This is a genomic window from Fusibacter paucivorans (genome assembly GCF_018390735.1).
GTDB classification, from domain to species: Bacteria; Bacillota; Clostridia; order Peptostreptococcales; family Acidaminobacteraceae; genus Fusibacter; species Fusibacter paucivorans.
Genome location: NZ_JAHBCL010000004.1, coordinates 115,343 through 157,622 on the forward strand (window position 1 = coordinate 115,343; position 42,280 = coordinate 157,622).

A 42,280-nucleotide genomic window follows, 5' to 3' on the forward strand; every position below is an offset into this window, starting at 1 on the left:
ATATCTTTTTCCATGACGCGCTCAAGCGTTTTGGCAATAATGCAGTTTTCACAATGATTGCATTTATAATGAACTGTATCTGAATTTTGTGTGCAAATAAATAAATTGTAAAAAGAGGCATTGACAATCTTTTGTATTTCCGCATTAAAAATTCTAAGTGCTTCCATATTCGTCTTTAAGATAATGCCGCGTTCATCAATGATCAAAAGTCCTACGGTCGTATTTTCAAAAATGGCTTCAAAGGTCTGCTTTTCCTGTTCTATGTAAAGCTCTGTATGTTTGCGATTTGTGATATCCTTCATCATAATTGTGTAGTGCATCATATTACCGTATGAATCTCGAACCGCTTGAATTTGAATTTCTTCCCACGCATATTCATTATTTGCCAAATCAAAACGCTCCTCGGAAGTCCAACTTCCGAGCTGTTCAACGTAGAAGACGATCATTTCTCTAAAATCTTCATTGGCATTTGGAAAGAGACGCTCTAAAATATCATCCCCGTTAATTTGGTTGCGCTCTCCTAAGTATTTATACTGATAATAAGGATTGCAATACTGGACGCGCCATCTCAAATCTGTAATAATCATGGAGATATGACTTTGTTCGACTAAGTTTGAATACATATCGGCATTTGCACGCGCTTGATGGAGCTTCTCGATATTTTTTATAATGACGATTGCATAAGTATATGCCGAACAGTCCTCATCTGACACAGAAGCCGTCACGGTTACATGCGTACGTTCACCGCTGCTGCTTTCAAGCTCTATACCTTCTAAGAGCTGAATATTTTGGCGTCCTTCAATGGATTCGCACAACTTAATGCGCCCTGTCCCTCTATAGAGGCGCGTCATATCATCCAATTTGCTGCCAACGGCGATTTCCCGCTCAACACCTACAAGTTTTGAAAATTCATTATTGCAATATGCGATACGCGCTTCTGAGTCACAAATGGTAACCGCATCACCTGCATTATCCATCAAACTGATAAAATTGGCTATTTCAATCTTTTTCATAGGCGCTCCCTCATACTAGTCCTACAATATTTTTAACCAATTTGCAAATTCCTAAACAAAAACCATGGCATAAAGCGACTTTGCGCCAATTTTCGCCATCGGTTTCGACAATGTCAGTCGATAGTCCTATAGTCCTGCCCCAACGCTCTGTACCGCTGTTTGAACGCTGAACCTTTTGATATATCATTGCTTCATCATGCGACTTACGGTATTCATACCTATTTTAAGGTTTCATTTTCTTTAAACAGTCTATGCCGTATCACCCTATTACTGTCTCGAAATGATTTTCACAATTGTCTTATTCAATAAAAAATCGGTATGTACATGCACGCATGTTCTCATACCGATTAATGATTTGATCGATTTCATTGTTTTGATTGCATTACTCTTATTGCATTACTCTTATTGTACTCTTATTACCCTCTTTTGATTATAGAAAAATATCACGTTTCCCGTTTGAAAGATCTTCCAGCCCCTTTATGATAATGTTGCGTGTCTTATCCGTTTTAACGTGCGTGAGCTGCGATGCGATAAATGCGTCTGCCATGGTTTGAAGCTCTTCATCGCCGTAATCAATGGCATATTCTTTAAGCGTCATCATGGCATTGGGCTGACAGACATGCTGAATTTCACCTGTCTTCGCCAATTTCATAAATCGATCACCCGTTCTGCCCATACGATAGCAAGAAGTGCAAAAGCTTGGAATGAAGCCGTCGCGAATAAGTCCTTTGATGACATCAATTGTCGGTCGATCATCAGAAATGGCAAACTGTTGAACGTCATTGCCGAGCTCATTGGCTTTATAACCGCCAACACCGGTACATGAACCAGCACTGAGCTGCGTAACACCGTGATGAATCAGTTCATTGCGCGTCGCTTCACTTTCTCGCGTTGAGAGTATAATACCGGTAAATGGCACGGCAAGTCTTAAAATTGCGACTATTTTTTTGAAAGTTTCATCATCCAGAATGTGCGCATAATCTGATAAGTCCACGCCTTCTGCCGGTTTAATCCTCGGCACTGAAATCGTGTGAAAACCAACGCCGAAAGTATCTTCAAGATGTTTGTTGTGCATCATCAGCGCCAACACTTCAAAGCGATGATCGGAAAAGCCGAACAGCACGCCAGCGCCTACATCATCAATACCACCTTGCATCGCTCTGTCAAATGCCGTCAAGTGATACAAATAGTCGCCTTTTGGACAATGCGGATGCAATTTTTCATAATTACTTTTTTCATATGTTTCTTGAAAGAGAATATAAGTACCGATTTCTGACGCCTTTAGTTTTTGATAGTTTTCTACAGTCGTCGCAGCAATATTGACATTAATGCGCCTGATATTGCTTTTTTCGCTGACGGTTTCATAAATCGTTTTGATCGTATCTGTTATATAATCAATATCACAGTTGACAGGATCTTCCCCCGCTTCTAATGCAATGCGCTTATGACCCATTTTTTCAAGAATTCTAACTTCTTCTTGAATCTCTGCCTTTGTCAATTTTTTTCGTGTAAATTGATTGTTGCGCTTGTAGCCGCAGTAGGAACAATTGTTAATACAAAAGTTGCTGACATATAGCGGTGCAAACATAACCACGCGATTACCGTAAATTTCACTTTTAATTTCAGATGCGCGCTTGTAAATGCGTTCGATATGCGCCGGCTTTTTAGCCTGCAATAAAACAGCGACATCTCTATAAGACAGTGTTTCTCGGTTAAATGTCTTTGACAGCACCGCTTCAATTGCCTCGTCTGTCACCGCTTTTGTTTCCTCTAAAATTTGATAAATAAGTGCATGATCAATAAAACCTTCCATTTTTTGTGCCATAAGCGCCCTCCAGTAGACTGTTACCCCGAAATCGTCTTTTTCGATATTGAGGTCTTCACAGATACATTTTTAATATTGCCGAGTTTCCCGGTTAAGCTGTTAATATCATCAACCGTGCCTATGACGATAATTGTCACAACCGACATGCCATACTGGTCAAAGGGGATACCCGTTCGACCTTTGACAATGTGTTTAAAGGCTGCAACGATCTCGTTAAACTTTCCCTGTACGTCTTGAGCATCTTCTAAAATTGCACTGATTACGCCTACTTTCATCTCCATGAGAAGGCCTCCTTTGTTTACTGCATCAAAAAACCTTCTCCAATAAGATCTAGACCGCCATTTCGCGATGTTCTAAATCGATTCTCACAATCGTATTTTTTACAGTAAAAGCAACTGCAAAATACCCAAAAGTTCAAATCTTCTTATTTTAATAAGAGAAGGCAAACTGCAACAAATATTCTTTTGCCCTTTCAGATCAGATCCCTTTTCCGTTAGGTATTAACAATAAGACACGCACATGAAGCAAATCGCTCAACGTGCATGAAACTCTTTGTGAATATTTTATCAACATGTTAATTATTTGTCAATGTTTTTCTTTTGGTACATCATACACGATATGGGCAATGCCGTTACGACCATTTCCCTTGGCTTCATAAACAGCATTGTCCGCTCCTTTTAAAAGCACGTCTTCGCCTGCTTCTAGGTATGCATTTCCATAAGAAGCAATGCCGATACTCAGGGTAACAATACCATTAATGTTTGAATCATCATGTCTGATTGATAGCATTCTAATATCCCTTAAAATCATCTCACAAACGATTTCAATAATTTCAAGGGGCACTGCTCTGGCAAGAATGAGAAATTCATCACCGCCATAGCGATATGCCCTTGCGTCAAGGTCGTCTATATGCCGATGTATAATTTCTGCCGTCTTTCGTATGACCATGTCACCTTCGAGATGACCATAGCGGTCATTAAATTCCTTAAAAAAATCAATATCGATCATAATAACACTAATGTGATTCTGTCGCATCGAAGGCGCAAAATACGTTTTGAGATCTTCATTGAGGGCATGGCGATTGGCAAGGCCGCTAAGACTGTCACGTCGGGACAGCGCTTCCAGTGCACCGTTTAACCGCTTGAGCTCTTGGGTTTTAAGGGCATTGGTAATCGCGATGGCAATGTAGGCACCAATGGTGCGAATCATTTCCAGTTCATAGTGGTTAAAGCCATCCCGTTCAAACTTTTGTAGGGAAAAAACGCCAATAATTGTTCCTTCATCGTATAGCGGCAAGTAAAAGACAGATTCGTACGGCACTTCAAGATCTGGAAAATTTAATTGAAGCGGTTCAAAATCGTCCAGTTTTAAATGGCTATTAAAACCCGTGTAAATTTCCTGACTATGTCTGATGCACCACGTCGCCAGACTGCTCTTATTGTGAACACTAACGTCGTACGATCTCGTTATCGTCTGACGATGATACATCATGCGATTATAAACAACTTGGTTTTCAGCATTGTAAAGCCCAATGACCAATGCATCAAAGTCCATGAAACTGACTAGTTTTTGGATAATCAGTCTAAAAATTTTATCGTAATCCTGTTCTTTTGTAATTTCCTGTGATATTTCGTAAATCATTTGCATATTCTTGAGGAGTTTAACCGCATTTTCATTTAATCTATTTTCGATTTTAACAGCTGACTTCTCTCGAATTTGAAAAATCGTCATTTCATTCATTCGCGCAATAAATGTCTCGTCTAGTGTAATGAGCTGTTTCTGATAGGCTGCCGTTATTGCCGTATTCCCCATGGCAGTTGCAATATCACAGAGCATTTGCAGCACTTCACGTTCGAATTCAAATTCTTCCGCTTCGACAACCTGCGTCAGCGCGATCTTTGCTTCATGCAATGCGATCTCATACTGTTTATCGGCATAGGCACAAAGTGCCTTCTCAATATAGCACTCCAAACGCGTCACGGGATCTTCTTCGACTGCCAACAATGTCAGAACACTTGCCAGCAGTGCCTGTGCAATATAGATATCGCCATTGATTCTCGCATGTTTCGCCGCCAGCAGCTTATATAAACCGAGGTAGAAAGTTCCCTGACAGGTTGATTGTGTCATCTGCATCAGCATCTGCTCGGTTTCTGCCAACTGTTCAGCCTGTCGCTGACGCGCATATATATCGCCTAAATTATAATAAATCAGAAACTGCGCTTCATAATTGCCTTCTTGTGCGGCGAGCGGCAAAGCATCAAGATAATACTTGACGGCTGAATCATACAATTTAAGCGATGCGTAAAGCGATGCGATATTATTAATGAGCATACTTCGATAATGCGTTCTAAGCGCATGCGTTTCAATCACTTGAAGACTTTGATGATAATAATCGAGCGCCATGGCATAAAAGCCCTTTCGCGCAGAAATGTTGCCGAGCAAATTACAGCAGAGCATATGCAGCTCATCAAATGATTCTTTTGAAGAAACTTGATACATCTCCGATGCAATTTCACGAGCTGCCTCATTTTTCCCAACTGCATAAAGTTCTTTACCGTAATTAATCAGCGTCCGCACTTTCAAATAAACATCATCAAGTTCGCGAATAGTATTAATGCGATTCTCAACGGCTTCAATCTTCTCAGCATGGGAAATCTGCTGGTTCGCTTCCATTAAATCATTCAATTTTTCAAGGTCAATATCGACACTGATCATATCTACTCCAGCCGTCCCGAAGACTCAGTTACACGCATAACACCGCTGTTTAAAAGTATATCAGATATGACCTGTTTGTCTACAGGTTTGCTGTAATAATAGCCTTGAATAAGTTCAACATTCAGATTTTTCAGATAGATGACTTGCTCGTGCTCTTCAACACCTTCCACCACGACTTCCAACGACATGTGATGCGCCATAGAGATAATAGAATCAATCAAGTTGTGTTTGCCTACCTCAATAACCATCTCAGATAAAAAATCTTTGTCAATTTTTAGTTTATCAATATTCAGCTTTCTTAAGTAATTCAAAGACGAATAGCCCTTGCCAAAATCGTCCAGTGCAATGGTCAGACCCATGGCTTTCATCTGTTTCAGCAAGTCATTAGCACCGTCAATATCTTCAATTAGGCAGGTTTCAATTATTTCGATGCATACTTTTGAAGGGTCTACCGGATAACGCGCCAGCATCGTTCGAATAAAATTTAAAAATTCCGGATTCGTAAACCACTTTGGCGAACTGTTAATGGAGACGAAAAAATCATAAGGGTAAATATCTGACCAAAGCTGAAGCATGCTGATCGCTTTTTCAAATACAAATTGATCCAATTCATGAATAATGCCAAGCTGCTCGGCGACTGGTATAAACGTATCGGGAAATACTTTTCGCCCGCTCCCGGGCTGCCATCTAATCAGCGTTTCAACACCCTTGATAATGTTTGTATTTGGACAGACCACCGGCTGAAAAACCACTTTGATCTCATGGTTGACCAACGCCTGCTTTAATTCATTCTCGAGCGCAATACGATCCAAATACTCATCTTTAATGCGCTGAGAATAGAAGACAATCTCCTGATCTTGCAGCATTTGCTGAGCCAAGTCAATATTTTGAAGCAGTATTTTGGGTGTTTCGCCATCTTCCGGATATTTCGCAACAATAAATCTCGGCTCAATGGGCACCTCGAGCTTAAGCGTTTTTAATTCGTTTCGAACCGTTTCAATTTGTCCACTTACAGCAGTACGATCCTCATCTGAATAAAGAACGGCAAAGGCATAGTCCGACTTTCTATAAACGGCTTCACGGCCAAAGACACTTTGCAGCAGCGCAATAATGTTGGCGTAGACAAGATTCATCTTCCCAGCGCCATAGGCTTCAAACTGCGCTTGAATATTACGAATTTCAAAGACAATGAGAAAATGACCATTGCGTTCAGAAGGATTCTGATAAGAGGTTTTGAGTTTCTCCTCCAATAAATAGATATTGCCAACGCCGGTAACCGTGTCGAAATACGACATTTCGTCAATAAAGCGAACGCGTTCGAGCATTTCTTTTCGAATATGTTCGAAGTCATTTGCAATATCGCCCAAACGACCAACTGCTTTTATGCCTACTGGCAGCAGATAGTTTTGTTTAACGGATTCTGTCACATTATCATGCAGTGCTTCTATCCTGTCAAAGATTTCATTTTTAATCACTTTGTAACTGATCGTGCTAAATGCTATAAATAAAACGACAAACATCAACGTCAGTCCAATGACATACTGCATAAAAAAGCGAACGATTTCATTGTTCCGATATGTATTTGAAATCAGTACACTTGCCGGCAGTATCCAGTTTTCACGGTTGATCTCCAGAACTGCGTATACCGTTTGTCCCGTTGCCTCCTTTTGCACGATAAAGTCGCCGCTCTCCAGCGTCTCGAGTTGTCGCTCGGTAGCATTCGGCAGATATGCGGCTAATGTATCTGTCATAAACGTCTTTTGTCTTAAAATGAGAATATTATCCATTGCAACTTTTTTATTAAAGAGCGATATATATAGATTCTGATAGAGATCCGATGGAATACTCGTTAAGATTTTATTGGTCAAATTGAATTGATAAAAATAGCCTTTTTGTGTTTCTGGATTTATGAGCAGCACATTTAGGTACAATTTCCCATTGGATTCATTTAAACACATACCTAAGTTCTCAATAGTAACTTTAGTGAGCTCATCCGGCCAATTTGTCGTCACCAGCGATGTCAGCGCATCACGCATTGAATCCTCAAGGTCAACACTGGCATAGGCCAAGTTCGCTGCTGAATCAAATACAAAATAATTTTCCAGCTGATGCTGTCCTTTTAGCACCATATTAACAGAACCCGTATTAAACGTGCGCTCTGACAAATAACGATTCAATGTTGTCTCAATTTCATCAAATGCTTGGAATTCAAGTAAATCAAGTAAATTGAGATAATAATTCACATCATTTTTGGCACTCTTCATTTCATGAACAATCAGCTGTTCCATAAATTGCTGATAAAGCCAGATCTGACTGTAAAGAAAAAGCGATGTAAAGAGAATTGCAAACGCAACCGTTGTTTTTATTAATTTCATTTTCACCTGTCGCATTGTCAGTCCCCTTTCTATAAGATCGTACGCTAATATGTTACCCATTTCACCATGTAAATCACACATTTTGGGGGATCACGCCATGTAAAAAGCCGTTAATAATCCATTAACGGCTTAGTGCAATCACTTATGACCTATCTTTTACTGCGGCAACGCATCCTACAACAAATGGCGCGCCTCTCAACATGCGAAGAAAAACATTTTCAACAATTCAAAAAAATCCTCGGTTTTGAATTTGACCGCATGAGCATCAATGCTTTCAACGCCTGTGTAATAACCCGCACGATAAGCATCTACATGACTGGTAAAACACACTTCCAATACAAAGCACTCTGGCAGATTAAGCTTAAACTGTTCTGGATCTTCTTTTAACAGTTGCATTGCCTCTTTCACTTCTGCTTGAATAACTTCCACTGCCCGATCTGGATGCATGGTTGTACACCCACCGCCTTCACCCTGTTTGACAGCGATCGCCTTTACATTTGGCATCAATTGGCTCGCACGACTGCAAATTGCAGCGTCGCCGGTCACGGCAATCACCGGAACCCCCTCATAGGCTGCAATATAGGCATTCATCATCATTTCACTCATCAAAACACCATTCAGCTTGATCCATTGGTATTTAGAAGCATTCATGGTGTGTGCCAACGGATTGCCATTGCCGTAAGTCGCATCGTGATAGCCTGTTAAAATACAAGCATCAAACGTGCGGTCCAATCCCATCATCATCACATAAGGATGTTTTGACCACGCTCTATGAATGTCGACATCATGCGGCAATTCACTGATAATGAGATTGCGCCCTGAATCGTGCGCATCTTTCACAAGCACTTCTGTGGCACCAGCCGCTTGAACAGCTTCACAAATTGCAGCCACTTCTCTGGTCATTTGCCGTTGTGCCTCTGTATAGCTGTTGCTGCCAAGTTCAACTTCCGGCCATGAAACGACGCCGGCAACACCCTCCATATCGGCACTGATATATATTTTCATGCTATATGCCCCCTTGCAATAAGTTTAGTATAATATTCATTTGCAGCCCCACGCCGACAATAAGCGCACGCTCATCAAGGTCAAAGCATTCTGAATGAAGCGGGTGTACAATTTCTTCGGCAACGTTGCCGCAGCCAAGATGATAAAAAGCACCTCTCGCATCATCCAAAAAAAACGAATAATCCTCGACGCCTAATGACGGTGATTCCTTTTCAAAAATAGCACCAGCGCCCAGAACTTTACGTGCGACAGCTCTGACCACTTCATTAACGCCCTTGTCATTAATAAGGGCATTATAACCGGGCTCAAACTTGATAACGCCCTTGGCGCCATGTGCCGAAGCTACTGCTTCCACATAATTCATCATCGCGTCCTTCAAGTGTGCTCTAAGATTCTCATCGGTGGTACGCATGATTCCTGTCGCTTTTAAATGATCGCATACAATATTGTCCTTTGATCCGCCGTTAATTCGACCAAACGTTACCACCGCCTGATCAAGCGGCGACTTTTGACGCGTCAGAATAGTTTGAATGCCCTGTAGAATTTCAGCGGCCACAAGTCCTGCATCAACGCCCTTTTCCGGATAGGCGCCATGCGCCGCTTTACCATAAATATCAACCGACACCATATCAGATGCAGCATTGAGTTTCCCGTCGCGAACTTCAATCGTCCCGACGGGAAGATACGGCATCACATGTAAACCGAGCATATAATCGACATCAGGATTTTTCATACAGCCCTGTAATACCATGCGCTTTGCGCCGCCTATAGTTTCTTCTGCAGGTTGGAAAAACAGTTTTACAACACCGCGAAACGTGTTTGAAAGTGCTTTCAACTTTGCCGCACAGCCAATGAGAATTGTCGTGTGCGCATCATGTCCGCAGGCGTGCATAACACCTTTTGTCTTTGATGCATATGGTCGCCCGCTGTCCTCGACGAGCGGCAATGCATCAATATCCGCACGCAACCCAACGCAAGTCCCATCGCCTTCGCCGCGGATGATCCCCATTACACCCGTGTCCGCAATGCGAACGTGTTCAATCTCAAGTTCATCCAAAACGCCTTCAATGATCAGCTGAGTCTCAAATTCTCGTTCGCTGAGCTCGGCATGCTGGTGCAATTTTCGTCGTATGTCGACAAGCCATCTTTCAAAACCATTATCATCACTGTAATCTACATATTTAACAATTTCCATAATCTCCCTCGCCTAACAAATAATCCACAGTCGCAATCACTTCACCGTCTTGGACAATGCGTCTTGGTACACGCATTGCCACTCGACTCAGCAGTTCATTACGATTAGTGCCTGCCATCACCGCCACATCGCTAAGCGAAGCCGCCTCTCCAAACAGCTCCACTGAATCGCCGATTTGAATATTCGCTGCTCCTGTAACATCCACCATACATTGATCCATGCAAATCAAACCCACAATAGGATAAATCTTTTCCTGAATCAAAACGACACCGCCCTTCGATAAATTTCTCGGTAATCCATCCGCATATCCGATTGGCAATGTTGCAATAAGCGCCCGAGAATCCGCGGTAAAAAGCCCATCATAGCTAACCGATTCACCCGGTTCAATCCATTTCAAATGACTGACAGATGTTTTTAGCGACATCACTGGCCGCAGCTTAAATGGCACCGGGCGGCTACAGTAACCATACAGCGCCGCGCCGAGCCTAACCATCTGATAAGGCGCATCAGGGTAAATCATCGCACCAATCGAATCGCAGGCATGTGCAATGGGAATATGAATCCCCTCCAGTTTAAGTTGTTTAATCAGCGCATCGAACTTTTTCATCTGTTGCGTATCGCTGTCAGCATCCTTAAGTGCGAGATGTGTAAAAATACCTTCTATACTCAGCCATTCCAGTTGAAGGACTTGTTTTAAATCTGAAATAACAGTGGCCTCATCCTTATAACCCAATCGGTTAAAACCGGTATCATACTTGATATGTACTTTCATCACCGCATTATCGTAAGATGCATTTAAATTAAGTGCCCTCAAGTCTTCAAGTCTGAACATCGTCAGTGTAATCGTATTTTTTACAGCTTTGTCATAATCTTCCGGCGCCGTATAACCCATAACCAATATCGGCATTTCATTCAATACGCGCCGTACGGCAACTGCCTCCCGAATGTTGGCAACCGCAATATAATCGACACCGTAAGATGCCAGTGCTTTCGCAATGGTTTTCAAATCGTGCCCATAGGCATTTGCCTTAATCACACCGGCAATTTTGACGCGTTCAGGCAAAAAGTTTCTTATATTGATAAAATTCTCCTTCAGAGCATCTAAATTGATCTCTGCTGCTGTACCGAACATAAATAATGCCTCCTCGTGTTCCCACTTACTATTGTAGTGCGTCTGTCGGTATTTCGCAATTTAAAATCCGTTAATATGATAAGTCAGTGCGACGAGCTTCATCTTTTGGACAAACAATTCCAGCAGTAACTGACCCTGCATCTCATTTCTAAAAGCCAGCGCCAATTGGCGATAGACAGGGGGCGTGAGCGGTTTGACTGAAAAGCCATCGGGCGCAATGCTGCCAAGCGCCAAACTCGGCATCAAGGTAATGCCAATCCCCTCTTTGACCATTTCGACAATGGTATAGAGATTATTGACTTCATGCTGAACACACAGCGACGTCCCTTCCTTTGCCATTACAGATCGAATTAAAGGCTCACAGCCTCCCTTTGACATAATAAAGAAATCGCTTTGCAAATGCTTTATGGCAACATTTTTATCATGTTTGAGTGGGTGGTTTTCCGGTAAAATAGCACACAGTTCATCCTGCAAAATAAAGACGGTGTTAAACTGTTCATTTGGCAGTGTCACAAATCCAACATCCACAATACCGTTTTCAATCCAATTTTCAACCTCATCATCGGTACCCTCAAACAATACAATTGCCACTTGGGGAAATTCATGTGCAAACAGCCGCATCACCTTTGGGACAATTGATGCGGCTGTACTTGGCAGCATGCCAACGCGCAGAACACCTTGCGGCACATGTTTAACAGGCTTTACATCATTGTAAATCATATTGATTTCCTGAAGAATCGTACGCATGCGAACATAAACGACTTCACCTATCTCTGTCAGCGTTACACCATTTCGTGAGCGTTCAAACAATTTAACATTTAAGTCACTTTCTAAATTAGTAATGGCATGGCTCACCGCAGATTGCGTCATTCCCAATGTTTCACCCGCACGTGTAAAATTTTTCATCTTTGCCACACAAACAAAGACCTCAATTTGTGTTGTCGTCATTACTAGCCCCCTGACATTAATCATTTCTATTTAACTGCCTTCAAAGACGCCTTTGCAGTCATTCACATTGACACGCGTATCATGCCATTGATGTTATCAACACATCCATGAGCATTTAATCATATTATATATGTTAAACATTAATTATACAAATGGTTAATTTCAATATATAATGACAACAAAAGGAGGTGCAACATGAATATCAAAATAGCCATTATTGGTGAATACCATGAAAATTTTCTACCGCATACGTCAATTAATCAATGCCTTAAAGATTTGGCCCATTTTATGAACATCACAATTGATTACGATTGGATCGAAACGACTGATCTGGTTTTAAATCCAGAAGCTGTTTTAAAACCATATCAAGGTATTTGGAGTGCACCCGGAAGCCCATTCAAGAGCTTGGACGGTGCACTGAACGCCATTCAATATGCGCGCGAAAACAATGTGCCGCATCTTGGAACCTGTGCCGGATTTCAACACACTGTCATTGAAATCGCCAGAAATATGCTTTCTATCAAAGACGCCAGTCACGAAGAATATCCCGAAGAATCATCTTCGCATCTCTTTATCAGCAAACTCGTCTGCAGTCTTGCCGGCAAGACGATGGCTGTTAGCATTAAAGCACATACGAAAGCTCACGATGCCTATCAGGCAGAAGATGTCAATGAAAACTATTATTGTAATTTTGGGATCAATCCCGGCATTCTCGATCAGCTTCAACACCCCGATCTCATTTTTTCGGGTGTTGATCAAGACGGTGAAATCAGAATTCTGGAACTGAAACACCTCGACTATTTCGTCGCCACACTCTTTGTCCCACAATCCAGATCAACACGTGAAACACCGCATCCGCTCATCCGTAACTTTATTGCGGCAGCCATGACGCAATAAAATGCAATAAAAATAAACCCCGTCAGCCATATTGACAATGTGCTTCTCGCTGGACAATTTTCTTATTAACTGTCAGCTCAAAAGCATATCAATCGATGGCTTTGCCGGGGTTTATTTACTGGTTGCACTCTTTATTTTTTATACTTTTATTCTATTTCGAGAAATGGCATCCTACGCTTTCGCCGATCTTTCACAACAACAGATAGCGTTGCCGTCAGTTAACGATACAGGTACTATTTGCCGGTTTTAATAAGCGATCGAATACTGTCGAGTGCCCCTTCTTCTCTCAGGCGAATAAATTCACTGGCAATGACGATACCGTCCACTATCTGATGAAATGCTTCAATATCTTCAGACGATTTGATGCCAAATCCTGCGACAACCGGTGTTTTAGTTGCTGTCTTAATTGACTTTGCAACCTCGCCAACCGCTTCAATCACAGGCCTTTGCGTTCCGGTAATGCCCTTTACCGCAACGAGATAAACAAAGCCGGTGCTGTTTTCAGCAATTGCCTTAAGGCGCTCTTCGCCGGTATTCAGTGCCACCATGGCAATTTGTTTGACGTCATATTGCTTTAAAAAGGGTTCAATCTCGCCGCGTTCTTCAAATGGTAAGTCGGGAATGATCACCGCTTCGATGCCATGCTTGGCCATTTGGCTGAAAAAGCGGTCATAACCATAGCAGAAGATTGGATTGAGATAACTCATGATCACCAGCGGCACATCATATTCGCTGTTAAGCGCCTTGGCCATTTCAAAGACCATATCAATATCCGCACCGCTTTTCAGCGCGCGCTGCCCTGCTTTTAATATAATTTCGCCATCTGCAACCGGATCAGAAAACGGTACGCCGAGTTCCAGCATATCAACGCCGCTGTCAATCAGAAACTTCGCATACGCTAAACTTTTATCATAACCGCCATCACCCACCATTAAATAAGAAATTAGCGGTTTCTTATGCTTTTCAAATACTTTCTGTATGATCATGACTTAACCTCCTCTGAATACTTTCAACATCCTTGTCACCTCTGCCCGAAAGACAGATCACCAAAGTTTCATCTTTGCCCATTTTCGGTGCCAGCTTCATTGCATAGGCAACCGCATGCGCACTTTCCAATGCTGGAATAATGCCCTCTGTCTTCGCCATAAACTGAAGTGCAGTCACCGCTTCATCATCCGTTGCCGGCACATACGTAACGCGTCCTGTATCGTGCAAGAAACTATGCTCCGGTCCAATCCCTGGGTAATCAAGTCCGGCAGATATTGAGTATGCTTCTTTAACTTGTCCATCATCATCTTGAAGCAAATACGTTTTTGTACCGTGCAAAACGCCAATGCGTCCGCCGCTGATAGATGCAGCATGTTCCGGCGTATTGAGTCCCATGCCGGCCGCTTCGACACCATAGAGTTTAACAGCAGGCAGTTCAACAAATGGGGCATACATGCCAATGGCATTGCTCCCGCCTCCGACACAGGCGATGATCGCATCAGGCAGTCGTCCTTCTTTTGCCATATGTTGTGTCTTTGTCTCTTCTCCAATGACACTTTGGAAGTATTTGACGATTTCAGGATACGGCGCCGGACCAATGGCAGAACCGATAATGTAATGCGTATCATCGATATGTGCCGCCCAATATTTGAGCGCTTCATTGGTAGCATCTTTCAGCACCTTGCTGCCGGATTCCACACAGACGACTTCTGAACCTAAAAGCTCCATTCGAAAGACATTGAGTTTTTGACGCGCCATGTCTTCGGCCCCCATAAAGATTTTGCAGTTGAGCCCTAAGAGTGCGCAGGCAGTTGCCGTTGCTACACCGTGCTGACCTGCTCCCGTTTCCGCAATGACGTTTGGTTTGCCCATGCGCTTTGCGATCAGCGCCTGTCCAAGCGCATTGTTTATTTTATGAGCACCCGTATGGTTTAAATCTTCACGCTTTAAGTAGATCTTCGCCCCACCAAGTGACTGTGTCATGTTTTCAGCATATGTCAGCGGGTTTTCACGGCCGACATAATCTTTTAAATAGCCTTTCAGCGTCTCGTGAAATGCCGGATCCGCTACTGCTGCTTCAAAGGCGCGTTCCAATTCCTGAACTGGTTCCATCAATATTTCAGAGATATACTGTCCGCCGTAATCACCGTATTTCGATCTCATGTTCTCTTCTCCTCACTTCTTCAACAAATCCTCTTATTTTTTGTTCATCCTTAATGCCCTGTGTTTCAACGCCTGAACTGACGTCAACACCATCAATTTGATACTGTGACAACAGTAATGCAATATTTTTTTTAGACAATCCCCCTGCAATCCAAAGCGGTTTCTGTACGCTTTGTCTCGCCTGTTCAATTTTATCCCAGTCAAAGCATTCACCACTTCCCGGAACTGCTGCATCCAGCAATACGATATCTGCACGCTGCAATAAAAGATCATTTCCCTCTATGTTCGGCTGCAATTCCCCTGAAAACGCACGAATGAGTTTAATGGAATCCTCTAATGGCACATCTTCTCTAAAATAGCCGTGTATCTGAATATAATCCGGCTTAACCGACGCATACAGCGCATTCACCTCTGATGCGTTCACATCTTTTAGAACAATGACACTTTTCATTGGCGCATAATCAGAACGAACAGCTTTGCAAAATTCGCCACAAGTGGCAATATCAATTTTTCGCTTACTCTCAGCAAGTACAAAACCAGCATGCGATGCCCCAGCCTGAAAAGCCGCTTCCAAATGCTTTTTTTCACTAATCCCACAGATCTTAACGGACATCTTTGGCTTAATCAGGTCCTTGACCATACCTTCGCCAATGAGCACACCATTAAAACCATGCGCCGTTACTTTAAGGACAGCATCATAATGTTTAAATCCGCTCTCGCTAATGACGGGAAACGGCTTATCAGCTAATTTCAATTGATTATAGACGTTAATACTGTGCATAATATCCGTTTCAAACGTTTCGAGATCACGATTATTTATCCCAAGAATGTCAAAAGAAAGGTGTTCAATCTTAGCAAACTCATTGGCATCATGAATTTCCATAAGCACTTCCATATTCAGTGTATGTGCAAAGTCAATTAACGCTTCCATCGTCGGCGTATCAAGCATACGTGCAATTAATAGTATGACTTTCGCCCCCCCTGCAAATGCCTTGGCGATTTGATCGGGCGAAACGATAAAATCCTTGCAAAGAATTGGTTTTAATGTCAGTTCTGATAATGCATGAAGATCTTCAAATCCGCCATAGAAGAAACGTTTATCTGTCAAAACTGAGTAACCCGTTATCGACGCCGCCTCGTATCGCGACACAGTTGATTCAATATTCAAATCAGGTGCAAAGAGTCCTTTAGAAGGTGAACCCCTTTTTATTTCGCCTATAATATGCGGCCCGTCGTCTGCCAGTAATTTTGCCTTCAGTGACGGCCTCTCAATGGGATAAGCAATTTTTTTATACGCATAAATTTTATTGAGGATATTCATGCGCCACCGCCTGAGATGCTGTGATATAACGATTCATTGTACTAAGTGCTACACCGGTTCGTATGATTTTTGACGCTTTTTCAAAGCCAGCTTCTAATGACGGCACATTCTCAAAGACATAGAGTGCAAAACCGGCATTTAGTGTAATCACCGATTCCAACGCATCATGCTGTCCTTGAAATGCTGCTTTTAGTGCGGTGGCATTATGTTCAGCATCGCCGCCGCGAATAGCCTCATTATCAACGATTGGAAAACCGTAGGCTTTTGGATCCAGCGTCATTGACTGCATTTTCCCGTCTCGATATAACAGGACTTTATTCTCGCCCGCCAATGACAATTCATCCATGCCGCCACAGCCATAAATCGTCGCACATGCGTTGACGCCCAAATCCTTCATCGATTCCAGCATTGGCGCCATGAGATCTTCACGGTATACGCCAATCACTTGATGCGTTAATGGAGCAGGATTTGAGAGCGGTCCAACGATATTAAAGACCGTTGGTCCAGAAATCGCCTTCCTTATCGGCATGATGTCTTTCATTTTAGGATGAAATTTCTGTGCAAACAGAAAGACAATGCCCGCATCTCTCAATACATCGTTAGCTTGATTGGGCGTTAGTGCAATATTGGCTCCCAAAGCTTCAAGAACATCGGCACTGCCGCATAAACTTGAAACCGACCGATTACCGTGTTTGGCGATTGGGATGCCCGCAGCAGCCAGGACAAAAGCACATCCCGTACTGATGTTGTAAGTATGAAGGCCGTCACCGCCAGTGCCGCATGTATCGCCAAGCTGATGATAATGTCCTGACAATTTCAGTGCATTTGCTTTCATTGCCTTTGCAAACCCTGCAATTTCAGCTGTCGTTTCACCTCGATTACTCATCTTTTCCAAATATTCGACAATGGTTGCCTTTGGCATTCTAAAATTGAGTACATCATCTGCCAGCATAGCTGCTTCGGATATCGCTTTTTGACGTGATTCCTGTATTTCAGCCTCGCTAGACTTTTCAATGTTATAGCGTTCCGTAATTTCGATGAAATTCATCATTAATTGTTCCCCCACTTTCGTTTCATAGGATTCCGGATGAAATTGAAACCCATAAACAGGATAATCAACATGGCTAATGGCCATTATTTCGCCATCGCTTGAAGCGTGGGCAATCGGTGTCAGCACATCGCTTGAAGCCTTGTGATCAATAACCAGCGAATGATAGCGAACGGCCTCAAAATCATCTGGAATATCTTTAAAAATCTGATCGTCAATATGCCTGATACGATCTACTTTGCCATGCATAATTTTCGGACAGCGGTTAACTTCCATCGCCATGGCTGCTCCTATGGCCTGATGGCCTAGACAAATCCCCAAAATCGGCATTTTATTGTAAAAGTTTTGGATAATTTTTATAATATTGCCGGCATTCTTCGGATGCGAAGGCCCCGGTGAAATGATAATGGCCTCATAGTTTCCCGCTTGGATCTCCTCGACGTCTATTTGGTCGTTATAACGAATTTCGACTTCGCATTTCAGCCGTCTCAGCATATCCGATAAGTTATAAGTAAATGAATCGTAATTATCAATGAGCAAATACATGTCCGTTTCCCATCCTTTCCATGGTTTCCAAATGACCTCTGATTTTATTTAAGAGCTCTTTTCGCTCTGATTCGACGATTGAGTCATAAACAATGCCGCTTCCGACCTGTATTTGTGCAACACCGTTTTCAAATGTAGCACACCGTATATTGATACAACTGGTAAATCGACCGCTTTCGTCAATAACATAAGTGGCACCTGCATAAGCTTTTCGAGGTTCATTTTCTAATGACTTAATGATCTCCATTGCTCTGATTTTCGGTGCCCCACTGACAGTACCGGCTGGGAAAGTTGCTCTAATGGGATCAAATACTTTATTAAAATCACGTTTACCAACAACTTCTGACACCATATGGTACACTTTATGATATGGTTTTACTTCTTTATAGAAATTGAGCTTGACAGTTCCAGGTGCAGAAACTTTCGCCAAGTCGTTTCGCCCGAGGTCAACCAGCATCAAGTGTTCTGCATTTTCTTTTTCATCTTGAACCAATTCATTACGCCTTATATCATCTTTGCCGTCATTTTTAATTGGTCGCGTTCCGGCTATTGGGCGCGTCCTCACCATTTCATGGTCATAGGCAACGAGCATTTCAGGTGATGTAATTGCAAAAGCCTGCGCCCGTGTCGGCTGAATAAAACAGTTATAAGGCATACCATAGCGCGACATCGCCGTTCTGTAAAAAGTATAAGGCGAATTGTCAAATGAAAAATCATAACGTCTTGATAAAACTGCCTGAAAAATCTCCCCTTCTTCAATCATGTGAATAGTGCTTGTCAGCATGTGCCCATATGCTGCATCATCCTTGTTTTGCGTCACGTGTTCGTGGAGCTGGTATCCAGTAAAATCAGCGCCATCTCTTTCCTGTACCGTCATCGGCGTTGACAGTGCAATTGCTGATCTTACTTTGCCTTCGTACATTTTGATGGTTTCCGCCGACTGTGCTGTTGTCAGTCCTAAAAGATAAGCTTCCGGCAATGACTGGTGCACCGCTAAAAGGATATTAGGAAAAATGCAGACACCTTTTTCCGCTGTACTATCCAGTTCAATCGGCAGGAATTCAGCAGCTTGTTCATAGGCAATCATTCCGACGACATTCGGATGCGGTATGCTGCATTTATTGTCAGATCGCCTTTCTGCAATCATCGCTTCAATTGAATCCAGTGAAGCATCTTGAATAACCGTTGCATTCAGTGAAAAGTAAATATAGGGTGATGTTTCCAGCTCGCTAAATCGATCCATTCTAAAGGCTATATGAACGCCCAATGCTTGCATTGCATTAAAGAATGCATCTGAAAAAATGATCTCATGCTCTTTTTTATCAATGCTCATCTTCATTTCCATAATCAAATCTCCCCGTTAATTCAAAAAAATAAACCCCGTCCTATCTAAAAGGACGAGGTTTCTCGTTTATGCCACCGTTTAGTGTGAAATTAAAAAAATCTCACACCCTAAGGCGTGAGATATTAGCCAATCTCAATTAATACCGAAGTCTATCAACTTCTACGCTCTATAACGGGAGCACCCGTCGCACCTACTAAACTTCAGATTGCACTCATAAGTCCATTCACATCGCACCTGCATACCAATTCACACCGACCATTGGCTCTCTGAAATACTGCTGTTATGCTACTCCTCTTACTCAACGTTTTATATTTTGCTGTTAAAACTATTTTAACGAATTACAGTGAATTGTCAACCCTTTTTTGTCGTTTTTATCTTCATTATTGATAAAAATATTTTTACACCACTATGCCTCTTATAACAACTGACTCTGATGCCATTTTAGACAACGCTTTCTCTTAATTTATCATAATCCAAAATCTTAAAAGTTGCCTTGTGGTAATCTATGAGGCCTTCATCTCTCATTTTACCTAATTCCCGAGAGACAGAAGGCCTTGTAACATTTAGAAAATCAGCAATTTCATCACGATTCATTTGCAGCATAAACATCATAGAACCGCTTCGCTTATATTCTTCAATGAGAAAGGCACATAGCTTTCCCCGAAGTGTCTTAAGGGTAAGATAGTCCACTTTTCGATTGAGCAGCATCGCCTTTGTCGACATAATCCGCAATAAATTGCGAATTAGCCGTTGATGCCCGGCACATAGCTTTTCACATTGGCTAATCACTCGCTCCGGCGATATAAAGAGCACTTCTGCTTCTGTTTGTGATGATATATTTGCCGGCCATTTGGGATTGGGTGAAAAGCAAGCCATTTCACCAAACATATCACCTTGCCTAAGTACACTCATAATCATGCGGTTTCCCGCTAAACTCTCTTTGGCGACAAGGACAATCCCCTCTAGGATAATTCCCAGTCCAAAAAAATCATCCTCAGAAGTTGCAATGGTTTCACCCTTTTCATAGGCGTAAATTCTCGGATTTAGACAGCTGAGCATGTCACTGATTTCTTTCGCGGTGATCCCATCAAAAATGGGCGTCCGCTGAAGCGTTTCCAACGCGTTTGCATCTGTTTTCTGTAAATCCTTTTGAAATATATATTCCATCGTTTCTCCTCAATGTTTTGATCAGTTCACGCTTGATTTTTTTGAATTGTGCTAGTATTTTCAGATGTTGTTGGCGTGATCATCGATGTCGCCAATTCAGGATACGTTTTTAAGAAAACTTCAGCCGCTGCAATGCCGTCAGGCGTTAAATAGTAAATCCCACGTTCAACTCGATGAAACCAGCCATAATGATTAATGCTCAAAATACGATTGATTTGATCCCGTGTTAAACCGTCGACGATAACCGCTTTCGGCGCCATTGCCCCCTGATGCAAGAGCTGAAGTGCGATTTGATAAGCACGTTCCCGATAAAGCGTCATCAATTTTGTCTGATTGCTCCCCGCAACATTGATATTTAGCTGCCTTGCAGCAAATTCCTTGATTAATGCTTTCTTTTTTTTGGCAACCGGCCTTACATGGCGTTTAAAATCACAAGGATAGTCCGGCAAGAGCAGACAGCGAACGCGTCCGTTACCCTCTTTCTTTGGAAAAGTGATACTGAGGAGTCCAATATTTAAGCGCCTCAAAACGCGCATGATTTCTTTAACGCGTTTTGATCGTTTCAACCCTTTGCTTTCAGGAACTGCAATAAACACAATATCAACGCGCGTCTGTCGTTCAGCAGCCTGACAGATTACTTCCAAGTTCAATTGCGTCTTAAGCTCCACGGCCACAGTGAGATCGTCTGCGTACTGTCCAAAGACATCAATATCCTGAAGTTCAGCCTGCGTCTTGCAGCCACTCATCTCTAGCCATCTTTTAACTGGTTCATACAGTTCAGTTTCTTTCAAGTGAATTCCTTTCAATGTAAATTTTATAAATCCCTTTTTATCAGCATTTTGATAGAATATATGCTCTCTCTGTGCAGCCGTTTATAGCTGACTTGCCTTTAATCGTTAAAAAGGATGGAAGTTTTGCGTTGCCCACCAGTCTTCACTGTATCGTTCATACGCCCTGCTGAATTTTTCAAGATGACCTTTTTCCCACTTAAATAAAATTTCAAAAACGCGTTTGGCATTTTCATCTTCACTCTCTTTCATCGCTTCTTGATAAAGTACTATCGATTCCCGTTCAAAGGTCATGGCCATTCCAAAGATAGATACTGCTAAACTAGGGTTTTTGACACTGACGTTATCCCATGTAAAGATGTTCGGGCTCGCGGGCGTTTCCATTAATGACAGTTGAAATTGATCATTATTGTCGCCGCCAAGTTTCTGAAAGACGTCGCGCAGCCATTCCAGATGATCTTTTTCCTCATTTGCCATTTCATTAAAAAGACGCTTAGCCATGTCATCCTCAGCATTATGAGCTGCAATCTTGTAAAATTCATAGCCTTCAACTTCATTTAAAATCGCTTTTTTAAAAATCAAAATATCATTTAATTCCATACTAGCCTCCTCTATCTTCGCACTGTTCGTTTCTAAGTGACATTGCCTATAAAGCACTTAGCATACATAATGCTGCCCAGTATCCCCTTCATTACTTGGATAGTTTTTTTACCATGTGGTAGAGACCCCTTACGCCAACGCCAGTTGCTCCGATTGGATCGGCGCCTCTTGCCTTTGAGAGATAAGCGGTTGCACCAATATCAAAATGTATCCATGGCTTGCCTTGTACAAAAGCTTCTAAAAATGCTGATGATGTTGAGACGCCGGGTTGTCCGCCGGAATTATTCAAATCCGCCTCTGCATGTTTAATCTGTTCATGAAATTCTGGAAAATTCGGCATTTGCCAAACGCGTTCACCTGATTTAGAAAACGCTTTCTCAGCTAGCTTTACCAGTGTTTCGTCATTGGAGACAATTGGCGTCGCCACATCGCCTAAGCAATGGCGCGCTGCCCCAGTAAGCGTTGCAATATCAAACAGCATGGTTACATTTTCTTTTTCAATGGCATAGTGGATCGCGTCAATTAATGTCAATCGGCCTTCGGCATCCGTATTGCCAATATAAATACGTTTGCCGCCCATACTGTCAATGATATCGCCCGGTTTATAAGCTGCACCTGAAATCATGTTTTCACAAGCGGCTACCACACCGACGACGTTCATTTTTAATCCCTGTTTTGCAATAGCACCCATAGCCCCAATAACGGCCGCTGCGCCTCCCATATCATTCTTCATCTGTACCATACTGCTCGTCGGCTTTATACTGAGACCACCCGAATCATATGTCAGTCCTTTACCAATTAAGCCAATGCGTGTATGAGCCTCCTCATCGCCTGTATAACGCATAACAATAAGCTTTGGTTGTTCCTCTGATCCCTTTGCCACTGATAGAAAAGCCGTCATTTGAAGCGCTGCAATCACTTCTCGTTCCATGATTTCTACCTCAAAGCCCGTTTCATCTCCCATGACTTTTGCCGCTTCTGCCAAGGCAGACGGCGTCATGACATTCGCCGGTTCGTTTACCAGCACTCTCGCCCTTAGTGTCATTTCGGCTAGCATGATACTTTCATTAAATAGCAAGTCATCAATACCGTATCCGGCAATTGTCAAATTTTCTAACGCTGTTGGTTCTGCACTTGGCTTCGGATAACTGCTTTCATTGGCAACGAGTACACAAGTCTCAACAATTTGTTTAAAAGTCCGTCTTGCATTGATTGCATGCGTCGCCATTCCTGACAAGTCAATCCCTAAGCAGCTAACCTTTCGCTTCTTCATTTCTCGTACGGCTAATGCAACGGCATCTACCACGGCAGATGTCTCTTTTTCTTCAATATTAATAAATGTCACATGACCATAGGGCGCACGGTAAGTCGTCGTCCACCAGTTCATTTTATATTCAGATTGCTTTGTGACTAGCAAAAGTTCTGTCAATGCCGGATACATCTCAAACGATGTCGAATCATCCACTAAGGCGATCACACCATCACATACTGCTAAATCCAGCACTTTTTCTTTTGTCATTTTCGTCATATCATTTTACCTCCCGATTAGCTTACGAATTATGCTTACCCATTTTTAATACCGTTTCACACTAAACACATTATTATAGCCGCTTCATCAGAAAACGATCTTATAAAAATATGATCGCCTCCACGGCTCCTATATTGTTTTTCAACTTGGAAAGCTTTCATAAGATTGCCATAAAAGATGATCGTGTAATCTCATAAATATCCGAAATTTTGCCGTTTACCGACTCTGTCGTCGTATAGACTTCGCCAATACGTGCCGCAACGCGTTTTGACGCTATATTATCCGGATGAATAACGCTAATAAGTCTGTCAACATTTAGATTGGCAAATCCCCATTCAAGAGACGCCTTTGCCGCTTCCGTTGCATAACCATATCCCCAGAAATCCGGCGATATTCCCCATGCAACTTCAATACCGGGCCAATTTTCCGGTCGCCAACATCCGACGCGTCCAATGAATTGATTCGTTTTACGGTCTTCAACAAGCCAAAAACCAAATTGATTTAAGTGCCAATGCCCAACGAGCATCGCCATAACTTGCCAGCTTTCATAACGTGAAATCGGCTGTCCCGTTCCAAAAAATTTGATAAATCTAGGATTGGCATTTAAAGCCGCAAATGAATCGAGATCCCTCGCTTCAAATCCCCTTAACCTCAATCGCTCCGTTTCAATAACAGGAATCTCCATCAAGTCCTCCATCCTCTTCACTTCATTCTATTTAAGTATATCAGAAGCTTTTCAAAAAAAGTATTTTCTAAAAGAAAATATGAGTTTGAAAAGCGGTTTTTGACGTTAGACAAAAATCTTACCTTAGCCCTTTTCAAAAAAAGTATTTTCTGAAAGAAAATATGGGTTTGAAAAGCGGTTTTTGACGCTAGACAAAAATAAAAATAAAACCCAGCGGGCTTCTACGCATTTTAATCTCGTGAAGTGCTGGGTTTATTTTATAGGCTATTTCAGTGCACGTACTTTTTCAAAGAAAATTTCGCTTGCCAGGTCTGGATCAGCCTTGCCTTTGGTCATTCGCATCATTTGGCCAATAAATGCCTGAACGGCTTTCTCCTTGCCATTTAAATAATCTTCGATGATCTTTGGCTGTTTTTGCAGGATCTCATCAGCGTAGCCAACGAGGACAGTCTTATCTTTGATCGGCGCGAGATCATTGGCTTCAACATAATCTTTTGGCATTGTTTCCGAATTCCAAATGCCTTCGAGTACTTTTTTGCCAATGGAATAATTGATAGCATCCGTTGCAATCATCTGCACGAGCGCTGTCATTTGTGAAGTATCCATAAGGATTTGACCATCATCGCCTTCTTTGCTCATCAACCTCATGACTTCATTCATCACAAGCTTTGAAAGCGTCTCTGCTTCAGCGCCGTCTTCAATACACGTATCAAAGAAGTCAGAAATCTGTTTTGAACTAACCATTTGTTCCGCAACATATGGCGTGAGCTTGAGCGTTTTAACATAATGCTGTTTTCGATCATCCGGCAGCTGCGGCAGCGATTCCGTCAGCGCCTTTAGCATCGCATCGTTCACGACGATCGGCATTAAGTCGGGATCGGGAAAATAGCGATAATCATGTGCATCCTCTTTGGTTCGCATTGAGACGGACTTGCCCTTTGCCTGATCCCATCTTCGCGTTTCCTGAACAACGCTTTCGCCGGATTCAATCAGCTGAATTTGACGATTGGTCTCATGTTCAATGGCTTTTGCAATAAAGGCAAAAGAGTTGAGGTTTTTCATTTCTGTCCGCGTGCCATATTTTAATTCGCCTTTTTTGCGAATGGATAAGTTGACATCACATCTAAACGACCCTTCGTTCATTTTGCAGTCTGAAACATCAGCAAAGAGTAAAATAGCTCTAAGCTTTGTCAAATAAGCTTTAACTTCGTCCGCAGACCTCAGATCGGGTTCTGAAACGATCTCAATCAGCGGCACCCCACAGCGGTTGTAATCAATATAAGTTCCCTTTTCATCATGTATTAACTTCCCGGCATCTTCTTCAATGTGAATGCGCGTAATACCGATCCGCTTTTCATGTTCACCGACGACAATATCTAGATGTCCCTCATAACAGAGCGGTAAATCATATTGTGAAATTTGATATGCTTTTGGAAGGTCGGGATAAAAATAGTTTTTACGGTCCTGCTTGCCGTATTGCGTAATACTGCAATGTGTTGCAACACCGGCCTTAATCGCGTAATCAACGACTTTTTCATTTAAAACGGGCAAAGTTCCCGGAAATCCAAGGCAGACGGGACAGCAGTGCGTATTGGGTTCTCCGCCAAATGCTGTCGTACAGTTACAGAAAATTTTAGTTGCCGTTTTTAATTCGACATGGACTTCCAGCCCTATGACAACTTCATATGCATCTTTCATTATTTCTGCCCTCCTTTGATCGCCTTTTCATAAGCATCCGCCGCTCTTAGCAGTGTCGCTTCCGAGAAAGTCTTGCCAATGAGCTGCATGCCAACGGGCAGTCCCTGTTGATCAAAACCTGCATTCAGTGAAATGGCAGGCAAACCTGCAATGTTGACAGGCACTGTGTAAATATCCCCCATGTACATTTCAAGTGGATCACTTGATTTTTCACCAATCTTATAGGCCGTTGTCGGTGCAACTGGCGTCAAAACGAGGTCATACTGCTCAAAGACCTTATCAAAATCCCGTTTAATCAATGTTCTTGCCTGCAGCGCCTTTTTATAATAGGCATCATAGTAGCCGGAACTTAACGCATAGGTTCCAAGTAGAATACGACGCTTGACTTCTTTGCCGAAGCCATAGCTTCTGGATTTCATGTATAGTTCTTCAAGGGTTTCAAAATCTTCATGGCGATATCCGTATTGAACGCCGTCAAACCGAGCGAGGTTTGACGAAGCTTCTGCTGATGAAATCAGATAGTAAGCCGGCAGCGCATAAGCGACGTTAGTCATGTTTACATGTTCTACTTTTGCGCCCATTGCTTTAAAGGTTTCTGCCGCTTCAAGGACGACTTTTCGTACTTCATCATTAAGACCATCGCCAAAATAAGCCTCAGGAATGGCTATTTTCATGCCTCTAACATCTTGATTAAGATGTTTCATATAATTTTCGACGTCAAATACAGCAGATGTGCTATCCTTTGAATCGTGACCCATCAAGGTTGGCAGCACACAGGCAATATCTTCTGCCGTTCTCGCGATAGGGCCAATCTGGTCAAGCGACGAAGCAAAGGCAATGAGGCCAAACCTTGAAATCGCACCATAGGTTGGCTTAAGTCCCGTCACACCGCAAAAACTAGCGGGCTGGCGAATAGAACCGCCTGTATCTGACCCCAGTGTAAACATCGCCTCACCGGCACTGACTGCTGCTGCTGAGCCGCCGCTGCTGCCGCCGGGAACGCGTTCAAGATCGTAGGGATTATGTGTCTTCTGGTAATATGAGTTCTCCGTGGTAGACCCCATTGCAAATTCATCCATATTGAGTTTACCAAGTATGACGGCATCAGCGCCATAGAGTTTTTCGACTACGGTGGCATTGTAAGGCGAGTAATACCCTTCCAAAATTCTAGACGCACAGGTCGTCGGCATATCAACTGTACACATATTGTCTTTAATTGCCATTGGAATACCGGCTAATGCGCCCAGTGGCTCGTTTGCCGCTCGTTTCGCATCAATGACTTTCGCTTTTTCAATGGCTGCCTCCGCATTGAGGTACAAATATGCCTGCACATCGCCATCGCGTTTTTCAATATTGTCCAAATAGGATTTGACAAGCATTTCACTGGTGAGATCACCTGTTGAAAGCTGCCCCATTGCTTCTTTAATGGTTAATTTTAACATTGATTTCACCTCTATTCTACTGTCTTCGGTACAAAGAAACAGTTGTTAATAGCCTTTGGCGCCGATTTTAACAAGTCTTCAGGCGTATACGACGGCTGAACCTCGTCTTTTCTAAAGACATTCTGTATTGGCAGTATGTGGTCGAGCGGTGGTACGTCCGATGTATCCAGTTCCGAAAGCTGATCGGCAAAGGCAATAATATCCATGAGATTCTGCGTCAGCTCTGCTTTTTCTGAATCCTGCAATTCAAGGCGCGACAGTGATGCAACGTATTCGATGGTCTCCTGACTGATTGCTTCTTTTTGGACTTCCGGCATTGCTTGACCCTCAAGGTATATTGACAATTCGTGAAGCTGTGATTCCTGAACACTTGAAGGCGTTTGAATCATAGCACAGGATGCATCGCGCATTTTAGGAAATGCAATGACATCCCGAATGCTCGACGTACCGAGCATCATCATCAACAGCCTGTCGAGACCGAAGGCGAAGCCGCCATGCGGCGGTACACCGTATTCAAAAGCATTTAGCATAAAGCCGAAACGGTCACGCACTTCTTCATCTGATAGCCCTAACCGTCTAAACATCATCGCTTGCACATCTTCTCTGTGAATCCTAATACTGCCGGAGCCGAGTTCAATGCCGTTGAGGACAAAATCATATGATTTTGCTCTTACAGCTGCCGGATCACTTTCAAGCAGTGGAATATCTTCTTCCTGCGGCATAGTGAACGGGTGATGCATCGCGACAAAGCGTTCTTCCTCTTCAGACCATTCAAATTGTGGGAAATCTGTTACGACGACAAATGCATAGTCTTCTTTGCGCCTTAAGCCCAGCATATCGCCGAGATCAAGACGCAGGCTTCCGAGTATTGTCCTCGCCTTATCGGCCTTATCAGCACTAAAAATCATAAGATCACCTGGTTTAGCACTGAGGCGCGCAATGATTTGAGACATATCATCTTCTGAAAAATATTTGGTTAAAACCGATTTGAGCGTGCCGTCCGGGCCAATCGCAATCCACGCCATGCCCTTGCCGCCGTAGGCAATTGCACGTCTCGTCAATTCTTCTATTTGCGTACGCGTTAACGAATCACCGCCCGGTACGGTAAGCCCTTTGACAATACCGCCGCGATCGACGATATTTCGAAAGACGTCAAAACTGCAAACGCTCATTAAATCCGTCAAATCAACCATTGGCATATCAAAGCGCAAATCAGGCTTATCAAAACCATAGCATTCCATCGCCTCGTGATAAGTCATGCGTCTAAACGGCGTCGGCAGTGTTACACCAATTGTCTCTTTAAATATTTTGACAAAAAGTGTTTCCAAAAGCTGAATAACATCTTCCTGTTCAACAAATGACATTTCGAGGTCAACCTGTGTAAATTCAGGCTGGCGATCAGCTCTTAGATCTTCATCTCTAAAACACTTGGCGATTTGATAATATCGGTCAATACCGCCAACCATAAGCAGTTGTTTGTAGATTTGCGGTGATTGCGGCAGCGCATAAAATTTGCCTTTTTCCATTCGGCTTGGCACCAGATAATCACGCGCGCCCTCCGGCGTACTCTTCGTTAAAATGGGGGTTTCTATTTCTAAAAACTCTTCGGATTTCATAAACCGTCTGACGACTTCCATGACGGATTGGCGCATTTCAAGATTCTTTCTGAGTTCAGGTCGCCTTAAATCCAAATAGCGGTACTTTAAACGCAGCTCTTCACGAACGGATTGCGCCTCTTCAATAATGAACGGCGGATTCTTTGATTCTGATAATAGACTGAGCTGATTAGCGCGAATGTCAATGGTTCCCGTCTCTAAATTAGGATTAATCGTCTCCTCATCGCGTCTCTCAACTCTGCCTTTAACGGCTATAACCGATTCATTTCGAAGGTGCTCTGCAACTTCAAAATCAGCTGCTGAAAGATGGGCGATGTCAAAGACCACTTGAACAATCCCAGTTTTATCCCTTAAATCTATAAAGATAACACCACCGAGGTCGCGTCTTTTTTGCACCCATCCATTTAGAATAACGGTTTCACCAATATGGCTTTCTCTCAATCGACCGCCATAGGTCGTCCTTTTTAATGTAAGCATTTTTGCCTCCTTTACGTCTTTTAAGCACTAAAAAAAGCCCTCATCCCTGAAAGGGACGAAGACTTACTCCGCGGTGCCACCCAAATTGGTCAAAAGACCCTGCTCATGGTACGGATGCAGTGCACCGATACCGTCTGACGTTAACGTGTCATCTTACGTCTAATCCTACTTGCAAAAGCTTTCGGTTAGAAGCTCCGAGATGTTCTTCCGAAATCTATCCGTACAGGACTCTCACCATCACCTGCTCGCTACAACTACCAAGATATCATACTCTTCTCTTCACAGCATTTTTAATGCGCTTACGCTTTTCATTTACCCGATTATAACGCATGTCGCCTGTCACTGTCAACTACTCTATCAAATTTTCTTAATATTTATGTATACAAAATTGGCTAACCAAGATCAATATTAAATTCTTTATCCATCACTTCTTTGTAAACATTATAATGCCCAGACACATCTAGGACTCGATACCCAACTTTTATTTTGATATAATATAACTATTCTCACAGGACGCATTTCAAAAACAATGCCGTCGACGAGAAGTCATTTACTTTCAGTATTTTGTATGAGGAGGCGTATGCCTTGAAATTCAAATCATTATCGCTTAAGAATCATCAAACTGCCTATCGTGAGCACCGTAACAAAGTCAATGCAAAACACATACTGATGCTAACGCGTTATGTTATTTTATTTGAGTTCCTCTTCATTCTGATCGCTTTGTTTTCCTACCATCATCAGCGTGTTGAAAACTTTCCATATATGCGCTATATCCTTATGTACACCATTCTCATATGCATTAGTTTTGCAATGAACCGATCGGCTAAATATATGCGCAGCAGCCCGCATTTTTATCGTCTGACAACACTCTACGCCGCTTTTTTCATCAGTTGGGGGCTCATTGTCAGTCTTTTGGATCAAGCACTCTATGGACATTTAAACGCATTTTACATTAATATCGTTGCCATCATGGCGATTGTCTATATGGAAGACCGCGATATTTTATTGCTCTATCTCGGCGAAACCTTTGTACTCTTTGTCTTTCTGCCAAGTGTTCAGGTTAATCAGGATGTCCTCGTTGGTCATTATGTCAACACGATTGTATTTATACTCTTTATGGTGATTGCCAGCCATTTTCATCACAAGATTTTTAAGCGTCAATTTATTACCAATAACCGTCTAAAAGCTCAGATTAAAGAAAATGACACGATGGCGGAAGAGCTAAAGCGCGCTGTTGAAAAACTCGAAACACTGGTTATTCAAGATGATCTGACTGGTCTTCCAAACCGACGTGGACTCGAAGAATTTATAAGGCGCATTTCTCAAATGGATTTCAGTGATGACGTGCCATATAGCCTAATGATGATTGATATCGACTATTTCAAAGACTATAATGATACTTACGGCCATCCAATGGGCGATGAAGCGCTTCGGGCTATTTCAAAAGTGCTTTCTTCAGAACTAACCTCTCTTAATGACTACGTCATCCGCTATGGCGGCGAAGAGTTTTTACAGGTCTGTATCGACAAAGACAGCACGCAAATGCCTGCACTCGCTGAAAAACTTCGCCTCGCCATCGAAGCCATCGGCATTGAACACCGTACTTCAAAATGTGCCGATGTTATTACAATCAGTATCGGCATCGCATCAAGCACCGTACATTCAATCGATAGACTTTCAGAAGTTTTAACCCAAGCAGACAAAGCGCTGTACGATGCCAAAACCAACGGCCGTAATCAATATGCCGTATTTGACCAATCACAGAATACGCCATCGTCATCGTAAAACCATCTCGCGATACGACACACGATTATTGTTTATCCTATCCTACTAATGCATTTCAATTAAAAAAGCACCTGTCCGTATCTCAATGCACTTTGATGCGTCAAATGACGATTAGAGCAGCATTCTTATACTTGAGGAAATTGCACCAATTCAAACGTTAATTCTTTATCGACAATATAGGCTATTATCACAGCACGAAAATTCAACAGTTTGTCATAAGAGATCAATGAAAGGTCATCATGCAATTTCCTTACTTCACAGGTACTTTTATCAATGGGTTCAATCAATTGAAACCTCTAAGCAAAAATAAGTTCTGTCATCCGTTCAATATGCGCTTCAACATCGAGCATTGAAAAGACGCGCTCAAAGCGCATGGTCTCCTTACCATCCGCAAAGACGATCAGTGTCGGATAGACAAAAACGAGCTGATCACCAATAATCTCAGGTATATCTGCCGTATCCACCATGACGAAATGTGCATTGTGGTAATGCTTTGAAAGCGTTTCAAGCTCTGGGGTAATCGCGAGGCACACATTGCACCCAATATCGCTGACCAGCGCAACAACCAGTGGTTTATTTGCCAAAATCGACTTGAAAGATTCCAACGTTTTAATTTCATTCATATTGTCTGCTCCATTAACTCATTAAAGATTCGATATCGTCAATTGCTTTCGGAATTTCAGACGATAAAACGATATTGCCGTCCTCAGTAATAAGCACATCATCTTCAATTCGAATGCCAATCGCTTCTTCTGCAATATAGAGTCCGGGTTCAACAGTTAAAACCATCCCCGGTGTCAAAGCACTTTCTCTGTTGCCAATGTCGTGAACATCAAGCCCTAGGTGATGACTAACGCCATGATAATAGTATTTGCCGAGTTCTGAGTCTTCTTTGATTAAGTCGATATTTCGCAGTTCTCTTGCCAATACTGACTTACAAACTTCATTGAGCCTTTCAAAAGAAACACCTGGCTTCATTGCATCAATCACGGCCAGCTGCGCTTTCAGCACGATATTGTAAATTTGTGCCTGTCGTTTTGTAAATTTGCCGCTAACAGGATACGTTCGGGTAATATCGCTGTTATAACCCTTGTACTTAGCACCTAAATCCAGCAAAACTAATTCGCCGTTCTTGAGTTCGCAGTCATTTTCTACATAATGTAAAATAACGCCATTGCCGCCCGATGCAGCAATCGTCGGAAAAGCAAGACCATCTGCACCTGCTGTACGAATATGATATTCAAACACATTGTCGAGCTGGCCTTCAAGCATTCCCGGCATTAGGGCTTTTAAGATGGCATTTAAGCCAATATGCGTTTTGTGTATTGCTTCTTTAATCCAATTGACTTCTTCATCGCATTTTATCATGCGCACTTCTGACACTTTGGGATGAAAGGTCTTAACAGTTACAAAAGGATACCGATCTTGGACTTCTTTTGCAAACGTGTGTGCACGACCATCACGCTCTTCCCAGCTCAGCTTTTCAAGATCAAGCCAAAGCGTTTCAATTTTGCCGTCATAAAACAACTTATTGAGCCATGGTAAAAAATCATCGACGTATTTCACTTGTTCAATGCCTGACATTTCTGTTGCTTTCGCTTTAGAAAGTTTCCGCCCAAACCACTTTTCGACATCATAATTGGGCTTTTCTATAAATAATAAGCTCTCGAGCTCATCTTTTAGTTTATAACATACCAGTACAAACGCCTCTCGTCGAATGCCCGTAAAATAGAAAAAATTCTTATTTACACGAAATTCGTGCTGCTCGTCGGCAGTGCTTTTGATGGATTGACCTGCAAAGACAACCATCGCTTCGCCATTTTGCAGCCAGTCTGCTGTTTTCAGTCTGTTTTTTTCAAAAACGGTTTGCATATGATCCCTCCTTTAGTGAATCTATTATACCTTTTCTCACTGTGGAATACTATTGGATTACAAATCCTTAATGTTTCACCGTTCAATTCGTTAATTTGTATCCTACACCCCAAACCGTTTGAATATAATCAGGACTGCTTGGATCGATTTCAATTTTTTCTCTGAGCTTTCTTATATGCACAGTCAGCGTCGAAGTATCCAAATCTACTTCATAGCCCCATACACGAGAAAAAATCTCTTCCTTTGTAAATACTTTGTTCGGTGTTGAGGCGAGTAGAACCAAAATATCATACTCTTTAACAGTCAATTCGACGACGGCACCATTGACATAGACTTGTCTCAGTGCCTGATCGATCTTTAATCCCTTGACCTCAATATCACTTTGCAACTGTTGTGAATCCCTTGATTCTTTCAACATTTCATAGCGGCTGATGTGCGCCTTGACTCTTGCGACGAGTTCATGCGGACTAAAAGGTTTGGTCATGTAATCGTCAATCCCAAGGCTGAGTCCCTTTAATTTGTCCACTTCATTGCCTTTTGCTGAGACAATCATAATCGGAATGTCCTTATAAGCGCGAATTTGACTGACAATCTGATAGCCATCTAACCCAGGCAACATGATATCTAGTACAATCAGATGGTAGGACTGTGTCAATGCGAGCTCTTTGCCGCGAAGTCCGTCTTTTTCTACTGTGACATCAAAGCCGGATATTTCAAGATAAGCCTTCTCAACTTCACCGATTGCCGGATCATCTTCAACAATGAGAATTTTTTTATTCATCTGCTACCTCCAGACTGATTGCAACTGTCAAACCACCTTCATTACTATTATAAGCTTCGACGTCACCGCCATGCTGTTCAACAATTTCTTTACATATGGCCAAACCCAATCCAGAGCCCGGTATAATCTGCCCCCTCGCATCATCAACACGATAATACTGCCGAAAGAGATTTGGCAGTTTTTCTTCGGCAACCCCTAGTCCATTGTCTGTTATGGATAAAATGATTTTTTGATTTTCAACCACCAGTTTTATATGAATCTGTAAAGGCCTTTGTTGTACGTATTTTAGCGCATTTTCAAAAATGTTGATCAGTACACGCTTAAATTTTAAAGGATCAATGCGAACTTGGGCCTTTGACTGTACATCAAAATAGAGTTCAATCTCTTCTGCCCCTGCATCAAAACGCCATTCCTCAACAACGTCTTTCACATAAGCCGCATAGTGAAGTAATTGCAGTTCATAGAGCTCATCGCCATTTACTAACTGGCTGAATATTTTTAGTTCGTTCAGCATTTGATCAATGTTATCAGCTTTTCGTTCAATGTTGACTAGGTATTGGGCAATCTGATCGGGATCGGTAATGATGCCGTCCTTAATTGCAGCCACCTGCATCTTGATGGCAGTTAGCGGCGTCTTTAGATCGTGTGCCATATTGTCGATAAACTCATTTCGCGCCTGTTCAACGGATTCACGATACTTTTTAGCGGATGCCAGTCTCAGCGCCATGAGCTCGATATGTGTACCCAGTATCTCAAATGGTGAATTGCCGCTATGATAGATTTTAATGTCAAACTGTTCTCGGCTAATGGCATCTGTTGCATAGATAATGTTTTCAAGACGCCTTGAAATTTGAAAAGTCGCAAAAACGGACAACATACTGATCCCAATGATATAGACCACAAAGATCGTCGTAAAATAACTTAAGAGAAACTTACCGAATAAACCCGGTATATTAATTACTTTGACGAAAAACAAGACACTACCAGGCGATCCATCTGAAAAATAGAAGTCAACTTGACGGGCTATGGTATAGCCAGTTTCCTTTAGGAGCACATCATTTTCGCTATAATCTGTACTGCCAAAAGGCGGCAGTACAGAATCATCCACGTTTTTCAATTTTTCAACGATTGCCTGCCCCTCATCTGAATCAAAATCGTTTACAGCATAGTAGGCCTGATCTTTTCGAATGATGACAATATAATCCAGCTGACGGATGTTGTCATATGCTTGTAAAGCTTCGACACCTTCTTCATTTAGCAGTTTTTCAGGCGAATCGAGAATAATACTGTTGATAATGCGGTATACTTTTTCGGCGTGATTCCAATCGTCCAACTGCCATATATGATTATTGATTTTTTCCGGATTAATAAAAAAAGTCGCAGCACCCGGCCCAATGGTAAAGCCAAGGTAAGCCATCAGCACAATAATTGGAATAACAGCTGAAAGTATCCAAAGGCCAAATAATTTAAATCTTAATTTAGACATCGTCTTCTTAATTTGGTCTCTGCTAAATTGCATGCCATTACCCCCTCATTGATCACTTCAATCGCTTGCTCTACCACTGCCCCTTCGAGTTCAAGGCGTCATAATCTTTAACGACTTCGCTACTGTACACTGTCTGTAACGATACTGACAAAATCGCCAGGCTCAATAAAATCCAGTCCTTTTAAAACGATTTGATCCGTTTCGGATAAACCAGCTTCGATTTCAACAGCATCACCAGAAGTGATCCCCGTCTCAACCGTTTTCCTCATTACAGTACCAGCATTATCAACCGTATAAGCATAAGCATTTCCACTTTCTTGGATTAATGCTCTTTTTGGCACTAGCAATACATCTTCATGCGCTGACAAGACGATTTCGAGTTCCGCATAGAGTCCTGCTTTTAGATCGTTGTCACCTTCAATGGCCACTTCAATTGGATATGATCCTCTCGATGCAACGCTTGAAACACTTTGAACCGTTCCCGTGTAATGCTTGTCTAGCGTTTTGACATAAATCGAGACAGGCTGCCCCTTTGCCAAATCATTAATATACTTTGACGTAATACTGCCGGAAACAATATAAGATTCGTCTGGAATAATCGTATAGACAACCTGCGACGAGACAAATTGCCCTGCATCGATGTTCTTTGATACTATTGTACCTGAAACGGGACTTTTCTGCACGTAAGCATCATATTGTTCTTCTAATTGTTTTTGAGTGCTCTTTGCCGATGTCTGCGCATTCTCATATTGAATGACGGCGTTATCAAGCGCTGTTGCAGCACTATCCATCGCAGCCTTTGACACGGCACCCTGTCCAAATAGAATGTCTTGACGATCATATTGATCCTGTGCTTGATCTAGTGCCAATTTTGCTTGTTTTACGGCATTTTGCACTTGATCTAATGTCGATTGCTGCGTCACGCTGAGTGCTGATGTATCAAGTTTAAACAAAATGTCGTTTTTTGTCACAAAATCACCAACATCGTAGTAGACAGTCTCAACGGTTCCTGCCGTTTTTGCCATAACACTATAAGTTGCTGCAGGTTGAACTTCGCCAATGGTAAAGACCGTTTCTTCAATATCATCTCGATACGGTGCCGTAACAGTCACTGCAATCGGGTCGCTTAATACGGTCACTGCCTCTGACACTGTATGCTGTTTCGTATGGATGCCGATGACAACGGCAACAATAGCTGCCGCGCCAACAATGCCAATCATCAGTTTCTTATGCTTCATATGATCGTCTCCTTTTTGCTTTCGGATATATTTTCAATGCTATAGTAGAGTAACGGAATAATTAAGAGCGTCAACACAGTAGACGCCATAAGGCCAAAAATCAAAGCGTAACCCAGCTGGCTAAAACTGTCGTTAAAAAGTGCCAGCGGCAATACACCGCCAATAGTCGTCAGTGATGTTGCCATAACCGGTTGAAAACGCGTTTTTACCGCTTCGGCAACAGCCGCTCGCAGCGACATGCCTTCCAAGCGCAGATAATTCGTAAAATCGATTAGTACGATGGCATCATTGACAGCAATCCCCACCAGTGCGACAATACCGAACATGGCGTAAAAACCAAGATTGTTCCCTGTTACAATAAGCCCGACAACGACGCCAATAATTGCAAAAGGTACTGAGAAGAGTATCATAAGCGGCTGTAAAAAGGAATTGAACTGTATGACTAAAACAATATAAACCATAAGCAGTGCAATAACAAAGTTAAAGGCCATGTTGCCAATCTGCTCATTGAGATCTCTCATTTCACCTCCGACTTGCTGCGAAATACCCTTTGGCAGCTTGATCGTATCAACTTTATCGGAAAATTCGCGATTCACCTCTGCCGAATTGTAGCCGGGTGCAATATCTGCTTCAATGTAAATAATCTTTTCACCATCTTCTTTTTCAATACCACCTAGCCCATCTTGAAATTTTAGGGAAGCAACTTCATTAAAGTTAATACGCTCACCCGTTGGACTCGTAAAGAAAAGTTTGTCAAAATCTTTGGCACTCTGAATGTCGCCGTCATTGTAATACATTGTAATATCATATTCTTCCAGATTCTCTGTATAAGTCCCCACTGTAGATCCCGAAACATGCTGCCTGATTTCACTTGCAACAGATGCCAGATTCAATCCGTAATAGGCAACGCGATTTGGATCAATATCAACGACGAGTTCTCGATTGCCGCCATCTGTTGATAATGCCGGCTCTACAACGCCTTCGATATCCTTTAGGACATCGTAGTATTGTGCTGCATAAGACTTCAGTGTTTCAAGATCATCGCCCTTAAGGCCAAGGCTAATTGCCGCGCCACTGGAAACGCGCGACATCACCGATTGTGCTTTGACTTCTATTTTGGCGCCCGGAATTTTTTGAACGCGCGATCGAATTTCATTTTGAATCGCTTCGCCGGTAATGGTGCGATCCTCTTCATCCATAAGCTCTACCGTAATGGTTGCTTCGTTGGTTTGATCCCCACCTACATTGGATGTAAATGATTGAAGACCCGGAATATCAAAGAGTAATGCCTCCACCGCTTTTGTAATATCCGACGTATCAGAAAGCATCGTACCAATAGGCGCTACAATGTTGATACTCATCGATGTTGGCTCTTCATCCGGGAAGAGTTCTAATTTTAAAATACCTGCCGGAATGGTTGCTACGGAAGCGATAAATACCATAATGGCAATTGTCATTACCGCTAATTTTTTTGGTTTTGAAGCAATGAGCTGATAGATAAATCGTTTGTAGCGTTCAATCAGACCGTGTTCGCCCGTTTCGGCAGTACGTTTTTTGCTAAGTGTTATAACGACGTAAAACAGTGTAAAAACAGCAGCAATAACCATTGTCGTTCCTGTAATCTGCCATTGATTTGAAAAGGCCAATACAGAGAGTGCAAATATAAAAATACCCGACCGAATCATTTGTCCACGCGTCGGCAATGGACGCTTTACTTTATAGGCCGAAAGAAACTTGGAACATAATGCCGGCGTTATAATAATGGAGACAAAAAAAGAAGCTGCTATAATAAAAATAATCGTCTTTGGCATAACGCTCAGAAACTTGCCAATAATCCCCGGTGTCATTGCAACGGGAATGAAAGCACCTACTGTCGTCAGTGTTGCCGCTAAAACAGCTGGCGCCACTTGATTAAGTCCTTTTTTCGCTGCAGTTATTCGGTCAACGCCTTCTTCTCGCAGTCTGTCTATATTCTCCATGACGACAATCGCATTATCCACAAGCAAACCCAAGGCAATGATAAAACCGGTCAGCGAAATCGTGTTAAATGATATGCCGGTGAGCTTCATCAGCAACAGCGCAATAAACAGGGAAATCGGAATAACGGAAGAAACAATCAGCGCTTCATTAAGGCCGATAAAAATATAAAGGACGAGAATAACGCTGATTAAACCGCCCAACGCATTATTGACAACCGTATTGAGGTCTTTTACCACATCTTCACTCTGATCAGCCGTAATGAGCAGCTGTACATCTTCTGGTATCAAATGTGATGGTGATGTGGAAACAATATTTCGAAGTGCTTCTGATGGCGCGACGATATCATAGCCGCTTTCTCTGTAGACGCTTAAGTAAACAGCCGGCGCTGTTTGCGCATCGGCATTTTCATAGAGATATAGCCTAGAGAGTGAGGTTGGCGTCTTATGCGAATCGGTGACAATTGCAACATCATGCAGAAATATTGTTCGATTTGGTGATGAAGCAATCACAAGGTTTTCAATATCTTCAACACTCGTAAATCGCTCATCGACACGTACGTTGACATCCTCACCATCAAGATTCAAATCGCCTGCCGGCAAATTAATATTCGATGCTTGAAGTGCTTGTGTTACTGCCGAAAAGGATAGACCGTATTCCCGCAGCGTCACATCATCGACTTTTACCTGAATCTCGCGATCGTAGCCGCCTGAGAGTGATACTTCGCGAATTCCCGGGACACTTTCCATTTGATCCTGAATACGTTCACCGTATTCTTTTAAGGAGACGAGATCATAATCACCGGTTATCGTCACGTTAAAGATCGGCATTTCGCCGGTTTCAAAAACGCCGATTACAGGTGTCATCGCTCCGCTTGGCATGCTGAGTTGTGCGATTTCATTCCGCACCTTTTGCTCCGCATCATCCATATCTGCTGTTTCTTCAAATTCAGCAATGATTAAAGCATAACCATTTTGTATCGTCGCCGTAACACCCTTTACATCACTGATGCCGGTGAGTTTATCTTCAATCGGTTCAGATACCATGGCGTCAATATCTGTAACTGCCGCCCCTGGATAAGGGACTTGAACATAAATGTAACTTAATGATATATCTGGTACTGTTTCCTTAGGCAATTGCTGATAAGTCATCATGCCAAGCAATAAAACAGCTAGAATAATCAAATAGACAACTTTAAAACGATCAATAAATACAGATGCCATTTTTCCCATCATATTCTGGGGCATCTTCAACTCTGGCAATTCTTTTTCCATGTGTGCCTCCATTTCTTTATCTTTCGCTATCATAACCGATAAACGCTAATTCTTCTCTTAAAAAATATTAAGAAATTCCTAAGTTTCCGCCATTAACGTTTTGACTTGCAGCCATTCGTCATTCACAACCATTTGTCACTGAATACACTGACATTTACAAATGAACATTGTCAAGTTTAAGCAATTGCGATAAAATGTTACTGATTTATAAGAAAGGTGAAGCTATGACACTGATAACTCTCGAAAAGATCACCAAGACTTTTGGCGCTCAAACATTATTTCAAGCAATTGACGTCAGTCTTTCAGAAGGCGAAAAAATAGGCCTAATCGGTGTTAATGGCACCGGCAAAAGCACACTTTTAAAAATTATAAACGGTGATGAAACCGTTGATCAGGGCAAAATAACCAAAATGAGGGATCTACGTGTCAGTCACTTACTGCAAGACCCTATCTTTGATGAAATGCTAACCGCACACGAACAAGTTAAATCCTTTTTGGGAAGAGATGCAGAGTCTTATGCCGACTATGAAATAAGCACGATGCTAAACCATCTGCAAATTGATTCGCATCAGCAAATGATCGCGCATTTCTCTGGCGGTCAGCGCAAGCGTATCGCATTAGCAGCAACGCTCTTAAAGCCTTGTGATCTCTTATTGCTGGACGAACCAACCAATCATATGGATAATGAAACCATTGACTGGTTGGAAGAATATTTAAAGCGCATGAAGTGTGCTATTTTGATGGTGACACATGATCGCTACTTTCTCAATCGAATCGTCACGCACATCTTTGAACTTTCAGATCGTACACTCTATCGGTACGATGGGCGCTATGAAACTTATCTCGAAAATAAAAATACTCGCCTAATCCAACAGGCAAGCGCTTATAAAAAAATGAAAAATCTCTATGTCAGTGAACTCGCTTGGATTCGCGCCGGTGTTCAGGCACGCGGCACGAAATCGAAATCGCGCATTCAGCGTTTTGAGGCATTAAGGGAAAACATGTCTCAGATTTCAGATGAACAAATCACGATTGAAACTGCTTTTACACGACTCGGGAAAAAAATCTTAGAGATTGACGCTCTGGCTATTGGCTATGATAAAGCGCTCCGAAAACCATTGACCTATATGGCAAAACCAGGTGACCGCATTGGCATCATCGGTAATAACGGCTCGGGTAAGTCAACGCTTTTAAATACGTTGGCCGGTGTCTTGCCACCTGTTGAAGGTTATTTTGAATTCGGTCCAACGGTTAAACTCGCCTATTTTACACAAAATCCCGATATTGATACCCATACTTCGATGCGAGCTATAGACTATATCAAAGAAGTTGCTGAATACGTGACGACAAAAGGCGGTTACCGCATCAGCGCCGGGGATATCATGGAACAGTTTTTATTTGACAGCAACCTTCAGTATACCCCCATCGATTCACTTTCGGGTGGCGAACGCCGTCGCCTTCAATTGCTGAAACTGTTAGTCGACGCCCCAAATGTTCTCCTTTTAGATGAACCGACCAATAATCTTGATCTCGATACATTAAAAGCACTTGAAAGTTATCTCGATTCTTTTGAAGGTATTGTCCTTTGCGTTTCTCATGATCGTTATTTCTTAGATCGAACCTGCGATCAGCTCTTTGTCTTTGACGACTTGGGGAACATCGACATCCAACAGGGTAATTATTCTGATTATCTTAATCGGCGCCCAATGGAAACAAGCAGTATTGCCAGCAATGCTGAATCTTCAAAAACAAAGACAGAAAGACCGAAATCATCTAAGAAAAAATTATCTTACAAAGAAACCAAGCAACTTGAAGCTTTACCGCAAACCATCGAAACCCTTGAAGCCAAACTCGATTCCCTTCAAGCCGAGATGACGGCAAATGCTACAGACTTTGCCAAAATTCAAACGCTATTCGAAATGAAAGAAGCAACAGAACTTGCTTATTTAGAAGCGCTTGAAGCCTATGAAACACTATTGGCATTAAAAGAATCCTATGAGCATTAAAATCTGTTTTCACATTGAGACAATTGCATAAGCGCCTTAATGATCAATTGACAATACCGCTTGAAACACAAGATTTGAATAATCAAAAAAACTGTGTCAGCACCATTATAATCGAACTGTCCGCTAAACATTTAGCGTTCGTGGACAGTTTGATATCATGTGCAAGCACAGTTTTTTATTTAGGGCTTGCTGAACGAAGTTAAAACCATTGAGAATACTGACATTGAAACGCTTTTTTGATATAATAAATGCAAGGATTTTAACATTTCTTCCACAAAAACCTTGCAGATGGAGGCGCCTCATGTATATCAGAAAGACCAACCAAATCAAAATAGCCGATGATT

The 42,280-nt window shown here is 42.3% G+C and carries 31 protein-coding genes and 1 other annotated feature (1 of these 32 only partly in view); of the genes, 3 read left to right on the plus strand and 28 right to left on the minus strand.

The genetic code is table 11. The annotated features are described in order from the left end of the window. From KHM83_RS03385 to KHM83_RS03425, 9 genes are all read right to left on the minus strand, one after another. Positions 1-1,013: the 5' portion of a PAS domain-containing hybrid sensor histidine kinase/response regulator gene (locus KHM83_RS03385; RefSeq protein WP_213235501.1), read on the minus strand. The gene continues 1,993 nt to the left of window position 1, outside the view; only the first 1,013 of its 3,006 coding nucleotides appear in the window; the start codon lies at positions 1,011-1,013; its stop codon lies off the left edge, out of view. A 430-nt stretch (positions 1,014-1,443) separates the two neighbouring features. Next, positions 1,444-2,838: a [FeFe] hydrogenase H-cluster radical SAM maturase HydG gene (gene hydG, locus KHM83_RS03390; protein ID WP_246542849.1), complete on the minus strand. Its 1,395-nt coding sequence runs from the start codon at positions 2,836-2,838 to the stop codon at positions 1,444-1,446. A gap of 20 nt (positions 2,839-2,858) precedes the next feature. After that, the gene (locus KHM83_RS03395) at positions 2,859-3,113 is read right to left on the minus strand and encodes a TM1266 family iron-only hydrogenase system putative regulator (RefSeq protein ID WP_213235534.1); all 255 of its coding nucleotides are present in this window, start codon (positions 3,111-3,113) and stop codon (positions 2,859-2,861) included. A 310-nt stretch (positions 3,114-3,423) separates the two neighbouring features. Then, positions 3,424-5,553 (minus strand): diguanylate cyclase domain-containing protein, encoded by a 2,130-nt coding sequence (locus tag KHM83_RS03400; RefSeq protein WP_213235502.1) that lies wholly within the window; start codon positions 5,551-5,553, stop codon positions 3,424-3,426. A gap of 2 nt (positions 5,554-5,555) precedes the next feature. Next, entirely contained in the window at positions 5,556-7,928 is a 2,373-nt protein-coding gene (locus KHM83_RS03405; RefSeq protein ID WP_213235503.1) for a GGDEF domain-containing phosphodiesterase, read from the minus strand. Positions 7,929-8,123: 195 nt separating this feature from the next. Beyond that, positions 8,124-8,933 carry a M55 family metallopeptidase gene (locus KHM83_RS03410; protein ID WP_213235504.1) on the minus strand — a complete coding sequence of 270 codons (810 nt, stop codon included), beginning with the start codon at positions 8,931-8,933 and terminating at the stop codon, positions 8,124-8,126. Position 8,934: 1 nt separating this feature from the next. Next, complete coding sequence (locus tag KHM83_RS03415) at positions 8,935-10,128, minus strand: M20 metallopeptidase family protein (RefSeq protein ID WP_213235505.1); 1,194 nt, start codon at positions 10,126-10,128, stop codon at positions 8,935-8,937. Next, on the minus strand, positions 10,115-11,260 hold the full coding sequence (alr, locus tag KHM83_RS03420; RefSeq protein WP_213235506.1) for an alanine racemase: 1,146 nt from the start codon (positions 11,258-11,260) through the stop codon (positions 10,115-10,117). Before alr ends, KHM83_RS03415 begins: the two co-directional genes overlap by 14 nt. A 60-nt stretch (positions 11,261-11,320) precedes the next feature. Further along, on the minus strand, positions 11,321-12,208 hold the full coding sequence (locus KHM83_RS03425) for a LysR family transcriptional regulator (RefSeq protein WP_213235507.1): 888 nt from the start codon (positions 12,206-12,208) through the stop codon (positions 11,321-11,323). A gap of 195 nt (positions 12,209-12,403) precedes the next feature. Here KHM83_RS03425 and KHM83_RS03430 point away from each other — a divergent pair, with 195 nt between their 5' ends. Beyond that, positions 12,404-13,105, plus strand: a complete 702-nt coding sequence (locus KHM83_RS03430; RefSeq protein ID WP_213235508.1) for a CTP synthase C-terminal region-related (seleno)protein — start codon at positions 12,404-12,406, stop codon at positions 13,103-13,105. Positions 13,106-13,338: 233 nt separating this feature from the next. On the opposite strand, the gene trpA is transcribed toward KHM83_RS03430, so the two are convergent. From trpA to aspS, 13 genes are all read right to left on the minus strand, one after another. Further along, positions 13,339-14,091 carry a tryptophan synthase subunit alpha gene (gene trpA, locus KHM83_RS03435; RefSeq protein ID WP_213235509.1) on the minus strand — a complete coding sequence of 251 codons (753 nt, stop codon included), beginning with the start codon at positions 14,089-14,091 and terminating at the stop codon, positions 13,339-13,341. Beyond that, positions 14,069-15,256 (minus strand): tryptophan synthase subunit beta, encoded by a 1,188-nt coding sequence (gene trpB, locus KHM83_RS03440; RefSeq protein WP_213235510.1) that lies wholly within the window; start codon positions 15,254-15,256, stop codon positions 14,069-14,071. Before trpB ends, trpA begins: the two co-directional genes overlap by 23 nt. Next, a complete protein-coding gene (gene trpF / locus KHM83_RS03445) occupies positions 15,237-16,577 on the minus strand; it encodes a bifunctional indole-3-glycerol phosphate synthase/phosphoribosylanthranilate isomerase (RefSeq protein WP_213235511.1) in 1,341 nt (446 codons plus the stop codon). The genes trpB and trpF overlap by 20 nt, the downstream gene beginning before the upstream one ends. After that, positions 16,561-18,171, minus strand: coding sequence for an anthranilate phosphoribosyltransferase (gene trpD, locus KHM83_RS03450; RefSeq protein ID WP_213235512.1), 1,611 nt, complete (start codon positions 18,169-18,171; stop codon positions 16,561-16,563). Before trpD ends, trpF begins: the two co-directional genes overlap by 17 nt. Beyond that, the gene (locus tag KHM83_RS03455) at positions 18,155-19,516 is read right to left on the minus strand and encodes an anthranilate synthase component I family protein (RefSeq protein WP_213235513.1); all 1,362 of its coding nucleotides are present in this window, start codon (positions 19,514-19,516) and stop codon (positions 18,155-18,157) included. Before KHM83_RS03455 ends, trpD begins: the two co-directional genes overlap by 17 nt. A gap of 441 nt (positions 19,517-19,957) precedes the next feature. Beyond that, positions 19,958-20,683, minus strand: coding sequence for a Crp/Fnr family transcriptional regulator (locus KHM83_RS03460; RefSeq protein ID WP_213235514.1), 726 nt, complete (start codon positions 20,681-20,683; stop codon positions 19,958-19,960). A gap of 26 nt (positions 20,684-20,709) precedes the next feature. After that, positions 20,710-21,474: a DUF2161 family putative PD-(D/E)XK-type phosphodiesterase gene (locus tag KHM83_RS03465; protein WP_213235515.1), complete on the minus strand. Its 765-nt coding sequence runs from the start codon at positions 21,472-21,474 to the stop codon at positions 20,710-20,712. 105 nt (positions 21,475-21,579) lie between these two features. After that, a complete protein-coding gene (locus KHM83_RS03470) occupies positions 21,580-22,071 on the minus strand; it encodes a ferritin family protein (protein WP_213235516.1) in 492 nt (163 codons plus the stop codon). Positions 22,072-22,162: 91 nt separating this feature from the next. Then, on the minus strand, positions 22,163-23,599 hold the full coding sequence (locus KHM83_RS03475) for a leucyl aminopeptidase (protein WP_213235517.1): 1,437 nt from the start codon (positions 23,597-23,599) through the stop codon (positions 22,163-22,165). Between the two features lie 157 nt (positions 23,600-23,756). Beyond that, positions 23,757-24,284 (minus strand): GNAT family N-acetyltransferase, encoded by a 528-nt coding sequence (locus KHM83_RS03480; protein WP_213235518.1) that lies wholly within the window; start codon positions 24,282-24,284, stop codon positions 23,757-23,759. A gap of 264 nt (positions 24,285-24,548) precedes the next feature. Then, positions 24,549-25,982 (minus strand): Asp-tRNA(Asn)/Glu-tRNA(Gln) amidotransferase subunit GatB, encoded by a 1,434-nt coding sequence (gene gatB, locus KHM83_RS03485; protein WP_213235519.1) that lies wholly within the window; start codon positions 25,980-25,982, stop codon positions 24,549-24,551. After that, positions 25,982-27,424 (minus strand): Asp-tRNA(Asn)/Glu-tRNA(Gln) amidotransferase subunit GatA, encoded by a 1,443-nt coding sequence (gene gatA / locus KHM83_RS03490; protein ID WP_213235520.1) that lies wholly within the window; start codon positions 27,422-27,424, stop codon positions 25,982-25,984. The genes gatB and gatA overlap by 1 nt, the downstream gene beginning before the upstream one ends. Before the next feature lie 11 nt (positions 27,425-27,435). Beyond that, the gene (gene aspS, locus KHM83_RS03495) at positions 27,436-29,517 is read right to left on the minus strand and encodes an aspartate--tRNA ligase (RefSeq protein ID WP_213235521.1); all 2,082 of its coding nucleotides are present in this window, start codon (positions 29,515-29,517) and stop codon (positions 27,436-27,438) included. 48 nt (positions 29,518-29,565) lie between these two features. Next, positions 29,566-29,809: a binding site (T-box leader), on the minus strand. Between the two features lie 293 nt (positions 29,810-30,102). Between aspS and KHM83_RS03500 the strand changes: the two genes are divergently transcribed. Beyond that, positions 30,103-31,302, plus strand: coding sequence for a GGDEF domain-containing protein (locus tag KHM83_RS03500; protein ID WP_213235522.1), 1,200 nt, complete (start codon positions 30,103-30,105; stop codon positions 31,300-31,302). 296 nt (positions 31,303-31,598) lie between these two features. On the opposite strand, the gene KHM83_RS03505 is transcribed toward KHM83_RS03500, so the two are convergent. From KHM83_RS03505 to KHM83_RS03530, 6 genes are all read right to left on the minus strand, one after another. Continuing rightward, complete coding sequence (locus KHM83_RS03505; protein ID WP_213235523.1) at positions 31,599-31,925, minus strand: thioredoxin family protein; 327 nt, start codon at positions 31,923-31,925, stop codon at positions 31,599-31,601. A gap of 13 nt (positions 31,926-31,938) precedes the next feature. Further along, positions 31,939-33,174, minus strand: a complete 1,236-nt coding sequence (locus KHM83_RS03510) for an aminopeptidase P family protein (protein WP_213235524.1) — start codon at positions 33,172-33,174, stop codon at positions 31,939-31,941. Positions 33,175-33,256: 82 nt separating this feature from the next. Beyond that, on the minus strand, positions 33,257-33,955 hold the full coding sequence (locus tag KHM83_RS03515; protein WP_213235525.1) for a response regulator transcription factor: 699 nt from the start codon (positions 33,953-33,955) through the stop codon (positions 33,257-33,259). After that, positions 33,948-35,474: a sensor histidine kinase gene (locus KHM83_RS03520; RefSeq protein WP_213235526.1), complete on the minus strand. Its 1,527-nt coding sequence runs from the start codon at positions 35,472-35,474 to the stop codon at positions 33,948-33,950. Before KHM83_RS03520 ends, KHM83_RS03515 begins: the two co-directional genes overlap by 8 nt. An 86-nt stretch (positions 35,475-35,560) precedes the next feature. After that, entirely contained in the window at positions 35,561-36,679 is a 1,119-nt protein-coding gene (locus KHM83_RS03525) for an efflux RND transporter periplasmic adaptor subunit (protein ID WP_213235527.1), read from the minus strand. Then, on the minus strand, positions 36,676-39,930 hold the full coding sequence (locus KHM83_RS03530) for an efflux RND transporter permease subunit (RefSeq protein ID WP_213235528.1): 3,255 nt from the start codon (positions 39,928-39,930) through the stop codon (positions 36,676-36,678). Before KHM83_RS03530 ends, KHM83_RS03525 begins: the two co-directional genes overlap by 4 nt. Before the next feature lie 224 nt (positions 39,931-40,154). On the opposite strand from KHM83_RS03530, the gene KHM83_RS03535 reads away from it, so the two are divergent. Continuing rightward, on the plus strand, positions 40,155-41,936 hold the full coding sequence (locus KHM83_RS03535; RefSeq protein ID WP_213235529.1) for an ABC-F family ATP-binding cassette domain-containing protein: 1,782 nt from the start codon (positions 40,155-40,157) through the stop codon (positions 41,934-41,936). The last annotated feature ends 344 nt before the right edge of the window (positions 41,937-42,280 follow it).

What these genes read in the sequence shown, in the direction of transcription:
- hydG (WP_246542849.1), bottom strand. Translation starts at nt 2,838, where the DNA reads ATGGCACAAAAAATGGAAGGTTTTATTGATCATGCACTTATTTATCAA.
- KHM83_RS03395 (WP_213235534.1), bottom strand. Translation starts at nt 3,113, where the DNA reads ATGAAAGTAGGCGTAATCAGTGCAATTTTAGAAGATGCTCAAGACGTA.
- KHM83_RS03400 (WP_213235502.1), bottom strand. Translation starts at nt 5,553, where the DNA reads ATGATCAGTGTCGATATTGACCTTGAAAAATTGAATGATTTAATGGAA.
- KHM83_RS03405 (WP_213235503.1), bottom strand. Translation starts at nt 7,928, where the DNA reads ATGAAATTAATAAAAACAACGGTTGCGTTTGCAATTCTCTTTACATCG.
- KHM83_RS03410 (WP_213235504.1), bottom strand. Translation starts at nt 8,933, where the DNA reads ATGAAAATATATATCAGTGCCGATATGGAGGGTGTTGCCGGCGTCGTT.
- KHM83_RS03415 (WP_213235505.1), bottom strand. Translation starts at nt 10,128, where the DNA reads ATGGAAATTGTTAAATATGTAGATTACAGTGATGATAATGGTTTTGAA.
- alr (WP_213235506.1), bottom strand. Translation starts at nt 11,260, where the DNA reads ATGTTCGGTACAGCAGCAGAGATCAATTTAGATGCTCTGAAGGAGAAT.
- KHM83_RS03425 (WP_213235507.1), bottom strand. Translation starts at nt 12,208, where the DNA reads ATGACGACAACACAAATTGAGGTCTTTGTTTGTGTGGCAAAGATGAAA.
- KHM83_RS03430 (WP_213235508.1), top strand. Translation starts at nt 12,404, where the DNA reads ATGAATATCAAAATAGCCATTATTGGTGAATACCATGAAAATTTTCTA.
- trpA (WP_213235509.1), bottom strand. Translation starts at nt 14,091, where the DNA reads ATGATCATACAGAAAGTATTTGAAAAGCATAAGAAACCGCTAATTTCT.
- trpB (WP_213235510.1), bottom strand. Translation starts at nt 15,256, where the DNA reads ATGAGATCGAAATACGGTGATTACGGCGGACAGTATATCTCTGAAATA.
- trpF (WP_213235511.1), bottom strand. Translation starts at nt 16,577, where the DNA reads ATGAATATCCTCAATAAAATTTATGCGTATAAAAAAATTGCTTATCCC.
- trpD (WP_213235512.1), bottom strand. Translation starts at nt 18,171, where the DNA reads ATGTATTTGCTCATTGATAATTACGATTCATTTACTTATAACTTATCG.
- KHM83_RS03455 (WP_213235513.1), bottom strand. Translation starts at nt 19,516, where the DNA reads ATGGAAATGAAGATGAGCATTGATAAAAAAGAGCATGAGATCATTTTT.
- KHM83_RS03460 (WP_213235514.1), bottom strand. Translation starts at nt 20,683, where the DNA reads ATGGAATATATATTTCAAAAGGATTTACAGAAAACAGATGCAAACGCG.
- KHM83_RS03470 (WP_213235516.1), bottom strand. Translation starts at nt 22,071, where the DNA reads ATGGAATTAAATGATATTTTGATTTTTAAAAAAGCGATTTTAAATGAA.
- KHM83_RS03475 (WP_213235517.1), bottom strand. Translation starts at nt 23,599, where the DNA reads ATGACGAAAATGACAAAAGAAAAAGTGCTGGATTTAGCAGTATGTGAT.
- KHM83_RS03480 (WP_213235518.1), bottom strand. Translation starts at nt 24,284, where the DNA reads ATGGAGATTCCTGTTATTGAAACGGAGCGATTGAGGTTAAGGGGATTT.
- gatB (WP_213235519.1), bottom strand. Translation starts at nt 25,982, where the DNA reads ATGAAAGATGCATATGAAGTTGTCATAGGGCTGGAAGTCCATGTCGAA.
- gatA (WP_213235520.1), bottom strand. Translation starts at nt 27,424, where the DNA reads ATGTTAAAATTAACCATTAAAGAAGCAATGGGGCAGCTTTCAACAGGT.
- aspS (WP_213235521.1), bottom strand. Translation starts at nt 29,517, where the DNA reads ATGCTTACATTAAAAAGGACGACCTATGGCGGTCGATTGAGAGAAAGC.
- KHM83_RS03505 (WP_213235523.1), bottom strand. Translation starts at nt 31,925, where the DNA reads ATGAATGAAATTAAAACGTTGGAATCTTTCAAGTCGATTTTGGCAAAT.
- KHM83_RS03510 (WP_213235524.1), bottom strand. Translation starts at nt 33,174, where the DNA reads ATGCAAACCGTTTTTGAAAAAAACAGACTGAAAACAGCAGACTGGCTG.
- KHM83_RS03515 (WP_213235525.1), bottom strand. Translation starts at nt 33,955, where the DNA reads ATGAATAAAAAAATTCTCATTGTTGAAGATGATCCGGCAATCGGTGAA.
- KHM83_RS03520 (WP_213235526.1), bottom strand. Translation starts at nt 35,474, where the DNA reads ATGCAATTTAGCAGAGACCAAATTAAGAAGACGATGTCTAAATTAAGA.
- KHM83_RS03525 (WP_213235527.1), bottom strand. Translation starts at nt 36,679, where the DNA reads ATGAAGCATAAGAAACTGATGATTGGCATTGTTGGCGCGGCAGCTATT.
- KHM83_RS03530 (WP_213235528.1), bottom strand. Translation starts at nt 39,930, where the DNA reads ATGGAAAAAGAATTGCCAGAGTTGAAGATGCCCCAGAATATGATGGGA.
- KHM83_RS03535 (WP_213235529.1), top strand. Translation starts at nt 40,155, where the DNA reads ATGACACTGATAACTCTCGAAAAGATCACCAAGACTTTTGGCGCTCAA.